Consider the following 46791-nt stretch of genomic DNA (forward strand, 5'->3'; position numbering starts at 1 on the left):
TTGTGATCCCAGAAGGATTGCAAACACCTTTGACATTCAATAAGTTAATAGTTTTTAGTGCTGTTTTAGTGTCAATTCTTCTCTTAAATCGAGTAAAATTGCCATTGCTTTATTTAGCTTTTGCAATGGTTCTTCTTTAAAGTCTTCCTCAGAATCTCTAATCAACCAAATTAAATCAACATTGATTTTTGGTGTGTTCACAAATGCTTTGATCATATCGCCAGACAATCGCTCTATGTTCACATTCTTGTTAAATAATGTATAAGGAAAGTTTATAGCTTCAGCTAGCTCTTTCTGTCCTTTTAGCCCATTATCACTACATATTTTCTCTATTTTTTCTTTTAACTTCATTTAGAAACGTTCTAAATTAATACTTAAATCATATTTTTGTATGATTTTATTTGTTTACAATCATACTTATTTACTATTTTCGTGATGTAAATAATAACACATGACAAATATAACAGAAAAAACCGAAAAAACAGATGTGCAAATGCACATCGATAAAGCTTACGAACTTATCAAAGATAAGCTTCCAAGAAATTACGTTGAAAAAGTCTATGCTATTATTAAAAATGACAAGACTCTAACCGACGGAATTATTCGAAATACTAAAAATAGAGTTCATGAATATCCTTATTCAAGAATAAACGTTTTGAACGCCCTTGTTCAAATATCAAAGGAATATGCTTCCGAATTAAAAGAGTTACAAGATCTAACCAAATAAAAAAAATCGCCATGTACACTTCAAGTAATTTATTGCCAGGAATGGTAGACGAAAATGTGGAAATTTTCGTAGAAAAAAATGATGTAAAAGTTTTAATGAACGGAAAGGTTATTCCTTTTGATCAATTGCCTTTTGCAACAAAAGCTTTGCTAAAAGAAGAAATGTATAAAGATAATGATGTACTAATTTCATTATTCGATATGCATCCTACTTCAGAAATGAAAAGAATCGAACAATTTGCAAAATGCAGATTAGGAGGTTTAGACTTTGCTCCAGATATTGAAAACGGAACATTGCAAGATGGAGAGTTTTGGGATTGTCCTAATCGTGGAACTTGTCCGCATGAAGGTATTCTTTGCAAGCTTCCAATTATAAATGGAAAGCGCCTAGAAAAAAAAGAAGTACAAATTCTTCAATTGACTTCAACAGAAATGACAAACGATGTTATTGCCGAAACGCTTGATGTATCGCTAGGTTTATTACATAAGCTAAAAAAGAATTTGTATGCAGCTCTTCGCATTCAGACCAAACAAGAAGGAACTCTTTTAGCTAAATTTTTTAATATCATATAAGATGGATTTACAAGAAAAATATAATGTAGTCATGGCTTCTAAAGGTGAGGAAATGATGAAGATGTTAGCGAATCTAACACCTATAGAACAAAAATATATAAATGCAAAAATGATAGTTCCCTACTTAGAATCTGAATTAAAAAATTTAGATGAGAATCATCCTTGGAGAAATGCATTATACATAAAACAACAGATTCACGATTGGAAAGAAATTATTAAACAATTAGAATCTCAACAGCATTTAGCCCAGTGCTAGATAAAACGTTCTTACCCTTTTTTCGTGTGCTTACACGACTATTTTAAAACTTGAAAGCCACAACATTGTGAGCGTTGTGGCTTTCTTTAAAAAGAAAAGCTTATGACAAACTTAATGATTTTCGAAAAAGATGAAGTAAAAAAAGTAATTCCAATTTCATCAGTATATGAAGCTCGTGATTTTGTAAAAGAGCGTAAAAAAGAATTGTCAGATGAAGTATTTGTTTACTCCACTATAAATGACCAAACCAAAATTGAAAACACTATAAACATACGATAATGACACCAATAGAATTAAACAACAGAATTATACAGGTAGAAGCTTCCATTGAGCAAATGAAAGATTCTGAATTATTCAACGATATGGAAAAGCGTGATTCATTATCAAAGCTTAACAAAGAAATGGAGGATTTACTACTGTTAAAATCCAAAAATATTGAAGTGAAATCAGAAGAAATTTTATAATATGAGTTACGTTAAAGATACCGATATACTTGATGCTTCTAATGGCGGACTCGAAATTATATTATCTTATTATCCAAATGCTGCTAAAGTATTTCATAAAGCGGCCAAAAGTTTTAAGATTAGAGAATCCGAAAAAACGGCTTCTGCCTCATTAAAACAATTGCCTTCAGGTGTTTGGTTGGTTACTGACTTTGGAGGAGATCAAACGCCTAGAAATGCGATACAGGTTTGTATGCTTGAGGAAGGAATCACATACGCAAAAGCTTGTGAATTACTTGGTGCTAGATATCACATTGAAGGTGCAAAAATGCAGGTTTTTATGCCGATAATTGAAAAGCGAGCTTTAAAATCTACAGAAAACAAAGGAGATTATTTTTTTGAATTCTACAATAATTTCACTCATGATGATTTGGCTATTCTTGGTAAGAGAGTAAATGAAATTCATTGCAAAGAAATCAATCTAAAAAAATGTAAAAGTTTTACTTATTGCAAAGAAAATGAAGCAATAGTCACAACTGCTACAGAAGAATATCCAATTTTTGTTTTTGACTTTGGAACGTGGCAAAAAATATACCAGCCTCAATCATTCGAAAAACAATTTCGTTTTAGATATGCCGGAAAGAAACCTACTAGATTTATGTGGGGACTTGAAGCAATTGAAAAAGAATTCAAAAAACGCAAGAAAAAACAAGAGGAAGACCAATACGAGGACTATGATGAAGATGAAGAATCAAAAAAGAAAAAGGGTAAAAAATACGATCCTAGACTTGATAGAATTTTTATTGCTAGTGGTGGTTCTGATGGTTTAAATTTAAGAAGCTTTGAACAATACGCTGTATGGTTCAATTCTGAGTCAGAGCATTTGAATTTTGACGAGTATAAATTACTTAAGCAATATGCAAAGGAAATTATTTACCTAGCAGATTTAGATAAAACTGGAGTTAAGCAAGCGCTTGAAACTGGATTGAAATATTTAGATATCAAGCTGCTTTGGTTGCCAAACAAATTAAAAGAGTTCAAAGATAAACGTGGAAACCCATGCAAGGATTTTAAAGATTATGTAGAGAAATTTTATACTGAAGACAATAATTCATTTATTACTGGATTCAATAAACTTATAGCGAACTCTTTGCCTTTACAATTTTGGACTGAATATGTTGGTCAAAATGGAAAAGTAAATTACAATTTGTCAAATACCAGGTTATATCATTTTCTTTCAATGCTAGGTTTTGGGAGATATGAAACTGAGACTACGAAAGAAGGTTACTTTTTCATTAAAAAAGAAGGTTCTATTATCAGAATATTAGAACCGTATCAGATTGAAAATTTTGTACATGAGTTCCTTGAGCATCGTGGAATGAATCCAGACCTGAGAGATTATATTTATAAATCGCCTCAACTAGGTGAACGTAGTTTGTCAAAATTGCCAAATCTTAAAATTGATTTCACTGACGCAGATAGAGAAACTCAATATTTATTCTTCAGTAAAAAAGTTTGGAAAATAACCGGAACTGAAATTACGGAATATAAACAAGGTGAAGTCGATAAGTTTGTTTGGGAAGATAAAATTATAGATTTTCCAATTAGAAAAGAGGATCCATATTTTGAAGTTAAAAAAGACCAAGATGGTGAGCTTGATATCATAATCAACAAAAACGATTGTTGGTTTATGAACTACTTGATTAATACAAGTCGTGTTCACTGGAAAGAAGAGTTAGAAGAAAAATTTGAAGGCAAACCTCAAAAAGAAGCTGACGAATATTTCAAGGAAAACAAATTCAACATTGCTGGTCCTAATTTAGATAAAGATAAAATCTACGAACAAAAACTTCATTTGATAAATAAGTTTTTCTCAATAGGATATCTTCTTCATAAATATAAAAATTACGGAAAGCCTTGGGCGGTTTTTGCTATGGATAACAAAGTTTCTGACCTTGGTGAATCTCATGGAGGTTCTGGTAAGTCAATTTGTTATGGACCAGGAATTCAACCAATTTTAAAAAGAAGAGTTTATCTAAAAGGTAGAGATCCTAAACTGACTCAAAATGATTTCATTTATCACGAAGTTTCAGAAGATACCGATTACATTTTAATTGATGATGCTACGCAATATCTAAACTTTGATTTCTTCTTTTCTGAAATTACTGGTTCGTTGAAAGTAAATCCTAAGAATGGTTCGCCATTTGAAATTCCTTTCGAAAAATCACCAAAATTTGTTTTTACTTCAAATTTTGCTCTTAGAAATGTAGATCCATCTACAGCTCGTAGATTATTGATTACGGTTTTCTCTGATTACTATCATGGTTCCAACGAGGAAGAATACAAACAAGTGAGAAAAGTGTCAGATGATTTTGATGGAAATAACCTTTTTACAGATTTCAATGAAAGCCAGTGGAATATGTACTACAATTTTTGTGCTCAATGCATTCAATTGTATTTAGGTACTGAAGAAAAACTAAATCCACCAATGGATAATGTAACCAAAAGAACATTACAAGCTGAAATGGGAGACGCATTTATGGGATGGGCTGATGGTTTCTTCGGAACTACTCACGATGTTGGAGGTGTATTAGTTTTAAAATACATCAACAACGAATTTTCTAAAGAATCGGCTTTCGACGAATTTGTAAAAGCTACTAAGCAAACCAAATGGACTCCAGCTAAATTCAAAAAAGCTGTTGCAGCATATTGTAAATGGAATAATTGGATTTTAAATCCAAAAGAAATGCACAATTCCGGAAATAGAATTATTAAGACTATCGATGGCAAAAGTCAGGAAGTACTTTTTATCTCGAATACAAAGCAAGAATCATTAACCAATGTTGAGAAAATCATTACTGATGTAAATGCTGATTTTTTTGACGAAGAATAAAATATTATGTACAGCAAATTTGAAATACTAATCATTTTTAATTCAATCAATTCAGCCGAAGAGTTTGAATTTGTATGTAACAAGTTTCAATGGATGGTAAACAATGGATTTCAAGAAAGAACAGACTTTTTACATCAAACCGCACTAAAATATTTTAACAAATTTTACAACGCTTAGTTATGGAATTACCAATCTACATTAGCACGAGAGCTACTCTAGTAAATGCTTACTGGAGTGACTTAAAAAATTCGGAAGGTATTTTTAACTTCAATAGTATATTTTTTCTGAAAGATGAAATTACTAAAGAATTTTATTCAACATACAAGCTCCATGATAACGATTGGATTTACAAACCTGACTTCGCGAAATCATCAGAAAAATATTTTGAAGAGGAAGTAAATTACCTGGTTAACAAAAGATTGATTTACAAACTTTCTACCAATAACAATAACAAGGATTTTGAATTTAGGCTTTATCTAAAACGTGCCGATTTAGATAGTATTTTCTTCTGTCCTCAGCATATAAGATTCAACAGAATCTATTATGTAGTCGATAAGAAATCGGGTTCTATTATTGGTCCAGAATACACAAATTTTGAAACTGACATTGAAAAATTTAAGGAACTAATTGAAAACGGATTTATCTACGTTCCTACCAAGAAACAAACCTTTGAGCCTTTCCGTTTGGCCAAAGCTTCTTAAGAGTATAATTTTAAAAACAATAGCCATGCACACACATTATTATGTTCATCGTTCCCATGGAACCCAGTCGATGAATAAACTACAAAAAGAGATTAGCGAATTTCTGCGTTCGCTAGATGGAAAATTAATTGATGCTGTAGATCTGCAAGAGTTTCAAAAAATCGTTATTGAAACCATCGAAGCATTAAATAAAAAATATCCTCGATGCAAACCTTTTAAGGTTTCCTTTGACAATGTTTTGTCAGATAAATCTATAAGGCTATCTGGATATTATCACGAAAATGTTTATCTGTACAAAGCCACATTAACACATTTATCAACTATAAAATAGAAATCACTATCAAACAATTAATATTATGGCAATAATTAAAACATATCAAATAGCAAAGTGCACCAAAACTGGAAAAGGTGATAATCAAATAAATTTTATTACTGGTCATGAAAAAGTTTCAGAAACTGTTTTCTATGAATTACTTGATGCAAAAATTAAAGAACTATTAGGTGAAAAAAGAATGGATCTATATGATGATGTCATTTCAAATGTAAACGACGCATTAGATTGTAAAAACCCAGTTACAATTTTAGACAGAACCTTTGAGGTAAAATTTAAAAGAACAAAAGATTAAGCTATGAAAAATAAAATTTTCCTTGAGACAATCACTCAATACATTGGTGAAACCATTACAGATGTTTCACAAGTTGGACCGTTTGAGACTGATGGACCAGAACTTGAAAGAATCTGTGAAGATTATTACACAGCTAAACTAGAGCAATCCGGACTGAGACATTTTTACAATGGTAAAAAATACGAATACATAGCTCTAGGATTTGCAATAGCAGCTATTCTAATGACAATATTGTTTTATTTTTTAATTCAAGCGCTATGAGAATGATACCAATTTTGTATAGCACTCCAATGGTTCTAGCTATACAGGCAAATAGAAAAACAAAAACTCGTAGAACTAAAGGATTAGAGTTTATAAATAAAGAACCAAATATTTACAATAGAAACAACGATCCAATTAAACATAGAAATAGAATTTGGGATTCATCAATTGAGGAAAATCCAAATCCTCTAAAAACATTTCATGGTTTTAGAAATTCAATTTCATCAGAAGTTGAATATGTAGAATGTCCTTATGGTCAAGTTGGAGATATTCTTTGGGTTCGTGAAAACTTTTATACAGCTTCAAATTGGGACCATTGGAAACCTAGTGGTTTACAATTGGTAAATGCTGAAGTTTTCTATCAAGCAGATATTCCAAACTATGATATTTCAAGACCTTTAAGTAGAGGAAAAATCAGACCAAATATTTTCCTGCCATTTTATTACGCTAGAATATTTTTAAAGATAAAATCAGTTACAGTTGAGCGTCTTCAAGATATTACTGAAGCTGATGCAATTGCTGAAGGTATAGAACAAGTTGGAGTTAATATGATGGATCGTCCATTATATAAAATTTATAATAATAATCATCCAGATAGAGATGGTATTATTTATCCAAGATGGAGCTTTTGTACTTTATGGGAATCAATAAATGGTATAGATTCCTGGAAACTAAATCCATGGGTTTGGGTAATCGAGTTTGAAAAAGTAGAAAAACCAGAAAATTTTAATTAAGATGAAAAACAAAATAATTTATTGGATTGATTTATTTGCCGGAGCTGGAGGAACTTCCACAGGAATCCATCTATCATCAGAAAATACAAAAGTATTAGCATGTGTTAACCATGATAAAAATGCAATATTATCTCATCAGTTAAATCATCCAGACGCGGTGCATTTCACTGAGGATGTTAGAGATTTTAATGTAGTTGTAAAACTTAAGCAATTGGTTGATGATTTACGATTAAGTGAACCAAATTGTGTTATAAACATATGGGCTTCTTTAGAATGTACAAATTTTTCTAATGCAAAAGGAGGTCAACCAAGGGATGCAGATAGCCGTTCTTTAGCAGAACATATGTATATGTACATTGAAAATATTAAACCTGATTTTTTTATAGTAGAAAATGTTCGAGAGTTTATGAGTTGGGGACCACTATGTGAAAATAAAAAGCCAATTTCTAAAGATTCAGGTATTTATTTTACTAATTGGATGAATACTATTGAGGCATATGGTTACAAGTCTGAAAAAAGAATTTTAAATGCTGCCGATTTTGGAGCTTGTCAATCTAGAAAAAGGCTTTTTATTCAATTTAGCTCTAAAGCATATAAAATTAATTGGCCAGAACAAACTCATTCTAAAATACCAGGTGAAAACGATTTAAAAAAATGGAATCCAGTTAAGAACGTATTGCAATTGAATATAGAAGGGAATAGTATTTTTACTAGAAAGAAACCATTGTCTCCAAAAACGATTAAAAGAATTCTTGCAGGTTGCAATAAATTCATTGCAACTGGAGAAAAAGGTTTTACGAAGCAATACAATTCAGGAAATGATGATCAAAGAGTAAAATCATTTGATGAACCAATAGGAACAGTTACTACAAATAATCGTTTTGCAGTTGTTCAAACTCACACTCATTTGAATACATATTATAATAATAGTGGTTTACATTCAATAGAGCTTCCCTCTCCTACTATAACTACAAATGATAGAGTTGCAAAAGTTGATATCGCATTTATAGATCAGCAATATGGAAATAGTAATCCGGCATCTGTAGAAAATCCGATAGGAAGTTTGACTACAGTTCCTAAGTTCAATATTATAAAAGCAAAACATTTCATTTTAAATCCGTCTTGGTTTGGTAATAATGGTAGTATTAATGAACCAAGTTATACAATTGTAGCGCGTCAAGACAAAGCTCCATTGTATTTAATATCTACAGAAAATGGAAAATTGATAGTTCCAATTTATGACGAAGATTGTGCAGCAACAATTGAGTTAAAAAAATTCATGCTTCAATATCATATTTCCGATATTAAAATGAGAATGTTGAATATTCCTGAATTAAAACAAATTCAAGGTTTTCCAATAGATTACAAGCTTGTAGGTACTCAGAAAGAGCAAAAAAAATATATTGGAAATGCTGTAGAAGTTCATCAAGCTAAAGCATTGATATCAGCTAATACATTTATAATTCTTAGCAATGAAGACTTTACAGAAAGAGAATCAGCTTGAATTATTTCAGTTTCCTAAATGCTCCGTTTGTGGCAAAGAAATGGGGAGCCATCCAAAAAATATTCACTTAGCGAATGGTTTTTTTGACCATGACACAAAAGAGAATGTTCATTGGAGCTGTAGAGACACACACTATCAAAACAAACAAAAAAAAGGATTAGGAGGTTTGTACAGCGAATTTCCGTTAATGATAAACTTATAAACTAAAATCATGAATAAAAAAACTCTCACAGAATTAGATAAAAATTTTATAAAAGAACATCGATTAGAAATTTCAATGGTTGACCTTTCTAATAAATTGAATGTTAGCTTTTATCAGGTCAAGAAGTATATGGAAGAAAACAATCTATTACTAACGCCTTCAGAAATCCAAAAAATTAGAAGTAAATCATTATCTAAAACATTTATCGAGAAACCACAAGTTAATGAAGTTTCGCCTCTTTCAAAAAAGCCAAACTTTAATCAAGATTTCTGGAACTCAGGTCTAAATCCTATTACTATGTATAGAAGTTAATTTATCTCATCATTAATAAATAACCATTAATAAATTAAAATTATGCCACAATTAGTCGGAAAAATTAAAAGAATCGAAGAGTTAAAGCAACCTTCAGAAACGTTCAAAGCTCAGGATGTAATTATCGAAACAGATGAGCAATTCACTCAAAAGGTATCAGTTCAGTTTGCACAGGATAAAGTAGAGCTGCTTAAAAACTTTGTACCAGGAGACAAAGTAAAAATCGAATACAACTTGAAAGGAAAAGAAGTTGTTAAACCAGAAAAGCCACCAATGGTATTCAATACTGTAAGCGGTTGGAAAATAGAAAAAGTAGTGTAGTTATGAAGATACCATTGGTGGATTTTAGCAGATTATTTAATCGAATAACGTTCGAGTGCTTGTGTTCAGTAGCGAAAATTTAAGACTGAACATTGCAAGTACAAAACTAGATTAAGGTTATCATAGTTTTTTCCGCAGGAAAAAACAACCAAAGCTATTGACACAAACACTTGTTAATAGCTGGTTTTTTAAAATTTAAAACGTATGAAAAAAATAATTTTAGTAGGATGTGATAGTGTGGGTTTAGGTTTAGCAATGCACTCAATTAGTTCAGTTGTTAAGCAACAAATCGAAGTTGCTATAATTGAAAATAAAAAGCAACTTGAAGAAATTAGAAATGTGGCTTTTGAACCAGAACCAATTATGATTTCAAATAATAGATTGGAATGGACTGAACCAAAAATTTACAATGATATTCCTCGAAATAAATTCTTTGATAAACCTAGAAACAATTTCAAGAAACGATAAACGTCTAGTTAGGTAAACTAGCTATTAACGTTGGGTTATTGTCGTCAGGTGGCGACAAACACAAAACAAAGTATTGATTAATCACTAAAAACAAAAGCAATGCAAAAACATTCAGAGAATACCGAAACCGACACTTGCGACAATAATGTGTTAGTAGCTGTTAAGTTAACGAAAAAAGTCTTAAATGAATTTATTAGCTGGACTACCACTAAGTATAATGATTATTTAGGTTATGGCACAAAAAAAGAAGCTGTTTTAACCGCTTATAATTCTTTATTGAAAGGTTATTATGTTCAGGCAAATGTTTATTCAAGAGATACTCAGTTTCACAAAAAAGGCGATGTTATTTTAAAAGAAAATCCCGAAGTCAAAATAGTAGAATTTCAATGCTCAGGTTCTTGTGGAGAAAATCAACGCCAAAGATTATGGAGAACAAAACAAGGTAGCGAACAATATGTAGTTGATTGCATTAATAAAACAATTACAGCTAAAAAATCAAATCGTGTTATGAAATTCGATTTGTCTATTCAATAGCTACTAACTTATAAATTGCCGCAATAAAAGTATTACTTATCTATGCCAAAGCCATTAATATATACCAAAGTCAAAGTAATAAAAATTACTGAAGTGCAGCACCAAACTTTACTCAAGCTCGACAGCTATAATGTAAATGTTGCTAGGTTCATTCGTGAAGCGATTGCCGAAAAAATTAAACGAGAATACTCGCAGTTAATTCCAAAAAAGAAAAAACAGCGTTGTCCATTCAAGCCACTTAAATAGTGGCTTTTTTTATTAATTTTACGCCATGATGTTATCCAATATAGATATAGTTATCAAAGGTGATTACGAATGGAGCTGGGAAGAGCAAGAGTACCAGGAACAGATCATTGATAACTTCAAATATAAATTTAGCAAATGGCTAGATAATTGCAACATCAGAACAACTACAGTTGTGGCTTTCAATATAAGCTACTTTCCGGAACACAGAAAGTTCCAAATTGATGCGATAAGTAACTACGAGAGTAAAATTATCTCTTTGATAAAAGAGGACCGCAAATTCAATTCTACGCATTTTCTTTAGAGGTATTACTGCATTATACTTCCTATTCCTTTTTATCTAAGCAAGTAGGTAGAAAAGCCGATTTTTTTGGCCGTTATTCCTCCCTACTCCCACCATTTAACAAAAGGCATTTAAAAATTGTAATTTTGTAATATATGGTGCGATGTGCTGTAATTCCTAAAGATTTTAATTACAAATTGATTGTAATTTTGTAATAAAAATTACAAAAAAAATGTAATTAAATAAGAGCGTACAAATTTCTAATTTCTTTATTCTTCCAAATTACAAAATTAAAAAACTCGTCAAGCCTTATAAATAAAGGCTTTAACTCAAAAATTACAGAATTACAAAAAAATAGTGACTTTTTTACATTTTTAGAATATTTACAACTACTTTTTATAATCATATTTTTATATGATTATAATAATACTTTTGTTATATTTGACTATTGAAATTTTTCGGTATGGTCTTGTTAGATAAAGTATTAAGTAATGTTCATGCTTGTAGTATTGAGTTGATGTTTGAAGTTGATGTTGTTCCTTCAAATATTACTGGATGGCAGCCTTTTTACAATTCATTTTTTGAAAATGCGACCTTCGAAAAAGCTTATGCTTCACTTTCTTCTATATTTTTTAGTGAGGAAAGTATTCTATCACCAGCTGGAACTTCCTACAAGCAAAAATTAACCTGGCGTTTTCCTGAGCATGATGGTAATAGATCAGAACGCATTGCTTTAATTCATCAAATCAAATTTGTGAAATTCAAATTTACATCTGGATTAGATTTAATCGTAGGTAGAAATGATGTGTTTCAAAACGCCAAACCAATAATAAAAGTTTCTTCAGACGGACAGCTTTGTGTCGTAGAAGTTGAAACGATGAGTATATCTCCAGCTGGTTTCACGCCAAATCCTAATGCATACGGATTGCCAACATTTATTCCACTAAGTTTATTATAAAGCTATGTCTGTAACAAATCCATTTCCGTTAAATATAACATTGAAAGTTGATTCACCTCAATTGCTTGCTTTTTTAGCTCAATTTGGAGAATCTAAATTCGCTTCAGCTAGCGACTTTAATAAAATTTTTCAAGCGCTAGATTACTTATACGAAAATATGGGTTCTGGCGGTTCTGCTTTATTTTTAGGTGACTTTGTTTCAGTTGAAGCTTTACAAGCTGAGCATCCTTCACCTGTAGCTGGTAACACTGCTAATATAATTGTTGAAGGTGGTTCTAACGATTTAGCTGTGTGGGACAATGACGATTCGCAATGGATTATTTATCCTGGTGCTGGTTATAGTTTTTCGATACCTACTTTTCAAGAAATAACTGAGCAAGGAGCTTCTTCAGATAAAGATGTTCAAGTAAACACACTTACTCAGCCATTCCAAGCCTCACTACTTGATGCTGTTGCAGGTTCTGTGAGATACATTACTCAGGACAATAAAGTTATTTTTTTATGGTCAACTGGTCAAAAAGTAGAATTATGGCTAGATGGTAGAATTGGTGATGGCACAAAAACTCTCGGTGTTCCAAGGATATCAGGTCAAGCAGCTATTAAAAAAACATTTGCTGTTTTAGGTTCTGGTACCTATGACATTTCACAAGACGATACTGATCGTATTTTGGTTTGCAATTTGCCTTTAGAGTTGATTTTTACATCAACATCACTAAGTTCTGGTCGTGAATTTGAAATTTATGTTCCGTCAACAAATTCAAGCGCTGTTACTTTAAATCCTTCAGGGGCTTCAGTAATAGGGTATTCATCTGGAATAATAACATTAAGTAAAGGATTTTATTATAGATTGTATCGTCAAGCAGGTAGTTTTCATTTAACTAAAGTACCTGAAGCTGCAACTTATATTCCAACGTCAACAGATTTAGCTTTAAAAGCAAATAATACTCTTTCATCAACTGGAGTTTCAATAACTTTTGACACTCCCAAAATTTACAACTTACCTAGTGCCCCTGCAACTGCAAATATAACCAATGATTTAACTGGTGCTAAAATAGGTGTAGTTCAAAAGATTTATCACAACAATTCATCTGCTCCTACTTTTCCGGGTGGATGGGTAAATATTGGTGGAACTTATACAAACTCCGTTTTAAATATAATTTTTGCTGAGTGGGTTGAAGGTTCTAGAGTTGAATACTGGATAGTAAAAGGATAGTTATGAGTAATTATAGAACTATATTAAATACGATGAATTCGATTACTCCAGAGTATCAAGCTTATTTGGATAGACTTACTTTTTTAGGTTTCTCACATCCTGATGAAGCTACTAAAATTAAACACAATAATGCTGTAAAATCATTAGTTGATAATGGTTTGTGGTCCAAAATTAGGAGTTTAAAATTCTTTTGGAATTCAAATATAAACGCAATTAGAGTAGACGTAAGAAATCCTTCATTATTTCAAGGAACTTTTAATGGCGTATATACTTTTACAGCAAATCAAGGAGTGCTTTTTAATAAGGCTGGGCTTGGATATTTTCATACAGGATTTATACCTTCCTCTAGTGGAGGTTCCTTATTTACATCAAGTAATGCTGGAGCATTTATTTATATAAGAACTGTACCTACTTCTAATACCGCTATTTATGGTAATGGAGTGTGGTATTTTTACCATATTGGATCTGATACTTCTATAAGATTAAATAGTTACAGTAACATTGCAACAAGCATTAATCTTTCTGGAATAGGTGTTAAAGCTGTTTATAGAGATAATACTACTTTAAATATTTATAATAACGCGGCAAAAAGTATACAAACAAAAAGCAGTGACGGACTTAACCCCAATCCGGTCTTCATTGCAAATCATGCGGGAACTTACACTCAGGTAGAAGTTGGAGGTATTCAAGTTTTATCTGCTTTTCTCACAGAAACAGAACACAACCTACTAGTATCAATTAATAATACATTAATCTCTTAAAATCATGATTAGAACAATTGAACCTGTAAGTTATAATCCAGTTGATTTGAACTTAAAAGAAATCGTTTATGCTAAAGTTGTTTCCGCATTAAGAAATGATGAAAACGAAACCTATACTTTGAACATTAAAGAATGGGTTGATATTCCATATGAGGAAAATGTCCCTAATGAGCAAGGAGAAATGACGATTCAACAATTCGTAAAAACAAAAGAAGTTAGAAGCTTACAAAAAGTTATGACTTTTGATGAAGCTGATTTATTGACAGGGTATTTAGATCAAAATTTTGAAATTCAAGAGAATGGTTCAAGAAGAAGAAAAAGATACACTGTTTTAGGTCATTTGGTTATCAATAATCAAGAAGGAGTTAGAAATGTAGCGTGGGAATTAGTATGATAAAAAATAGATTTTATAAAGACTTCACTCCTATCCAACTTAGTGTTGGTGATGTCCTTATGAAATCAGAAATGGTTGGATTGGATTATAAACATCCAATACGAACATTACATTTAGAAGCGTGGCAAAGCTTTGAGCGTGGTGAATGGTGCTATGATGGTGCAACCTTTGTAAAAGAAAGGTTTTCAAATAGTGTTTTCGAGCTCGCGTCATTTATTCACGATTGGCGCAATTCAATGGGCTATGTCGGTTTCTGGGTAGATAAAGAATTTATAGATATCATGATTTGCTTAAACTATCCATTTAACAAAATCTTAATTCGATATCTACTAATGCGGCTCACTTTTGTAAATGTGGTGCTGCACAAGATTAAAAAAAATTACAATCCAAATAAACCTTCTTTGATATACAGTTTATGAGTCAAGTTCTAGTAACTATTCGTCCTCACTTAATACCATTCTTCTTTGAGGAAATGGAAGGAACTTTAGCGAGTTATGAAGGTCAAAAAGTGAACATGATTAGACTATTACCATCCTCGTCATTGGCAAACTATCTGTATACTCAAATCAATTATGTAAAAAAGAACAGCAGGAACTTTCCTAATGATCAATTTCTTTTTTATCTAAGCATCCAGTACAAACAATTTTATATTTTATCTGGAACCGTTTATTTAGACCAAAAAGGAGAAAGGTCAGAACTAAAAATGGAATTGGATAAAGTGAGAGATTTGAATAATCTGTTAGAAGATATTTTTAGAACATCATTAGTGATGTTTGTAGATGGATGTCGAGCTGGTAGATTAGGCGTTTCTAAATCGGTTCTTTTGTTTATGGAAAAGTACAATCTTATTGAGTATGGTTTTGAAGTGCCTACTATGCGAAAAATGTACTATGAACAAAAGAAAAAAAAAGTACTAAATCGTTTCCAAAAACGTAGTACCAATCAAGTCATAGGTTTCTTTTAGTAAATTTTACATTCACAACTTATATGAAATTTTCACACGAATTTCGTTGAAAATTATTAGCAATGACGTTCTCAAGAAAAAACTACAACAAGAAAAAACCTTCATGGTTTTTAAAAGTGAAAAAAGCAATCACTTTACTTTCTGATGCAGCAACCATAATTCTTTTAGGAATTGGATATGCAGAAAATAGTTTGTTGATTTTGATTTTAAGAGTCGGAATCAGTGCTGTTCTTGAGAGTGTCCAACTTTTGATAAGCGATGAAACCAATGAATAATTTATTTCACTTATTAGATTTAAAGCTTTCTATAGCTGGATTAGCTTTTTTAGCAGTATCAGTTTCTAGTCTTGACGTATCATTAAAAATTTTAGGTTCTATACTGTTTATAGGGTTTAACATTCGTAGATGGTACATCATGGAAAAAAATCATAAACAAGGTAATCATGACAAAAATCAATAGACCACAATTCTATAAAAACTTCCGTAAGCAATTTGGAAAGCTTTCCCAATTACAAGTTGAAGGAATTGAAGCAATTTTTAACGAATGGGAAAGATTAAAGCTATCTGATTTAAGGTGGCTAGCTTATATTTTAGCTACAGCTTGGCATGAAACTGACAAAACCATGCAACCTATTGAAGAGTATGGAAAAGGGAAATCTAGACGCTATGGAAAGAAAATAAAACATTCAGGTGTTGCGTATGTTTTTCCAAATAAAATATTTTTTGGTCGTGGTCATGTAATGTTGACTTGGTTTGAAAATTATGAGTTAATGGGTAAACTTATAGGAGTTGATCTATTGAAAAATCCAGAGCTAGCATTGGTGATGGAAAATTCAATTAAAATTATGTTTGAAGGAATGCTTCGTGGAGCTTCCTCTTTTGGAGATTTTACAGGAAGATGTTTGGAGCAATATTTTAACGAAAAAAATAATGATCCAATTGGAGCTCGACGAATTATCAATGGAACTGATAAGGCCGAATTGATAAAAGGTCATCACGATAAATTTTTAATCTGTTTAACAACTTAAAATATGAAATTAAGTAAAATTATTACCGGTGCATTCCTAACTATTGTATTGATTTTTGTTTTTGCAATCGCTTTTAGTAGCTGTAGTTCTGTAAAAAAACAAAAGCAATCGGATAGTTTAAAAATTGAAAATACTGCTTCTGTAGATTCTAGCTCTCAAGCTGCTGTCAAAAAAGAAGAAACTAAAAAAGAGTCTGAAGAAAAAAAAGAAGAATCTACATCTGAAGGAACTGAGATTAATTTGAAGCCAGGCGATTCTTTAGAAGTTACCAACTACGATAAAGATGGTAAAAAAACAGGAAGCAAAAAATATAAAGGTTCTGGCAGTATTAAAGACTTTAAAGAATCTAAAAAAAAGCAAGAAACTAAAACAAGTGATGTTTCCAAAAAATCAGATTCTATTGGTAAAACTGATTTATCAAAGGCATCATCAGATAAAGTTTTAGCAGATAGCAATTCATTAGACGTAAATAAAAAAGGAGTTTCATTCATGAATCAACTTTTATGGCTTGCAATATTGATTTTACTAGTTGGCTTAGAGTTGCGATATGGTGCAATTTCAAAGCTTTTTATATATCTATTTAAAAGAAAAAAAGATGAAAGTAAATAATCTTATTACCGATTTATATAAAGGTCAATGGGCTATTTCTATCGATGCATCAGGTTATTTGTATAGAGTTGCAAATGATATTGTTGCAGGTAAAGAAATGAATTTAAATCTTAAAGCTAAGCAGCTAATAGATTTCTATGACGAAAATAGCGAACCTATAAAACCAAATGAAGACGGATTTTTAGAGGTTCCTGAAGGTTCTACAGCTGTTATTAATATGATAGGACCAATTATCACTTATGGTGATTATTGTACTTATGGAGCTGATGAAATCATTAAACAATTCGAGAAGTTAGACAGTAATCCAAATATAAAATCAATCATTGTTTTTATGGATGGTCCTGGAGGAGCTGTGTCCGCAATTTCTCCTTTCTTGAACTTTGGAGCTGCCAGAGATAAAAAGAAAGTTCTGGGAGTTGTTTATGAGCAAATGTGTTCAGCTCATCTTTATATAGCTTATGGCTTACAACCAGACTTTGTTTGGGCATCAAATAATATTACTGCTAATGCTGGTTCATTAGGTGTGATGGTTTCTTGGCTTGATGATAAGAAATGGTTGGAAATGCAAGGACTTGAAAAAGTTGCTGTATATCCAGATGAGAGTAAAGATAAAAATTTACCTCTTCGTCATGCGATTGATGGAAATTATGATTTGATTAAAACGGAAATGCTTTCTCCGTTAGCTTTAAGATTTCAAGAGGATATGATTCGCTTGAATCCTAATCTAAAAAGTAAAGTACCTGGTGTTTTAACTGGGAAAGTATTTTATGCTGATGATGCCATCGAAGTTGGTTTTGCCAATAGAGTTGGAACAATGTCTGAAGCTATGAAATACGTTCAAACTTTGAGTGAACTGAATCACTATAAACCTAATGTTTAATTTAAATTATTTAATCCTATGAAATGGAAATTCATGGCTAAAACAGTTAGCTTCTTAGTTGCCTTATTTGGCACAACAGAACTACCAGTAAATGCCGAAAACAGAACAATGGAATTAACGCCCGAACAGGAAGCCATGGCCAAAGCAGCTCTTGGTGAAAAATATGAGGATGTTAGAAACGCAATCAACGGTGAGTTGAAACAAATGGCTGAAAACGATTTTGACTTGAAAGCAATTCAAGATGAAATAGATGCAGCTAGACAGGAATTGGCTTTAAATACTGAAGCAAATGCTGATGGAGGAAAGCCTCAAGAAGAGCGTGGAAATACGCCTATTCATACACAAATTGCAGAATTACGTAAAGAGTATGATGCAAAATTTAAATTATTAGTTAACGAAGGTGTTGGCGATCAAGGTCAAGCTATTAACCAAAATGGTAAACAAATGAATCATTCTACAACACACCTATTTGGTATTTCAGAAGATTATAATGCTTTTGAAGGTAGACCATGGAATGCTAAAGCAGCTGGAGTTATTAAAGCTGGAGTTTCAAACTTTAATGATAAAGTAGATATTCCATTACTTCAAGGTGATATCGAGCACTTCGTTAGAAAAAATCCAACCGCAATTGAATCAATTTTTGATGATTTTATTGGTCTTCCAAAAGACTGGGGAATGCAGTCAGGAATTATCGATAGAGTTGTAAGCGGATTAATTGCTCCTTCAGAAATTACTCAAGGAGATAACGGCGGATGGAACCCTAAAGGTGAAGTTGTTATTGAAACTGAAGAAGGAAGAGTTTACGATAAAAAAATAGATATTACATTAACTGGAGAGAAACTTAAACAAATTGAAAAAAGCTGGTTAAGTTATATGAATACTGCTGATGGCTCACATCCTTGGAAAACAACATTTGTTGGATTCTTAATGGGTGAATACATCAAACAAGCTGTTCTTGATTCTCGTATTGCTCAAGTAAATGGTATCTATGTAAAAACTCCAAAAGAATTAACAGGTTTAAATGTTAACTCTCAAAATGGTTTAAGAGCATTATGGTACTACTACAGAGATATTGAGAAAAAATATAAAGCTTTTGATATTGGTGAACCGACAAAAGAAAACATTGTAGACTATGTTAAAACAATGATTGAAATGATTCCTTTACACAAAAGAAATCAGCAAGGTTGGGAAATTCAATTATCTAGTGATTTAATGTTATGGTATGCTGAACGTGCTGGAGATTTCTATCAATTGCAATATACAACAGACCAAGGGAAAACTAATTACATGGGTGCAACTCCATTGAATTATCCAAACTTTAAGTTTCAACCATTAGTTGACCAAACTGATACATTATTCATTGGTATTACTAAATCTAAAAACGTTGAAGTTTTATCTTATCGTGAAAACGAAAAAGGTGAGTTCACTGTAACTAGAGAAAAAAGAGATACTAACATGTTTGCTGATTTCAAAGAAGGAATTAGATTCATTCAAGTTGGTAGAAAATATACTGAAGGAGAGCCTAAAGAATTTGAATTCCAAATGCTATATTCTAACAGTGTGCCTATTTTCTCATCAGAAACTAGAATTCCATTGTTTGATCCAAAATCTACAACAATTTCATTCAAGTATCCGTACTTCTACCCTCATTTAGAAATTGTTCAAAATGATTATGGTCAAGACATCACAAATATTACAGGTGTTGTTGCTGGACAAATTGTTACAATTACTGGTTTAACTACTTTAAGCGCTGCTAGAAAAGTTAAAAACAATGCTAACTTAATTATTGGTGCTGACTTTGAATTAAATTCAGGAGGCACATTAACTTTAGTTGTTCAAGATGATTTGAAATTGAAAAAATTATATGCTACAAGTGGACCTGCAGCTCCAGCAGAAACTGATAAAGAATTCAACGGAACTTCTTTTGATAGTAAAGGTGGAAATGTATTTAGATTTACTGGTACTGCTAATACAACTTTGGCAAATATCTTGAATGGTGTTGATGGTAAACAAATTACTATCTATGGAAATGATACTGCAAACGTAGCTTTAACAGTTACAGATGTTGCTGGTGCAATTGAAGTTGTATCTAATGCAGTTCTTGGAGCTTCTACTGACTTTATAAAATTAACGCGAGTTAATGGAGTTTGGTACGAAACTAGTCGTTTAATCGCTTAATTTTAATATAAAATGGCAAAAGTAAATTTAGCAAAAGCAACAGGAGCAAGTTCTCCTGGTGCTGCTGCTCCAAAAAATGAAATAATCATTTTTGAAGCAGACGGAGTAATATTCCCTAACTCTGACCAAGGTGGGGTTTTAATTGAAGGAAGTTTTGTTTTACCTAGTGGAGATAAAATGGTTACCGTTTATTCTACTAAATCTAAAACAGAAGCTTCTATGGAAACTGAAGGAGATGAGGATTCAATGTCTTTCAAATCGATGGTTAAGTTACAGCATCCAGGTAACAGTAAAGCTGTTAAAGAATTTATTCAGTTTTGGACAGGTAAAAATGTTATTGTAATGCATAGAGCTTGTGGTGAAAGTCACTATGAAGTATGTGGAACGCCTTGTGCTCCATTACAATTAAAAGCAGCTAAGCAAGATAATAATGACGGTAGATTCTGGACTATGTCATTTGAACCTTTCGCAAAATCTGGATTTGTACCAAAAATCTATGAAGGAGCTGTAGTAATTGCAGAACCTCATGCGGTTGCAGATGTTGCAGCATTACCTTTATTAAAAGCAAATGGAGTTCAGTATCAATTACCATCATTAGCTGTTACAGATGTAATTGAAGTTGATGGAATTGATTTAGATCATGGAACTATCGTAACGCTTATTGGTGGTGGTGGCGCAGCTCCTGCTACTTTAGCAAACGCTGCTTCAGGTGATGTTACTGCTGTTTTAACTTCAGGAACTACTTGGGTAGGTTTATTGAACGCTGTTATCCAATTAAAAGTGTTTAAAGCTGGTGCTACAACTTATTTATTTGAATTATCTAGAGGATAGTTTTTTATATTTTGTTTGATTAGTTGGAAAACCTCCTGTTTATTCAGGAGGTTTTTTTTATGTAAAGTTTCACGTTACACTTTTTAAAAAATGTAATTACCAATTTTGAGCAACGTAATTACATAAAAAAATATAGACATGTCACACGAAAAAAAAGAAGTAATCATTTTTCTAAGAGAAAAAGATTCTATGTCGCCTTACGAACAATTTAATAAGGCGTTTAATTATTACAGAAATAATCCAAGAAAAAGCCGTTCATTAGAACTGAGTTATAATCGTCTTGGATATTCTGAGCAAAACTTGAAAAACATTCTTTATGATTTAAGAAAGGTGTTTGATATTTCAGAAGTTGAAGTAGTTGCAACAGTTTCTGAAGTAGTAAAAGAAGAATTAAAAAATGCTTATGAATTATTCTTGCAAGCTTTTGAAGCTATGGGAGAAGAGTTTAAAAATCTTGCATTACAATTATTTAAAGTTGCTGATGTTTATGGTGAGCACGTTTTAAAAATAGAAGCTTTTGAAATCTATTTTAAAGAAACTTTAGACCAATTAGAAGAATTGAAAAATTCAAATCCTTTATTCCTAGAATTAAGTGACGAGTTGCAATTAGATGCTTTAATTTCTCATTTTGAAGAGCAAGTTAAAGATGTTGAAATTTCTGAAGAGGTTAGAGTTTTAGTTGATGGACTTACTCCAGGAACTCCGGTTGTCCCTTTAAATGCAAAAAAAGATTTCTTGAATGATTTATCACAGAAAGCTGCTGCCGTAATAAGTTCTGTTACTGGTGAAGATGCTCAAGCGATAAAAGTTGAAGATTTCCAAAATGTTCGCGAAGAGTTCCCTTTCTTAAATGAGGATGATTGCCCTGATGTTATGCTTATTATTGTCGGAAAAAGAATTTCTGCATTTAAAAAATACCAATTTTTGCACGATTTACTTCAACAGGTAAATGAAGGTAAACATCCAGAAACCACTGAAGAAGAAAAACTTGATTTAACTAAAAAAGTTGAAGCTGCATATGAAGAAAATCGTTTGTGTTGGGATGAGTTAAAGCATTACGACACTAATAAAACTTTCTTAGGTAAACATCCAGTATTCTACGAAAGCAATATCAAAAAAGAAGTTGAGTTGATGACAAATGATGAATTGATTAAATTCAAAAGTTCGTCTGTAAAATACTTCAGTACAAATAAAAAGGATTTAATCACACACGCTGGAAATCCTGAAAAGGTTGAAGCAATTAATAAAAGAATTGCTGACAGAGAATTTAAGCTATCATTGGTAAACGCTAAACTTGGTGTTTCTCAGGATGGCACAAAATAGATTCTTTGATTTTAACAATCAAAAAAAAGAAGAAAAGAAAGAAAAACCATCTGAGTTATTCACTTCAAAGTTTATCGCTAGTCACTATCAAAAAATTAAAAATGTAGGTGAAGACTTAATGAAGGTTCCAACAAAAGATGAGTTTTTCTTTCTTCAAACTGATAAAGCATTTAATGCTTTCACATTTATTCCATTTGTAGCTAAAACTTATCCAGTCAAACATTTATACGCATGTACTTATAGTATAAGTAGAAAAGTGATTGACGCATTAATAGAAATGCACGATAAGGGAATGATTGAGCAAATCACACTTTTGATATCCGAAAGTATGATCAAACGAAATCCAACCACAATTGAAAATTTGAAAGCTATGTGTACTACTAGACCAAATATTAAAGTGCAATATGCCTGGTCTCATGCAAAGGTTTGTTTGATGGAAACTCACGATTTTCATTTCGTGATTGAAGGTTCTGGGAATTGGGCAGAAAATGCACATTTTGAACAATATGTTTTTGCGAATTCCAAAGGGTTGTATGATTTTAGATTACAACTATTTACTAATGTAAACATGATAAAATACTGATGAAACTATTTTTAAAAATTGTTGGAATCGCATTTATGCTTTTATCATTCCTAATTGGAATAACGTTAGAAATTACTCAAGTAAAATTGCCATATCAACTATTGGTTTTTATGGCATTTTGCTTTTTTCTATTATCAATATTCATTTTTATAAAACTGAAAGATATCAAAGGATAATTGAAAAAGATGGCGTAGTGGAATTAATCAAAATAGCAACAAAAATAAAAGGAATGTTTAACGAATTAGAATTAGTGTAAAATGGAATTAAATATAATATGCGGAATTATTGCAATATCCATTCTTTTACCTATAGCAATAGTATTATTATTTATAGTTTTAGATAAAGATTTTAATGGTTATACAAGAAAAATACCTTTACCTCCAAAATCTTTAAGACCTAAAAAAAGCAAAGAAAATGGATAAGCTACTGTCAATACATATAAGCGATGAAGATTTAGAAACTATATTCAATATGGCCGCTTGCAATTACGCACCTAGCGATATTGCATTACAGCTTAATGTAGATAAAAAATCTTTTTTGGCTTTATTCAATAATAAAGAATCAGATGTTCGTCAGTCATATGATGCCGGAAAGCTTTCTACAACATTTGCAATAATGAGCAAGCAAAAAGAATTAGCTGAAGGTGGAAATATTACTGCAGCACAAATTTTCCTTCGAGAAAGTGAAAGGATAGATATAGAGAATATTAAGAACCGATTATTATTTGGCCATGAAATTGATTGAAAGCGTAAAACTTGATGATATCTATCGTTTTTTAGAAACTGGGAACCCAGACAATGCTCCTGAAGAAATAGTTTACTATTTAGAGTTGCTTTCTAAAATCGACGGTATGATTCGTAGAATTGACAGATTTGGTTCTAAAAAAATAGTTATAAATCATCTTATCATTACAGAAAAACTATCTGAATACAAGGCTAAGCAAATGTATGATGAGGCAATTGAGTATTTTTATAATGATACTACAATAACCTTAAAATCTTGGAGTAATTTTTATGCTGACATTATTGATCAAGAAATCAATTTCATGAGGTTAGTTAAAAAAGATACTGCGGATAGTAAACGTATTATTGATGCTGCGAAAACTGCTTTTGAAGTTAGAGGAGGAAACAAAGAACAACAAGAAGAGCTTCCTCCAGAGTTATTCCAAAAACCTTGGGTTGTTTACACCACAGATGTTGAAACTTTAGGAATGGCAAAAGTAGACAGAAATAGAATAAAAGAATTCATTGACAAAAAAGTCCCTGAATTAACAGAAAAAGAACGTCAGCGCCTATATATGGAAGCTGATATAATTCCATTTAAAGCATTGCCAAATGACGAAGAGAATCCACGTAAAAACTAATGCTGAAAATGTAGATAACAGATTTGTTTCAAAAGCAAAAATGTTAGTTGATTTAATAGATCCTAAAGACTTCTATGGTGTTTTAGGTCGTGCAACAGGTAAAACTGCCGATATTGTTGCAGAACGCTCCCAGCGCATTATCTACGATATGCCTAGAAGTTATCAAATGTTTGTTTCTGACACTTATATGAATGCATTGACAAACGTTTTGCCAGCTCTTATTGAGGGTTGGCAAAGAAAAGGATGGCGTGAAGGGATTCATTTTGTTACTGATAAGCGTCCGCCATCACATTTTCAATTACCTTATAAACCACCATTACACTATAAACATACTATTTCAATATTTAATGGAACTTTTTTTAATCTTGGAAGTTTAGACCAGCCATCAGGTTTGGCCGGTTCTTCCTATCAACATCGATACGGTGATGAAGCTCGTTTGTTAAAAAAGAAAAAACTAGACCGCTCTACTCCTGCTCTTCGTGGTGAGTTTGTCAATTTTGGACACTCGGTGTATTATATGGGAAATACATTTACTACCGATATGCCAAATATTTTGACGTCAGATGATGATTGGATTCTTCAGATGGAAAAAGAAATGGATTCGGAACAAATAGAACTGGCTTTATATGCTGCTATAGAATTAAACAATGTTAAGCGTGAAATAATGGCAAATGAGCAAATTGGCAATATTTCAGAGCGTGCACGTTTGGAAAAATCCTATCGTAAATGGAATGAGCTTTGGATAAGAATTAGAAAAGATTCAACTTTTTTTTATGCAGCATCATCATTAGTAAATCTCGATATTTTGACCGATGGCTATTTTAAACAAACATTAAAAGCGCTTGGTCCTGAAGAATTCAGAAGTGCAATTTTATCATTTAAAATAAATGTTTCTAAAGGCGAACAATTTTATAGCCATTTAGGAGATCATCATTTCTATGAAGATGGAACTGATATCTCCTATTTTGAAAAATTCAGCATTTTTGACACTATAAAAGATAGTTGCAAGTCAATGAGTAAGCGTTATTACGATATTGATTCTCCGGTAGAATGTGGTGTAGATTTTGGAGATATGAGTTCTATGGTTACAGGTCAAAGAAGAGGAAACTATCTTTATGCTCTAAAAGAATTTTACACATTGCATCCAGAAGATGAAATGACACTTGGAGCAAAATTTAGAGAGTTCTATCAAGATCATAAATACAAAATTTTGTATATGTATTATGATAGAGCTGGAAATCAAAACGCCAAAATGAAAACCGATAAAGCAAATTATCTAAAGAATGCAATTGAGTATCTTCCAGATGGAAGCTCAAGCGGTTGGATTGTTCATTTAATGAATGAGTTTCAAGGTAACATTTATCAAGAAGAGGAATTTAATTTAGCAAAGCAATTAATGGGAGAATCAGTGCCAGGATTACCAAAGCTTCGAATAGATAAATTAAAGTGTAAATGTTTGACAAGTTCCTTGAAGTTGACAAAAATTATTTTGAAAACAGATAAGATGGGAACCAGAACCATTCACAAAGATAAGTCTTCAGAAAAATTGCCTTTACAATCTAGACCAATGTTTTCGACTAATTTCAGTGATGCGTTTAAGTATTGGATATGTCGTCCTGACTTTTTTGATGTTGCAAATATCCATAACGTTTATTCCGGAATGGATCCTTCTGTTATTGGAAGATAAAATTTGTATATTTGTGTATTGATAATCTAAAAATAACGCCATGAGTATTTTAAAAAAAGAAGAGTACACTATCTCTTATTCAAAATTTGAGCATCTACTTCATGAGATATCTTTTAAAAAAAGAAAATTTTGTGAAACAAATTTTTTGAGAGAAAAACAAATTAAAATTTTAATGCCCGAGTATTTAAAGGATTTAATAATGATGTATAATACAAATATGGGCGTTAATAGTGACAGTCATTATTTTGAAGGTGTAGAAATTTTGCCTCATTATGTAAATGAAGTTGTTATTTATAAAACACAATTTTATCCAAAAAAAGAAAATATTTTACCTGAAATAGTAAATCTTTCGATTTATGAGTGAAAATAAAGACTTTCAAAACCTTGTAGTTTTGGAGCAAGCTCGCGAAACTGCAAAAGAAACTTTACTTCATAAATACGATGAAGTAGTTGCGCCTTTTATTCATATTATTCAGCAAGTTATGAAATCTAATAATGAAAATCATTTTGAAGCTTTAAAGCGCATCCAGGATAAAACAGATTTAGCAAAAGAACCTATAAAGAAAATCCTTTTTGCATCTGCTTTGATGGAAATTGTGGAGGAAGTAAATTTAAAACCATTAGCGTGATGAGTGAAAAAAAACAAATGGTTGTTTTTGAAAGTGGTGCTGAAATGTCGCTAGAAACGTTTGTCGCTATTGAAAAAGCTGATTTAAAAGATTTAAAATCAAAAATGATTGATGATTTAAGAAAATCAAAGTTAAACTCTAAAAATGATTTGTATGATAGAAGAAGTAAATAAAATTTTAGAATTTATAGTTCAAAATAAACTAATTCTTATTGATTGGAATTTCAGTATTGGTGGTGGTGAGTTGGCAACACATATTAAAAAAGACAATCATGTAGTTTTTATAAGAATGGAAGAGGAAGAAGATTTTGCAATTACTAAAGATAATTTTGAAAGAATTTTTAACAGGCTTTTAGCTGATAATTTATAGATTATGAGTGTAAAAAAAATAAAATTAAATTTATCACTTCATCAGATTAGTATTTTAGAAAATGCACAGAAAGCAATTAATAAAAATATTATTGCAACTTCAGTAAATCAAAATCCTAAAATCAGAATGGCTCAAGTTGGAGGTCCTGCAATTATAGGTGAAAGAATTTCTAACGAACCAATAATGGATAGATTTGGCGATGTTGTGTATCTTGAAGGTAGAAGATTAAAAGCCACTTCTTTTATAGGCGAAATAGAATTAAGTGAAATTGAAAAGCAGAACTTAAAAAATTTTAATGAAGAAATATAAAATCGTAAATTCTATTTTACCATTAATTACAATTTTTTATTTTGGCTATTGGTCCTATCAATATAATATCAATAATAGAATTATAGACAATTTTCATCTGATGATATTTATGTTTCTTTTATTTGGATTATCTACAAAGAAAAAATAAAAATACGTTAGTATTTCATAAAAAGAAGAAAGAAGACACAAAACTCCGCCCGATTGGGCGGAATTTTTTTTGCATAGAAAAAACGGCTTTAAATTAGCCGTTTTTAGCGCTTGGATAGTAAAATATACACTTTGTTTGGTGTTTCCAAAATTCGTAATTTGTGACTAAAGAAAAGCGGTAATTATTCATTATTAGTGCATCGTGGCAGTGTATTTCTGCTCTTATTTCGTGAAAGCACAAATTTATAGCAGTCATTTTGCAACAAATCGGGTCTAAATCTTCACAAACGTAATAATTGCCTTTACTATGTTGATTAGCTGCTAAAATCATCCTTCCACTTCCGCACGTCGGCTCGTTCATAGTTTTTCCCCATTCGTTAGAATCAAATAAAATTTTCGCCATAAAATCGCAAATCGGTCGAGGTGTAAAGAATTGACCGAATGAAGATTTTTTATAGTTACTCGCTAAACATTCGTAATAATCGCCTAAAGGGTCGCACCAAATACCAAAAGTTTTATTTTGGTTGTATATTTTCATCAGCTCTCCAAAAAGTTTACAAAAAATGTCGATTTCTTGGCGGTTGTATTTTTTAATAGTTTGTAAATATAACTCCTCCTGTGTTTGGTGTCCCATTGCACAAATAATAATCGTTAGTAAATCATCAAATATTTGACTTAAATCAAATTTATAATGAAATTCATAAAATAAGGAGTTGAAATTTTTCAACTCCTTTGGCACGTCTCTATTTTTTAGCATCGTTTTAAAACTTGGGCGTTTGAAAATAAATAACAAAGCGGAAAAAATTCTTCTTCGTCTTCTTCTTGGTTCTGGCTCTGCTTGTGCTCCTCGCCTTTTGTCTTTTGTTTTGGTTTTCCCCAAACTATAAAAGCTTTTGCGCCTTTTTTTACTTGAAAATCTTCTTTATTCCAATCGTGCAAAGTTTTAAAGATGAAATTTTCTTCATCTTTATAAAATTCGTGAATTAGAATTTCATTTACTGTCATTCCTTCACAGTCTGCATTCATTCGCATTTTTGCTATTTTCGAGAGTTCTTGCAACTCTTTTCGTTTTGCTCGGTGTTGTTCTTGCTTTTCGGTCATTTTGGCTTAAATATTAATAATTTCACTTTCGTTTGTCGTCATATAATGAACGTTATCAAGGTTAAACCCTTGTTTTATTATATAATTTTCGGGTTTGGCGATGTGCTTTTTTTTAAGTTTAGATTTATAAACTTTTCCGCTGTGGTAATCAAAAATAAATATGTGCATTACTCTACTTTTGTTATAATTAGTTTGTTTTCAAAAACTTCAATTTTGACTTTTTCACCTATTTCAAAACCGGCTTTATTTAGCCAGTTTCCGGAAATATTTAATTTTGGCTTTAAATAGGATTTTTTCCAACGTGGGCGCACACATAAAGCCGATATAGTGCTAGTGCGTATATTAAAAAACATAATCGTTAAAATCTGAATTAGTATTTTGATTGTCTTGGATGAATAACTCTGCAATGGCTTGGGCTTTGTTCCAGGCGTTTGTACATTGCTTTTTAAAGTATTCGTAATCGGTATAATTAAAGACTTTTGAAAGTCCTTTTTCGTGAAGTATAGATTTTACTTGCGTAGATAATTTGAAAGCGTTATTTTTGCTCTCAGTTATTGAGTTTTTGTGCATGGCGTATAAAAATTTAATGATTATCAAAAACCCGAAGTGTTCCACCACTTCGGGTTTATTGTTTTTCTTAGACTATGAAAGCTTTTACTTCCTCGTCTGCTTTAGTAATAAAAAGACTTAAATCTTCTTGAATTACTTTCAAAACTTTTTCAATAGTTTGAGAGTTTGTAACTTCAAATTTAAAACCACTTGCGTTACTTAAAGAAATTTTTTCTTTTGTTCCGTCGCTTGATAAAACAAACTTGTTTAGTTCGTCTTCTTTGGTTTTCAAAAACTTGAATTTTTCTCCTAAAATTAGGAATTGGTCAAGTCTTTTCAATCTTACTTCTGCGCTCGGATTTAAAAGATTAGAAACTTCTTGTTTCTCGATTGGTTTTTCTGCATCCTTTAAAGGTGCTTTTTCTACAATTACGGCAGGTTTTAAATTTTCCACCACTTTTAAAACGTTTTCATTTTTAACGTTTTTAACGTCCTCTTTTGTCTGTGCTTTTTGGCTCATAAAAAATGTATTTAATTGATTATCAATACATAAATATACAAAAAATTGTAATTACCACAAAAAAAACAACTCAAAAAACACTACTTTTTTATTAAAATTTAATAATTTTTAATTATTCTAAATAGGATAAAATCAAATAGAAAAAGTTCAAAAATTGCTGCAAAAAAAAATCAAAAAATCACAAATCGTTAACAAACAACATTTTAACCCGTTCTAAAAACGTGTTAAATGTGTTTGTTTGAACGAAAAGCACGCCCCGCTATGTTCTCGTAAGGTAATTACATTCGTGCCTCAAATCGCAGAAATATGAGGCGCGCACCAGTTGTGGGCGTAGCACCACCAACTGGTAACTACACCAATACCTTACTATGTAAAGTTTCACGTTACACTTACACTATTATTTCATGCGTAACCTTGTACTATAAATGGTAATTACATGAACATCACACCTTATGAAGCTTTAGACCGTATGAGACAATTAACAGAAGCTGGCGTTCCATTCTCTTTTAGTTTCATGTCGTTGAATAAAACAAAAGGTACAAGCAATGGTCTGGTTAATGTTGATAGAGCTATACTAAGACAAGGTTTAAGAGATGACCAAAGTAATTTATCACAGCAGTTGGTAGGTTATAAAGACTTGGATAAAAGCGAAGCACCTAGATTCTTTCACATACCATTAATGATTTCATTCAACGAACACACAATAAAACCTTAATTATGGAAGTATCTTATGAACATGGTGGTGCAATAGTATCAACACCTAAAGTATCATTCACTTATCAAGTTGCAGAAACTCCTAGAGACTTCGATAGAAGGTCTAGTAGTGGTCTTGATGCTTTAAGATGGAATAACATTCAGAATCATATTGGTGAGTATATCATATATCCGTATGGTACTAATAATGATTTACCTCAAATCATTGCCGATATTGTACATAACAGTTATAATGTTCCAGGATTTCTAAAAAGAAAGACTGAGTTACTTTGGGGCGGTGGTCCTAAGTTATATGTAGATAAACTTGTAGAAGGTAAAGATACTCGAGTACGTGTAGAAAATCCCAAGATTCAAAAGTGGTTAGACTCTATTGATTATGAAAAGAAACTATTACAGGCTTGTGTTGACTATCAACATATACAAGGTACGTTTACAAGATATGAATTGAATAAGGGTTCTAGGATAGGAAAACCTTTCATTGCTAACTTACATCATGTGCAACCAGATAAAGGCAGATTGGCGCGTTTACGTTCAAATAAGAATTTAGATCCTACACATATCGTTGTAAGTAATTGGAATTTCAATCATATCAATGCTGTTGCAGATAGTAGAGCTTATCCATTATTTGATTTTAATAAGCCATTTGCTAATGAGAATAGCATTCTTTATTCTAACATGTATTCGTTTTGTTCCGATTACTATACAGTACCTGACTTATATGGTTCGTTAGAATGGATTAATCGTTCAACTGCTGTACCTCTTATCTTCAAAGCTTTTGCTAAAAACTCAATGAATTTAAAGTATCACATTATATCTCCAGCAGGTTATTGGGATAAGAAAAAAACCGAACTTCAAGCATATCATAAAGGAGATTATAATGACAAAATGCTTCAAGATTTAGAAAGAAAAATATTAGATCAGTTTGCAGATGTTTTATCTGGAGCTGATAATGTAGGTAAGTATTTGCATACTACCGAAATTCTAAAAATGGTTGGTCACGATTTAGTAAAAGAAGGTTGGGAAATTAAAGTATTAGACCAAAAGATTAAAGACTTTGTAGAAGCTCAGATACTTATTTCAGATAAGGCTGACAAAGCAATATCTGCTGGTGTAAATATTCATCCTGTATTAGCAAACATTACAGATTCTGGTCGTGCTAATTCAGGTTCTGAACAAATCTATGCATTATTAAATTACCTTAATACTGGTGTTGATATTCAAGAAATGATTATTTGTAAGCCTTGGAACTATGCTCTTAAAGCAAATTTTCCAGAAGAAAATGTGAAAATTGGTTTCTTTCATAATGTACCAGAAGTACAACAAAATACTAATCCAGATAATCGAACTAAAAACAATCAATAAGATGAAGTTACTATTTAATATTACAGATGAGGAAATTTCTGCTGATGAAATAAAAGACACTTTAGGTTATACTGATGCAGATTTGTCTTTTAAAAATCTTTTATCGGATATCAATTCAGCTACTACATTAGTTAGAAAAGTTATATCAAGAGAGGTTTATATGCATATCTATGATTTTTACAAAGATAATTTAGAGGAAAATGGCACATATGTATACGATTACGATGATATTGAATCAAATATTCTACGTTCAACTCGATATCCAATATTAGTAAAAGCTTATTCTCTATTTGCACCATCAAATGATTTGTCACATTCAAATGAAGGTAGAAGAGCTCGTACTTCAGAAAACGAGAAATTACCTTGGCAATGGCAAATAGATGCGGACAATAAGGAGCAAGAAAAACGTTTTTACCGCGCTATGGATGATTTAATAGATTTATTAGATGATTCAATGCCGGAAGATTATGAATCAATGACAGATGAAGAAAAACAAGCAACTATTTACTATAAATGGATTAATTCAGCAGCTTACAAAGAACTTAAATCATTATTTGTAAATTCAATTGATAAATTCAACAAAGTTTTTTCAATTGAATCAAGTTTATTACTTCATAAATTAACATCTGGATTGCAAGAATGTGAAGAGTTTGAAATTCTTTCACGTATTGGAAAAGAGAAATTTGACCAATTAAAGTCATCAGAACCAATAGAAGATCCAAAAGACATTCAGCTATTGAAATTAATACACAGCGCTTGCGTGTTTTATTCTTTAGCGTGGGCTATTCCAAAAATGTCAGTAACTATTTTTCCTGAAGGAGTTTTACAATATCAAGTATCTGATAGATCAAATACTATTGCAAAAAAACCAGCTATTGGAAATGAACATGAATATGCAGCTCAATCTTTTGCAAAATCTTGTGAACTGTCATTAAAACTAATCGAGGAATTAGTAAAGCCAGAACCTGAACCGATGGCAGAACCTACTCCATTTTTTATGCCAGCAGATTCATGTGACAAAGGAGTTTCTTTATAAATTCAACAAATCAATATAAAATGAAAAAATTACTATCAAACATTAAACAATTCTTCTACACCATTTGGCATCTTAAGACTTACCTAAAATGGAAGTCTTACGAAAGAAAAATTAAAAAAGGTATTTTGAATAAGGAGCAAGAAAAAATACTTCTTTTAAGAGAAGCAAGTAAATTAATTCCTCCAAAAACCAAAAAAGGAAAGTCGGATTACATCCCTTTTTCACCAACAACCAAAGCAGAAATCAAAGCTATGATTCTATTTGAATTTGGTAAGAAAATGAGAATATTAGGAATGAGAATTACTGATAATTTAGAATTTATATAATGCATATCATTGAGACTGATACATTAAAAAGATATATTCCTGCTGACTTGTCCGAATGTGATAGTCAGCAGTATATTGATATGTGCGAATTACTATTCAAGTTCCATACCAATCAAATTGCATCTGATGATATGTTGACGCATGCCGTTTACAAATTGATGAACATGAAGCATTCTGAAAGTAATGATGAAGAGCTAGAATTGAATAAAATGGGTAACGTTGCATTAATAAAAGATTTAATTGAAAGCACCTTCTTCGAGAAGATTGAAAATGCAGAATCCGGGACTTATGATTTGAAAGTAATACAAAACTACATTGACAATCCAGTTACAAAATTTAAGCCTTTGTGGCGTTCTTTTTATGGACCAGATGAGATGTTTAATAATGTAAAAATTGGAGAATACACCGATGCATTGAAATTGTTTTTAAAATTCAATGCTTCAGGCGAAATGGATACGTTATATGAATTTGTGGCTACATTGTATCGTCCAAAAAAACCATTTCATTTTATAAGTAAGCATTTATCAAATTACGACGGTGATTGTCGAGTAAAATACAATCCTAATCATATTCAAAAAAGAGTAAAATCTTTAAAGTATGCACCAATTGGATTCATTTATGGCGTTTATTTATATTTTGCCAGTGTACAAATAATCATTTCTTCAGGTCAAATTGAATGGGGTGATAAAACACTCGATTTATCAATTTTGTTTAAAGGAGATAACACCGTAATTGATATTGATGCAGATGATATCGGTTTAGATTCTATTGTTTTCGCAATGGCCGAAAGTGGAGCATTCGGAGATTACTCGAAAGTAAAAGAAGCTCCTTTTTGGGACATGATGATTAAAATGTATGATTCTAGAATAAAACAATTACAACAACAAAAATTAGAAGAAGATGCTAAAAGTCAACAGCCTTCGTGAGTTCCTTGTAGAGATTAAGGCACTCATTCCCGAAATAAAGTATGCTCAAGCGATTATTTCAAATAAAGAATTTGTGAAGTTCCTTGAGGAAAGAAAGTCTTCAGACAATATTATGATGTTTGCAGTGCTTCCAGATCATAAACCATTCGGCAAAGAAGATGCTACAGAATATGCAAATTATTTGCAATTTTTCTTTTTGATTAAATCTGCAACCAAAGATTTAAAGCACGATCAAAAATTAGAAATCTTTGATAATGTTCAAACTACAGTTCAAACTTTTATCGATTTAATATTAGATGCCAAAGCTGGTGATGTTGAAGAGCTTTCCAATTGCGGTTTATTAAAAAAATTAGACGAATCTAGCATTGATATAAAGCTTTTCTTTGACGATGTGCAATGTAGAGGCTACGAAGTATTTTTTGAAATTGTAACCTAGCTATGAATTTACTTGAAAGAAGACAAAATCGAGCTGAAGAAATTCTCCAGGGTAAATTCATAAGAAAGGTTCTGGAAGAAACTTCACGCGATATCCAAAAAATTCAGAATCAAAGAATGAGTTCTTTTAGTTCTGATTTTTGGAATAATCGTCAATTTAAAGTTAGCGATGGCCAGTTAGTTCATACACATGATAAACGTCAGCGTTTTGTCGATATGCGCACTAGAACCGATAAAAACGGAAACAAATACAAGAAAAAAAGCTATGCCGTTCATAATCGAGTTATTTGGGGTCAATACAATAACTTAACACGTGAGTTAGCTTATGGTTATACCGATGCAGTTAAAGCAGAGTTATTCAAATTAGAAGAATAATTCTAAATTACTTTTTATCACAATAATAGTATTTTTCTGTAGTTATATTATGACAAAACTCTATGCCAATGTCTAAAAAAAACTCTAAACAGAAACTAAGGGCGGCAAAAAAAGTATTTAAATTCTGGTACAAAGTTTTACTAGAATCGCCGTTAATGAACGACGAAATTGATAGAAAATCCTATCAAAAAGCTTTAAAAACAATTAAAGATTACTCTTCGGAGTAATTTTTTTTTATATTTGGATTCAACTTTAAAAAATTTATTATGAAAAAAATTATTCTATTACTTTTTATTTTATTATTTATTTATTCTTGTAAAAATGTTAATGCAGAATCAAGTTATGATTTTTCAGGAATTGATACTAATGCTGTTGGTGTAGATACTTCAGATTTTAATACTGGTTATAAAAAAGAAGTTATTTATGTTGATAGTACTATTATAAAAAAACTTTCTCCATTATTTAAAAAGAGTATTGATGAATTTAGTGAAGATAAGATAGCATGGTATACTCCAAAATCTGCGCCAAAATTTAGAAATAGAAATGGGTTTTATTGTTACTTTTCTCCAAATAATTTTAGGTTAGTTTTACAATATCATAAAGATAATTGGTTGTTTTTTGAAAAATGTATATTTCTTATTGATGGAAAGACTTATGAATTATATCCAACTGATGTCAAACGTGATAATGACTCATCAGGTATAACTGAATGGTTTGATGAATCTATTTCATATAAAAATAATGACCTAATTGTAATGATTTCTGATGCTAAATCAGTAAAAATTAAACTAGTTGGTTCGCAGTATGTTGATTATGTCAACTTAACAAATAATCAAATAAAAAGTATCAAAAACACTTATGATTATTATAAAGCATTAGGATATACATTTTAATGAAACCAATTTACAAAAATAAATATTCCTTTATCTTCGGAATTTTATTCCTGATAATAGCAGCTATCATTCATTACTTTTTTGGATGATAATATAAAAGTGTGCAAATGCACACTTTTTTTGTGTGTTATTTTTGTCACATAAAATTATATTTGTATGTTTGTCCTGCAAAAATATTTAAAGGGCTTTCAAAAAACACTTTTTTTAAAGTTAAAATAAGCGAACCCTCGTCACGGTGAAAGGAATGGAAACTATCCTTAAATCTATCCTTTGGATATTTTTGCACACCTAAAACGAGGGTTTCGTGTATATAATATTTTCGATTATGCAAAAAGGAAATGAAAATCAAGACAAAAAGTTACTAGACTTAGGATGTAACTTAGTAACGTCATTAAAAATGACTGAACCGTCGGCTATCAAAAAAGTTAGCAAGTTTTTTCACAAGCAGTACATTGACCTCTCCTATCATCAAGATTTTGAAGATAACCAATACCGCGAGGAATGGGTTAACAATCTAGCTTATTTAGAAAATTTCACAAAAGCTTTCAAAGGTTATTCAAAGTCAGAAATTGAAACTGCTTTAGCAACTGCATTTTTAGTTTTAGACAAAAATCGTCAAAGCGTTTTACAAGGAAAGGAGGCTTCTAATGCCTAAGCCAGTCCTTGTTTATCATTATGCAAATAATGTTACACTAACCACGAAAACTAAAGACTTCAAAGAATCTGTAAAGTTTGTCCTGGACAGAAAAGAACCAACACAATTCACACCATACAAAATGGTGGCAGAAAGTACCGGTAACACATTTTATTTTGATGAAATAAAATTCAAATCATTTCTGGAAGGAAATTATACCGAATCCGAAATTTGTGAAGCAACCAGATGTGAAGGTTTATTTAGAAATACTGAAGACGTTGTAATCACAAAACACGATATCATCGACAAAGGTTCACTTTGGAAACTATTAGATAAGCATTATATATTAGTTGATGATGATAGGTTCTTACCACTAAAAGCTCCATTAGATGGATTTGTAGAAATATAAAAAGTTAACTTATAAGTTAATTTTTTATATATTTGTCATCACAACAAAAGGGAAGTCCTCAACACTTAATCCTTAAAATCCGCCACAAAAAGCCACTTTCTCGAAAAAAGTGGCTTTTTTCACGTTACAACTTTTTTTTTCACATTGTCAGAGCTTTGGTAAAATTTCAGACCAATGGCTAGAACAATCACCGACGAAGAAATAAAGTTATCCATTATCATCAATGGAAATCCAGCACAAAAACAACTTTTAGATTTAGAAAAAGCTACTCGAAAACTTACTGAGGAAAACAAAGCTTTAAACGTTGAGCGTCGTAGACTTGAGGCACAAGGTAAAAAAGACACAGACCAATACAAAGCATTAACTGCAACCATTAAAGCTAATTCTATTGCCATTGATAATAATAAGGCATCGATGAAAGAACTGCAAAACCAAATTGGTATTACAGGACTTTCAATAGGTCAATTAAGAGATAAAGCCAATCAGTTACGAATGACTTTAAAAAACTTAATTCCTGATAGTCCAGATTTCAAAAAATTTGATGCAGAATTAAAACAGGTCAATGCTCGTCTAGGTGAATTAACTGGTAAAGCACAAGCGTCAAAGTTTTCTATTTCATCCATTGCTGATGGTTTTAATAAGTACCAGGCACTTGCTTTTTCATTAGTTGCAACTTTTACAGGAGTAGTTCTTTCAATTCAAAAAGTAATTGATATGAATGGTAAACTTTCCGATGCTCAAGCCGATGTTATGAAAACAACCGGAATGACAAAAGATGAAGTTGACGAGTTAACCAAGTCTTTCGGAGCATTAGAAACAAGAACATCAAGAATTGATTTACTTAAAATAGCTGAGCAAGGTGGCCGTATTGGTATTGCTAAAGCAGATATTCAAGATTTTGTCAAAAATATGAATATGGCAAATGTGGCTCTTGGAGATTCATTTACTGGAGGAGTTGAGGAAGTGGCTAACAAACTAGGTAAATTAAAATTTCTATTTCAAGAAACTAAAGATTTATCTGTAGAGAAATCTTATAACGCTATTGGTTCTGCTATTAATGACCTTGGTGCAAATGGTGTGGCTTCTGAGGCTAATATTACAGAATTTGCTACTAGACTGGGTTCTTTACCAGATGTATTAAAACCAAGTATTAAAGAAGCTTTGGCGCTTGGTGCTGCTTTTGAGGAATCAGGTATTGAGGCGGAGGTTTCATCAAGAGCTTATAATATTTTTATGAAGCAAGCTTCTACAGAAAGTGCAAAGTTTGCACAAGTAATGGGTATATCGAAAAAAGCTGTTGAAGACATGATCAATACCAATCCTTTAGATTTCATGATGCAATTTGCTCAAGGAATGAAAGGTATGGATGCAACAGAAACTGCCAAAACTTTAGACTTTTTAGGTGTCAATGCTGACGGAGCTAATAAAGTTATTGGTGCCATGGGTAACAATATGAATAGATTTAGAGAATTAATTGATATTAGTAATAATTCATTTTCTGAAGGAACTTCTCTGATAAATGAATATAATGTCAAAAATAACAACTTAGCTGCCACTCTTGAAAAGATTAGCAAAACCGTTAGTGGTTGGTTTTCTTCCGAAACTTTTATTAAATGGTTGTCCGCTTCTGTTTTGTGGCTTGCTAAATTTATAGGAGCAACTGAAGATACTGACGGAACAGTATCTAGATGGAAAAACAATTTAATTAGCTTAATCAAAATTATATCGGTTGCTGTTGTGGGATTCACATCTTATTCGGCGGCATTAAGATTGATTGCATTATTACAAAATGGGGTAACAGGCGCTACTACTCTATTAACAATTGCTCAAAAAGCTAACGCTTTATCTGGAGGCACATTAAAAGCAGTATATCTTGGCTTACAATATGTTTTTTATACATTGACTTTACAAGAAGATAGAGCAACTGCCGCAATGATTAGGTTTAATCTTGCTACAAAAATGAATCCAATTGGTTTGCTAGTTGGATTAGTTATGGCTGCGGTTGCTGCTTATGTAATTTTTAATAAAGAAGTTGACAAATCAATTATAAATCAAAAAAATCTTAATGAAGTAAAAGCTAATGCACAAAAAGCCGTAGCTGAAGAAAAGGCTGCATTAGAACAATTATTAATTATTGCTAGAGACAAGAATCAATCAGATGCTACAAGAGAGGCTGCAATAAAAAGAATTAATGCTATTTCTCCTGAATACTTAGGCAATATTTCACTTGAAACTATCAACACCGACAAAGCTACTACAGCTATCAATAAATATTTAGAAGCTTTAGATTTAAAAGCTATGAAAGAAGCTTTTGCTGCTAAAAGAGCAGATTTATCTAAAAATGTTATTGATGCTAGAAGTAATGAAGAATTGAGCGTTTATGATGCGTGGTATAATACAGATAAAGCAAAAATAGATTTTAAGAAGTTCCTTGAAATGGAAGTTTCTAATATTGAACAATTTAAAAAGAAGACAAAAGGTTGGAATGCTCCTACTGTTGAATCCTACAATGCATATAAGCTTTCAATAAAACAGGCAAAAGACCAGTTAAAAGCATTAAGTGACGAAGAAAAAAAGTTTATTGATAAAAACGCAACTCTTTATGTCACTCCTCCAAACCCTACTGAGACAAACTTTAAGGTGCCAGGAGATGAAACATCTGAAACTAAAGTAAAGAAAAACCCAAATTCATCACAAGAAGAAATTAATCGTCTTCGAGTTGAAAGTGATTCTCGTTATAATGATATCCTTCTTAAAAATCGTCGTCAACTTGAAGACGATAAAATAGCAGCTATGCAAGATGGATATCAAAAAGAATTAGCCATAGAAAATTTACGTTACCAACGTGAAATTGAAGACTTAGAACGTCAAAAAGTTCACACTGAAGAAATGGCGAAAATGGATGAAGAAATAGCTAAAGCTAAAGAAGCTGGAGATATAACCAAATATAATGCCTTGATTTCTATTAAAAATGAATGGAAAAAAAGAAATGAATTAATAGATACACAAATCAATCAAATTCAAGAAGGAAAATTAAGAATACACAATCAGAAATTAGGAATCATTTATGAAAATGCCGAGAAAGCAAGGATAGAGAATTTCCAAAAACAATTTGAGCGTGAAAAACTTTTGAGAGAAACTGATTTTAATAATCAGTTGGCCGCATTGGGTAATAATGAAGTTGCAAAAGCAGAACTTAAAAAAGCTTACGATTTAAAAGAGTTAGAGATTACTGAAAAGCATCTTCAAAAATTAGTCAATTTATATAAAACTAATGTTGCTCTTGATAATGCTTTCAATTTATTGACACCTGCGCAAAAAGATAAATTGCAAAAGGATTTAGATTTTGCATTAAATGCATTGTCAAAAATCAAAGCAGCTAAAGCTGGAGAAACTGATAATAATGATTTAAAAGCTGCTGCACGTTCTGTTTTTGGTCAAACTGATATTTTAGGCTTTACATCTAACCAGTGGGAATCAACTTTTAATAATCTTAAAACTCTTGAAGGTCAACTTCAAGCGGTTAATATGGTTGTTTCTGGTTTGCAAAATATGTGGTCAACATACGCAAACTTTCAAACTGCTTCAGAAAATCGAAACCTTAAAACTTTCGAGGTTAACTCTGATAAAAAGAAAGCGCGTTTAAAACGTCAGTTGGATGCCGGCTATATCAATCAAGCTACTTATGATAAACAAATCAAACGAATTGATGATGAGTACGAAAAGCGTAAACTAGAGATTGAATATAAGCAAGCCAAAAGAGAAAAAGCTCAGGCTTTATTTGGTGCAATTGTAAATACTGCCAAAGGTATTACAGCAGCTATTCCAAATCCTTTCTTAATGTCTTTAGCTGCTATTGTTGGAGGTTTACAAATTGCCACAATTGCTAAAACTCCTCTTCCGGCTCGTGGATATGAAGAGGGACTTTATCCAGTGAAACGTGAGCAAGATGGTAAAATCTTTCAATCGCGTTTTGGTGGAAAAACGAAAAGCGGTTTAGTTACCAAACCAACTTATTTTCTAACTGGTGAAAACGGACCAGAAATGATTATCGATTCGCGTGCCTATTCTCAAATTTCTCCTGAAACTAAAAACGCATTACTTCGAGAGCTTCGAGGAATAAAAGGTTTTGAAAACGGAATGTACAATCAAAGCTCACAACGTTTTGAAGTTCCAGCCGGTTCTACGCCATCATCATCAAGTAATAGTGATAGACTTTTAGAAATGGCTTTAGTTGTTATTGCAGAAAATACAGCTGTTATGAAAGATTTACGAGACAAACCAATTAAGGCACTTGTAGATAAAGATGACAAACGCTCAATGAAAAATATTAAAGAAGGCGTCGACGATTACAATGATTTTAGAAACAAAAATAAATTCTAATGAACTACAACGAAAAACAAGTTTTTGACATTCCTCTAGCAAACAATACAATTGATTTGCTATATCACCTTATTGAAAATTATGTAGCAAAATTTGAGATTGAAGGCGTCGATTTATCTAAAGATATAGGTTTATCAGGAAAAGCAGCTAAGAAGCTACAAGGCGGAACTGTGGCCGATGTGAATAGCATTGCATTTGTTACGGATAAACAAGAAATATTTGAGATAATTTCCAAAGTTGCTGATGATCTTCCAAACATCGCAGTATTGAAATTCAAACAAAAGATAACTATCGAAAATACCAATTTCTTTATTGAGATTCACAAAATTGCATCAGTACTAACAAATACAACAGTAGATGGCGTATTTGTTCAGCAACTTGCAGACATACCAGAAAACTTACTATCATGATAAATCTAGCACAACCACAAACATTTCAACCTGTTACAGGAGGAGGTCCAATTGTACAAAATTGGGGACCAACTAATAATACTTTGAATTTGTATTACAATCCAACTTCGGGTTTAACTCCTAATCCTTTTTCAATCGATTTTAAAATTAAGGATGTTATAAATACCATATTGGGAGATTTGTATAGCGCATTTCGGTACTATATCATTTATCCAACAGTACCAAGCTCACCAAATTGGCTCACTAATACAGGTCTACCAACTTCTGGAGATTTTATTAATATTACAGAAACCGGATTAAACGTTGAAGTAGATTTTGATTTTGAAAATCTTAACCTCTTAACTTCCGGAAACTATCAATATAAGTTGATTTTTAAAATTCAAGGTGAACCAGATTACGGAGGACCTTTTGTTGATATATCAACCTATGAGTACACTATAAATTTGGCAGTAACAAACGACGTTATTAGCTTCACTCCTGCTGCTCTTACTTTTAATCATTTTCCTGGTACTACATTACCAAGTCAAACGATTACAATGACTGGTAACAATTGGATTTTAGTAGCATCATTGCTTACAGCAAACGGAGCGCATTTAGAACTGTCTTCAGCAGATCCTGGCGTTACTTTTGGAAGTGATGTTTTTAATGGTGAAAACATCCAATTTGCGCAAGGTTCTGGAACGAAAAACATTGTCGTAACATTAAGTTCTTATTATGATGGTGTGATTAATCCAAATTTCTTGACTGGTTACATGGGTGTAGTTGCGGGAACTACTGTTGTTTCTGGTATACCTTTTCAAATAAACATTCTTACTACTCCAGATATTGTTCCAAATCCAACATCATTAGATTTTTTTGGAATTGTAAGCGTTCAAGAACCAACGATACAAGAAATTAGTGTAGCGTGTCCAGCTCCAATTACAAGCGTAACTTATTCTCCATGGTTGCAAGTAACCAATGTTGGAAACGTTTATAGTGTTGTTCCTATGAATACCGATTCAATGTCTGCTGGAGACTATGTTGGATTTGTGAAATTTCAAGCTACAATTAACTCTGTTTTGGTTGAAAAGTCTGTTGTAGTAAACTACAAACTATTGAATTTTCTTTCTAATCCATATGCGAACGGACAAAAAGCTTTCACTTTAGATGTAGATTTTTTTGAATGCTTTACTGCTACTGCAGATACTTATTTTCAAATAAATGCAGTCGTAAAAGCGTTTGATTTCTTTGGAGTTACTTTCAAAACGATAACTATTCCTTTAAAATTAGTTCCATTTCAAGGCAAAGGAAGGTTTAATCTTGGCCAAAATATTCATCGTCTAATGAGTAGGTTTACTACTCCAGTCGAAAGTGTTTTTCAATATCGATTAGCAGAATTAGAATTGAATGTACAAGAAAAGATGATTAGTAATGATTTATTGATTCGTCAAAAATCATTACCAACAATTAAATATGTGGCCGGAATAGGTTCTGAAAATAAAACAGGTCTTGAAATATTGGCTTTCAATAAAAAAGCTACATCAGTAAAGAAAACTTCAGTATATTATTTGAATATGCTTGTAAAAGCTGGAACCTATGCATTACATATCTATAAAAATGGAACTTTAGAAAGTTCTGAAATATTACCAAATGCAAACGATTTTATTCTTCAGAAGAAAATCACATTTGATAATTATAACCAGGGCGATGTAGTGAAATGTTCATTATCTGTTCCGGATGGTAGTAGAAATGATTTACTATTTCCTCAAGAAAAAATATTTCACGTAGTTCCATCGGGCCCGCAATCTAATTTTATTGAATGGGAAAATGAATTTTTACTATTAGATAGTATTATTGTAACCGGTGAGTATTCTATCAAAACCGATATCGAAGTTCAAGAAAATAGATTGTATAGCAATTTGGTTGAAAGATTAGAACATATTTCTAATACTTCAGCAATAAAATTATTTATCAATACAGGTTGGCTTATTCAAAATGATGTTGATACTATTGAAAGCTTGATGCGTTCAAAAAGAATTTGGTTAACTGCCGATGGTTCTAAAATAGAATTACGTCCAGCAACAAAATCATTAGTAAAAAAAGATACTCAGCGCGAGTTAATTGAATATGCTTTAGAATTTAACATTAACAAATCATCAAATGAGAAAACTTACACATTCTAAATTTGAATTAGATCTATCACAATTCAAGATTTCAGATACTGAAGAAAACTCTTGGTTTTCCGATTCGTTTTTTACAAAATATAGTTTTCCATTTGATATTGATTTAGTCGATGATTTGAACGTGGCTTTTGACTTCATAGAACATCATAATTCATCACCAGAATTATACTATGAAGTTATGTATACTCACAATAATTTCATATCTAAAGCAATTTTTGAAGTGGAGCAGCTGCAACAAAAATTAACGTGTACGTTAAGATTTGGTTTCGAATCTTTGCCAAGTTTTGGCAAAAAACTATCCGAGCTTTCATTACAAAAATTAGTGCTACCAGTGGGAACTACAATCTACGACCATGCAAACTCTGTTGTAGTTCAAACATGGCCAGACGTTAATTATAATTTTCCACAAGTGCATACTGATAGAATTAGTACAGATGATTCTCAATGGTCTGCATTTGAAAAGATAATCAATAATAGAAAGGATGGAGCGTTCCTAATAAATGAAGTTGACGAAATTGCGGAAGAGACCTATAATAGAAATATCATTCAGCCACTTCCCTATTTTTTACACATTCTTCAGCGTGGATTTGCAGATGATGGTTATGTATTAGCCGGGCAAATATTAGACGATGATAGAATAAAAAAAGCTACGCTTTATGGAGACGTTGATTATTTTTCTATCGTGCAGTTCGATTCTATCTTTATTTACAAAATGAAAGAAGATGCCACTGAAACTGGTTCAATCGTTTCTCCTGGTACTTTTACAATTGATAATGGAATTGGCTTTTTAGGTCCTAATATAGATACTGTTGTTAATCCATTAGTAAACTTTAGAAAGTTTCTATACACTGAAAATTTGCCAAATAAAGGAAAGTATCGAGTTTCTGGAACTTTTTCTTTTGTAAATAATCGCTTTATTGATTCCTATTTTAGAATTAAATATAGAAATACTGTTGTATTTGAATTTAGAATCAACAAAAAATTTAATCAAAATAGAGGTGATAGGATATTCAGATTTAGTGTACATGAATTTAATGTAGATACAACCTTTGAAACTTTAGCAGATGGATTGGCTGATGATATCACTCTCGAAATATATACTTCAGATACTTGGATGACTGATAAAACTTTTCTAGATATTTCAATCGATATGTATTTACTAAATGATCAGTCAGGAAATCCGCTTTCAACCGTTATCAATAAAAATGAAGTTGATTTAAAAAGAGCAGTTCCGGACATGCTCTTTGATGATTTCGTCAAAGGTATTAAGAACTGGTTTAATTATGATATTACTAAAGTCGTCGGAAATACTATTTACATGGATAGAATTGAAGACAATGTTAATCATAATGATGTAATTGATTTTTCAATGTTTGAAGTAAAATATCCAGTAAGAAAATATAGCAAAGGAAATTCATTCCTTTTGAAATTTGCCGATATTGATTCAAAGGATTACACCTACTTACCGGTATTCCAAAATCAAAATTCTATTGTTTCGTCTAATTTTAAAGTAGATGACAAAACAACGACAATAGAGATTAACGCATTACCATTGCCACATACTTCTAGAAATGGAGTTCAAACGGCGCACGCATTTGAAAATAATAATTCCAAAATGTTCCTGGTTCCGTATAATGGTTTAGTGGGAGGAAATAATTATTCATTACCTATTAATGAATATCTTATTCCTGCAGTACACGAAAGCAACTGGAAAAAATGGTTTGACTTTAGAATTAATTCCGTAAACTATGTATGGAGCTTCAAGTGTTTCATTGAACAATTAGAAGGTTTAAATTCTAAAGTAAAAATCAGAGCGTATGAGAATACACATATTTTGAAAGTGATAAATAAAACAGAGATTGCTCCCGATCAGTTCGAAGTTGAATTCGATTCACAAACGGTAAGAGTATAAAAAAAGCGGTCAACTGACCGCTTTTATTTTAAATAAATCATCTAGTAAATACATTTCTTCGTTTGCCTCAGCTTGTACTATATGTACATATATCATAGTTTGTGATATAGTGCTGTGGCCTAAAAGCATTTGAAGCATTTCAATCTTTCCTCCAGCTTTTAAAAATAAAGTTGCAAACGTATGGCGCGCTACGTGAAAAGTAACTTTCTTATTGATTCCTAATGTATTCATGATTTTTTTAATTTCATCATTCAAATGTTGGTCCGCGAATTTCTTTTCAAATAACAGCGGCTCATGCTCCAGAATTCTTTTTGCAGTTTTATTTAGAATCATATTCTTATCGCGATTTCCTTTTACCAGGATAACTGAAAAATCATTACTTAATAAATCGCTTCGTTTTAAACTTTGAACATTGGAAATTCGCAAACCATTCATACACGAGAAAAGAAAATATCCAAGTACTAATCGATAACTAGGATTGATAAACTCCGAAAAATAGAAGTTTAGACATCTTTGCAATTCGTGTGCGAGTAAATACGTTCGGTTTCCTTTGGTGCTACCTACTATTAAATCATCAATATCAAATTGAAGTTTTATGCCTTCTTTCTTTGCTATTCCTAGAAACTTTTTTATGATAGCCATGTTTGAAGCTATAGTAGTATCTTCATTCTTCAATTTGTATTTCAAATGTTCTTTAAATTTTTCAATCCATTTTAGATCTAAATCTTTAAATGGAATTACTTCTTGATATTCTTGAAGCTTATTAAGTATAGTTCCATAGCGTTCCAAGCGCTCCTCTCCTACTTTCATTTTCTGTTCCGGAATAGCAGCTTTAAAAAAAGCAATGAAATTCACTCGCGAAAGTTTATCCTCATACTCAGCTCTCAATATTTTTGGAGTTAATGCCAATTCAGATAAACGATAAAACGTTTGAATCTGTGTGAGCTTAGATTCAATATTCATCAAAATTAAATTCAAATCAATATGTTCCTGGCAATTCTCAGAAACACGTTGTTTTTTTGAGTGCCAGAATTTCGCATCTACATATAAGTAGGTGTGAATTCGTTCTGAAGGCATTGAATTGCCTGATATTCTCAAATAAATAGGATTCTTTCCTTGAATCATATTATCTGGCCGAAGGTAAAAAGTTGTTTTCATAGACACGCGATATCGTTGAGTGTTCAACTGAGTGTCAAAAATGCGGTCGTAATTAGTTAAAATCATCGTCGTTGTTGAATAAAAAATTAAACAAAAAAAGCACACTACATGCGGTTTCCCACTTGTTTGTGTGCTTACTTAGACTAGATTTTAAAACCTAATTTGTGATCCCAGAAGGATT

The 46791-nt window shown here is 31.6% G+C and carries 60 protein-coding genes; 53 read left to right on the forward strand and 7 right to left on the reverse strand.

The genetic code is table 11. From position 1 onward, the window contains the following. Positions 1-54: 54 nt before the first annotated feature. On the reverse strand, positions 55-351 hold the full coding sequence (locus ACYU7A_RS00005) for a hypothetical protein (RefSeq protein ID WP_460573204.1): 297 nt from the start codon (positions 349-351) through the stop codon (positions 55-57). A 100-nt stretch (positions 352-451) separates the two neighbouring features. Here ACYU7A_RS00005 and ACYU7A_RS00010 point away from each other — a divergent pair, with 100 nt between their 5' ends. The 38 genes from ACYU7A_RS00010 to ACYU7A_RS00195 all read left to right on the forward strand — a co-directional run bounded on the left by ACYU7A_RS00010 (position 452) and on the right by ACYU7A_RS00195 (position 27158). Next, positions 452-727, forward strand: coding sequence for a hypothetical protein (locus ACYU7A_RS00010; protein ID WP_460573206.1), 276 nt, complete (start codon positions 452-454; stop codon positions 725-727). An 11-nt stretch (positions 728-738) separates the two neighbouring features. Next, positions 739-1299, forward strand: coding sequence for a helix-turn-helix transcriptional regulator (locus ACYU7A_RS00015; protein WP_460573208.1), 561 nt, complete (start codon positions 739-741; stop codon positions 1297-1299). Between the two features lies 1 nt (position 1300). After that, positions 1301-1555, forward strand: a complete 255-nt coding sequence (locus ACYU7A_RS00020; protein WP_460573210.1) for a hypothetical protein — start codon at positions 1301-1303, stop codon at positions 1553-1555. A 102-nt stretch (positions 1556-1657) separates the two neighbouring features. Next, entirely contained in the window at positions 1658-1834 is a 177-nt protein-coding gene (locus ACYU7A_RS00025; RefSeq protein ID WP_460573212.1) for a hypothetical protein, read from the forward strand. Continuing rightward, positions 1834-2019 (forward strand): hypothetical protein, encoded by a 186-nt coding sequence (locus ACYU7A_RS00030; RefSeq protein WP_460573214.1) that lies wholly within the window; start codon positions 1834-1836, stop codon positions 2017-2019. Before ACYU7A_RS00025 ends, ACYU7A_RS00030 begins: the two co-directional genes overlap by 1 nt. A gap of 1 nt (position 2020) precedes the next feature. Then, positions 2021-4891 carry a primase-helicase family protein gene (locus ACYU7A_RS00035; RefSeq protein ID WP_460573216.1) on the forward strand — a complete coding sequence of 957 codons (2871 nt, stop codon included), beginning with the start codon at positions 2021-2023 and terminating at the stop codon, positions 4889-4891. A 179-nt stretch (positions 4892-5070) separates the two neighbouring features. Next, positions 5071-5592: a hypothetical protein gene (locus ACYU7A_RS00040; RefSeq protein ID WP_460573218.1), complete on the forward strand. Its 522-nt coding sequence runs from the start codon at positions 5071-5073 to the stop codon at positions 5590-5592. Between the two features lie 25 nt (positions 5593-5617). Further along, positions 5618-5923, forward strand: coding sequence for a hypothetical protein (locus tag ACYU7A_RS00045; protein WP_460573220.1), 306 nt, complete (start codon positions 5618-5620; stop codon positions 5921-5923). Positions 5924-5948: 25 nt separating this feature from the next. Further along, entirely contained in the window at positions 5949-6218 is a 270-nt protein-coding gene (locus ACYU7A_RS00050) for a hypothetical protein (protein WP_460573222.1), read from the forward strand. Between the two features lie 3 nt (positions 6219-6221). After that, a complete protein-coding gene (locus tag ACYU7A_RS00055) occupies positions 6222-6479 on the forward strand; it encodes a hypothetical protein (protein WP_460573224.1) in 258 nt (85 codons plus the stop codon). Next, positions 6476-7213 carry an ASCH domain-containing protein gene (locus ACYU7A_RS00060; RefSeq protein WP_460573226.1) on the forward strand — a complete coding sequence of 246 codons (738 nt, stop codon included), beginning with the start codon at positions 6476-6478 and terminating at the stop codon, positions 7211-7213. The genes ACYU7A_RS00055 and ACYU7A_RS00060 overlap by 4 nt, the downstream gene beginning before the upstream one ends. Position 7214: 1 nt before the next feature. Next, complete coding sequence (locus ACYU7A_RS00065; protein ID WP_460573228.1) at positions 7215-8717, forward strand: DNA cytosine methyltransferase; 1503 nt, start codon at positions 7215-7217, stop codon at positions 8715-8717. Positions 8718-8928: 211 nt separating this feature from the next. Further along, positions 8929-9231: a hypothetical protein gene (locus ACYU7A_RS00070; protein ID WP_460573230.1), complete on the forward strand. Its 303-nt coding sequence runs from the start codon at positions 8929-8931 to the stop codon at positions 9229-9231. 42 nt (positions 9232-9273) lie between these two features. Further along, positions 9274-9552: a DUF3127 domain-containing protein gene (locus ACYU7A_RS00075; RefSeq protein WP_460573232.1), complete on the forward strand. Its 279-nt coding sequence runs from the start codon at positions 9274-9276 to the stop codon at positions 9550-9552. A gap of 204 nt (positions 9553-9756) precedes the next feature. Continuing rightward, positions 9757-10020, forward strand: a complete 264-nt coding sequence (locus ACYU7A_RS00080; protein WP_460573234.1) for a hypothetical protein — start codon at positions 9757-9759, stop codon at positions 10018-10020. Positions 10021-10119: 99 nt separating this feature from the next. Beyond that, complete coding sequence (locus ACYU7A_RS00085) at positions 10120-10554, forward strand: hypothetical protein (RefSeq protein ID WP_460573236.1); 435 nt, start codon at positions 10120-10122, stop codon at positions 10552-10554. A gap of 989 nt (positions 10555-11543) precedes the next feature. Beyond that, positions 11544-12038 (forward strand): hypothetical protein, encoded by a 495-nt coding sequence (locus ACYU7A_RS00090; RefSeq protein ID WP_460573238.1) that lies wholly within the window; start codon positions 11544-11546, stop codon positions 12036-12038. A 4-nt stretch (positions 12039-12042) separates the two neighbouring features. Continuing rightward, positions 12043-13251, forward strand: a complete 1209-nt coding sequence (locus tag ACYU7A_RS00095; protein ID WP_460573240.1) for a hypothetical protein — start codon at positions 12043-12045, stop codon at positions 13249-13251. A gap of 2 nt (positions 13252-13253) precedes the next feature. Then, the gene (locus ACYU7A_RS00100) at positions 13254-14012 is read left to right on the forward strand and encodes a hypothetical protein (RefSeq protein WP_460573242.1); all 759 of its coding nucleotides are present in this window, start codon (positions 13254-13256) and stop codon (positions 14010-14012) included. Positions 14013-14016: 4 nt separating this feature from the next. Continuing rightward, positions 14017-14406, forward strand: a complete 390-nt coding sequence (locus tag ACYU7A_RS00105; protein ID WP_460573244.1) for a hypothetical protein — start codon at positions 14017-14019, stop codon at positions 14404-14406. A gap of 415 nt (positions 14407-14821) precedes the next feature. Further along, positions 14822-15370 carry a hypothetical protein gene (locus ACYU7A_RS00110; RefSeq protein WP_460573246.1) on the forward strand — a complete coding sequence of 183 codons (549 nt, stop codon included), beginning with the start codon at positions 14822-14824 and terminating at the stop codon, positions 15368-15370. A 62-nt stretch (positions 15371-15432) separates the two neighbouring features. Next, positions 15433-15645: a hypothetical protein gene (locus tag ACYU7A_RS00115; RefSeq protein ID WP_460573248.1), complete on the forward strand. Its 213-nt coding sequence runs from the start codon at positions 15433-15435 to the stop codon at positions 15643-15645. A gap of 167 nt (positions 15646-15812) precedes the next feature. After that, positions 15813-16397, forward strand: a complete 585-nt coding sequence (locus ACYU7A_RS00120; RefSeq protein ID WP_460573250.1) for a glycoside hydrolase family 19 protein — start codon at positions 15813-15815, stop codon at positions 16395-16397. A 3-nt stretch (positions 16398-16400) separates the two neighbouring features. Continuing rightward, positions 16401-17006, forward strand: coding sequence for a hypothetical protein (locus ACYU7A_RS00125; RefSeq protein ID WP_460573254.1), 606 nt, complete (start codon positions 16401-16403; stop codon positions 17004-17006). Next, complete coding sequence (locus tag ACYU7A_RS00130) at positions 16993-17886, forward strand: S49 family peptidase (protein WP_460573256.1); 894 nt, start codon at positions 16993-16995, stop codon at positions 17884-17886. Before ACYU7A_RS00125 ends, ACYU7A_RS00130 begins: the two co-directional genes overlap by 14 nt. A gap of 18 nt (positions 17887-17904) precedes the next feature. Then, on the forward strand, positions 17905-20064 hold the full coding sequence (locus tag ACYU7A_RS00135) for a hypothetical protein (protein ID WP_460573258.1): 2160 nt from the start codon (positions 17905-17907) through the stop codon (positions 20062-20064). Positions 20065-20076: 12 nt separating this feature from the next. Beyond that, positions 20077-20895 carry a hypothetical protein gene (locus tag ACYU7A_RS00140; RefSeq protein ID WP_460573260.1) on the forward strand — a complete coding sequence of 273 codons (819 nt, stop codon included), beginning with the start codon at positions 20077-20079 and terminating at the stop codon, positions 20893-20895. A gap of 138 nt (positions 20896-21033) precedes the next feature. Continuing rightward, complete coding sequence (locus tag ACYU7A_RS00145; RefSeq protein WP_460573262.1) at positions 21034-22218, forward strand: hypothetical protein; 1185 nt, start codon at positions 21034-21036, stop codon at positions 22216-22218. Continuing rightward, positions 22205-22801, forward strand: a complete 597-nt coding sequence (locus tag ACYU7A_RS00150) for a phospholipase D-like domain-containing protein (RefSeq protein ID WP_460573264.1) — start codon at positions 22205-22207, stop codon at positions 22799-22801. The genes ACYU7A_RS00145 and ACYU7A_RS00150 overlap by 14 nt, the downstream gene beginning before the upstream one ends. A 257-nt stretch (positions 22802-23058) precedes the next feature. Continuing rightward, positions 23059-23223 carry a hypothetical protein gene (locus tag ACYU7A_RS00155; protein WP_460573266.1) on the forward strand — a complete coding sequence of 55 codons (165 nt, stop codon included), beginning with the start codon at positions 23059-23061 and terminating at the stop codon, positions 23221-23223. Continuing rightward, positions 23216-23545, forward strand: coding sequence for a hypothetical protein (locus ACYU7A_RS00160; protein WP_460573268.1), 330 nt, complete (start codon positions 23216-23218; stop codon positions 23543-23545). Before ACYU7A_RS00155 ends, ACYU7A_RS00160 begins: the two co-directional genes overlap by 8 nt. After that, a complete protein-coding gene (locus ACYU7A_RS00165) occupies positions 23532-24164 on the forward strand; it encodes a hypothetical protein (RefSeq protein ID WP_460573270.1) in 633 nt (210 codons plus the stop codon). Before ACYU7A_RS00160 ends, ACYU7A_RS00165 begins: the two co-directional genes overlap by 14 nt. Next, positions 24136-25851, forward strand: a complete 1716-nt coding sequence (locus ACYU7A_RS00170; protein ID WP_460573272.1) for a hypothetical protein — start codon at positions 24136-24138, stop codon at positions 25849-25851. Before ACYU7A_RS00165 ends, ACYU7A_RS00170 begins: the two co-directional genes overlap by 29 nt. Before the next feature lie 40 nt (positions 25852-25891). Continuing rightward, positions 25892-26215: a hypothetical protein gene (locus ACYU7A_RS00175; protein WP_460573274.1), complete on the forward strand. Its 324-nt coding sequence runs from the start codon at positions 25892-25894 to the stop codon at positions 26213-26215. Beyond that, on the forward strand, positions 26208-26480 hold the full coding sequence (locus ACYU7A_RS00180) for a hypothetical protein (RefSeq protein WP_460573276.1): 273 nt from the start codon (positions 26208-26210) through the stop codon (positions 26478-26480). Before ACYU7A_RS00175 ends, ACYU7A_RS00180 begins: the two co-directional genes overlap by 8 nt. Beyond that, positions 26480-26653 carry a hypothetical protein gene (locus ACYU7A_RS00185; protein WP_460573278.1) on the forward strand — a complete coding sequence of 58 codons (174 nt, stop codon included), beginning with the start codon at positions 26480-26482 and terminating at the stop codon, positions 26651-26653. The genes ACYU7A_RS00180 and ACYU7A_RS00185 overlap by 1 nt, the downstream gene beginning before the upstream one ends. Beyond that, the gene (locus tag ACYU7A_RS00190; protein ID WP_460573280.1) at positions 26634-26849 is read left to right on the forward strand and encodes a hypothetical protein; all 216 of its coding nucleotides are present in this window, start codon (positions 26634-26636) and stop codon (positions 26847-26849) included. Before ACYU7A_RS00185 ends, ACYU7A_RS00190 begins: the two co-directional genes overlap by 20 nt. 3 nt (positions 26850-26852) lie before the next feature. After that, on the forward strand, positions 26853-27158 hold the full coding sequence (locus tag ACYU7A_RS00195) for a hypothetical protein (protein WP_460573282.1): 306 nt from the start codon (positions 26853-26855) through the stop codon (positions 27156-27158). A 241-nt stretch (positions 27159-27399) separates the two neighbouring features. Here ACYU7A_RS00195 and ACYU7A_RS00200 read toward each other — a convergent pair whose 3' ends face one another. The 5 genes from ACYU7A_RS00200 to ACYU7A_RS00220 all read right to left on the reverse strand — a co-directional run bounded on the left by ACYU7A_RS00200 (position 27400) and on the right by ACYU7A_RS00220 (position 29475). After that, on the reverse strand, positions 27400-28062 hold the full coding sequence (locus tag ACYU7A_RS00200) for an N-6 DNA methylase (RefSeq protein WP_460573284.1): 663 nt from the start codon (positions 28060-28062) through the stop codon (positions 27400-27402). After that, on the reverse strand, positions 28056-28406 hold the full coding sequence (locus tag ACYU7A_RS00205) for a hypothetical protein (protein ID WP_460573286.1): 351 nt from the start codon (positions 28404-28406) through the stop codon (positions 28056-28058). The genes ACYU7A_RS00200 and ACYU7A_RS00205 overlap by 7 nt, the downstream gene beginning before the upstream one ends. 167 nt (positions 28407-28573) lie before the next feature. Beyond that, complete coding sequence (locus tag ACYU7A_RS00210; RefSeq protein ID WP_460573288.1) at positions 28574-28759, reverse strand: SymE family type I addiction module toxin; 186 nt, start codon at positions 28757-28759, stop codon at positions 28574-28576. Next, positions 28749-28976, reverse strand: a complete 228-nt coding sequence (locus tag ACYU7A_RS00215; protein ID WP_460573290.1) for a hypothetical protein — start codon at positions 28974-28976, stop codon at positions 28749-28751. Before ACYU7A_RS00215 ends, ACYU7A_RS00210 begins: the two co-directional genes overlap by 11 nt. Positions 28977-29043: 67 nt before the next feature. Continuing rightward, positions 29044-29475, reverse strand: coding sequence for a hypothetical protein (locus ACYU7A_RS00220; protein ID WP_460573292.1), 432 nt, complete (start codon positions 29473-29475; stop codon positions 29044-29046). Between the two features lie 306 nt (positions 29476-29781). On the opposite strand from ACYU7A_RS00220, the gene ACYU7A_RS00225 reads away from it, so the two are divergent. The 15 genes from ACYU7A_RS00225 (at position 29782) to ACYU7A_RS00295 (ending at position 45452) form a co-directional block, all read left to right on the forward strand. Next, complete coding sequence (locus tag ACYU7A_RS00225; protein ID WP_460573293.1) at positions 29782-29907, forward strand: hypothetical protein; 126 nt, start codon at positions 29782-29784, stop codon at positions 29905-29907. A 4-nt stretch (positions 29908-29911) separates the two neighbouring features. Next, positions 29912-30190, forward strand: coding sequence for a hypothetical protein (locus tag ACYU7A_RS00230; protein ID WP_460573295.1), 279 nt, complete (start codon positions 29912-29914; stop codon positions 30188-30190). 2 nt (positions 30191-30192) lie between these two features. Continuing rightward, positions 30193-31551, forward strand: a complete 1359-nt coding sequence (locus tag ACYU7A_RS00235) for a hypothetical protein (protein ID WP_460573297.1) — start codon at positions 30193-30195, stop codon at positions 31549-31551. Between the two features lies 1 nt (position 31552). Continuing rightward, positions 31553-32587: a DUF6712 family protein gene (locus ACYU7A_RS00240; RefSeq protein WP_460573299.1), complete on the forward strand. Its 1035-nt coding sequence runs from the start codon at positions 31553-31555 to the stop codon at positions 32585-32587. A gap of 20 nt (positions 32588-32607) precedes the next feature. Further along, a complete protein-coding gene (locus ACYU7A_RS00245) occupies positions 32608-32913 on the forward strand; it encodes a hypothetical protein (RefSeq protein ID WP_460573301.1) in 306 nt (101 codons plus the stop codon). After that, positions 32913-33839, forward strand: a complete 927-nt coding sequence (locus ACYU7A_RS00250) for a hypothetical protein (protein WP_460573303.1) — start codon at positions 32913-32915, stop codon at positions 33837-33839. The genes ACYU7A_RS00245 and ACYU7A_RS00250 overlap by 1 nt, the downstream gene beginning before the upstream one ends. Then, a complete protein-coding gene (locus ACYU7A_RS00255) occupies positions 33814-34275 on the forward strand; it encodes a hypothetical protein (protein ID WP_460573305.1) in 462 nt (153 codons plus the stop codon). Before ACYU7A_RS00250 ends, ACYU7A_RS00255 begins: the two co-directional genes overlap by 26 nt. A gap of 116 nt (positions 34276-34391) precedes the next feature. Beyond that, positions 34392-34649, forward strand: a complete 258-nt coding sequence (locus ACYU7A_RS00260) for a hypothetical protein (RefSeq protein ID WP_460573307.1) — start codon at positions 34392-34394, stop codon at positions 34647-34649. Positions 34650-34915: 266 nt separating this feature from the next. Then, positions 34916-35542, forward strand: a complete 627-nt coding sequence (locus ACYU7A_RS00265; protein ID WP_460573308.1) for a hypothetical protein — start codon at positions 34916-34918, stop codon at positions 35540-35542. A gap of 325 nt (positions 35543-35867) precedes the next feature. After that, positions 35868-36197, forward strand: coding sequence for a hypothetical protein (locus ACYU7A_RS00270; RefSeq protein ID WP_460573310.1), 330 nt, complete (start codon positions 35868-35870; stop codon positions 36195-36197). Further along, complete coding sequence (locus ACYU7A_RS00275) at positions 36190-36585, forward strand: hypothetical protein (RefSeq protein ID WP_460573312.1); 396 nt, start codon at positions 36190-36192, stop codon at positions 36583-36585. Before ACYU7A_RS00270 ends, ACYU7A_RS00275 begins: the two co-directional genes overlap by 8 nt. Positions 36586-36759: 174 nt before the next feature. Continuing rightward, the gene (locus ACYU7A_RS00280) at positions 36760-40968 is read left to right on the forward strand and encodes a phage tail tape measure protein (RefSeq protein ID WP_460573314.1); all 4209 of its coding nucleotides are present in this window, start codon (positions 36760-36762) and stop codon (positions 40966-40968) included. After that, entirely contained in the window at positions 40968-41378 is a 411-nt protein-coding gene (locus tag ACYU7A_RS00285; RefSeq protein WP_460573316.1) for a hypothetical protein, read from the forward strand. Before ACYU7A_RS00280 ends, ACYU7A_RS00285 begins: the two co-directional genes overlap by 1 nt. Then, positions 41375-43540 carry a hypothetical protein gene (locus tag ACYU7A_RS00290; protein WP_460573318.1) on the forward strand — a complete coding sequence of 722 codons (2166 nt, stop codon included), beginning with the start codon at positions 41375-41377 and terminating at the stop codon, positions 43538-43540. Before ACYU7A_RS00285 ends, ACYU7A_RS00290 begins: the two co-directional genes overlap by 4 nt. Next, a complete protein-coding gene (locus ACYU7A_RS00295; protein ID WP_460573320.1) occupies positions 43518-45452 on the forward strand; it encodes a hypothetical protein in 1935 nt (644 codons plus the stop codon). Before ACYU7A_RS00290 ends, ACYU7A_RS00295 begins: the two co-directional genes overlap by 23 nt. Before the next feature lie 9 nt (positions 45453-45461). Here ACYU7A_RS00295 and ACYU7A_RS00300 read toward each other — a convergent pair whose 3' ends face one another. Then, the gene (locus ACYU7A_RS00300; protein ID WP_460573321.1) at positions 45462-46610 is read right to left on the reverse strand and encodes a tyrosine-type recombinase/integrase; all 1149 of its coding nucleotides are present in this window, start codon (positions 46608-46610) and stop codon (positions 45462-45464) included. Positions 46611-46791 lie beyond the last annotated feature (181 nt).

The organism is Flavobacterium koreense (genome assembly GCF_054776075.1).

Bases quoted from the DNA above. Each gene is read 5' to 3' on its own strand.
- ACYU7A_RS00005 (WP_460573204.1), bottom strand. From the start codon at position 351: ATGAAGTTAAAAGAAAAAATAGAGAAAATATGTAGTGATAATGGGCTA.
- ACYU7A_RS00010 (WP_460573206.1), top strand. From the start codon at position 452: ATGACAAATATAACAGAAAAAACCGAAAAAACAGATGTGCAAATGCAC.
- ACYU7A_RS00015 (WP_460573208.1), top strand. From the start codon at position 739: ATGTACACTTCAAGTAATTTATTGCCAGGAATGGTAGACGAAAATGTG.
- ACYU7A_RS00020 (WP_460573210.1), top strand. From the start codon at position 1,301: ATGGATTTACAAGAAAAATATAATGTAGTCATGGCTTCTAAAGGTGAG.
- ACYU7A_RS00025 (WP_460573212.1), top strand. From the start codon at position 1,658: ATGACAAACTTAATGATTTTCGAAAAAGATGAAGTAAAAAAAGTAATT.
- ACYU7A_RS00030 (WP_460573214.1), top strand. From the start codon at position 1,834: ATGACACCAATAGAATTAAACAACAGAATTATACAGGTAGAAGCTTCC.
- ACYU7A_RS00035 (WP_460573216.1), top strand. From the start codon at position 2,021: ATGAGTTACGTTAAAGATACCGATATACTTGATGCTTCTAATGGCGGA.
- ACYU7A_RS00040 (WP_460573218.1), top strand. From the start codon at position 5,071: ATGGAATTACCAATCTACATTAGCACGAGAGCTACTCTAGTAAATGCT.
- ACYU7A_RS00045 (WP_460573220.1), top strand. From the start codon at position 5,618: ATGCACACACATTATTATGTTCATCGTTCCCATGGAACCCAGTCGATG.
- ACYU7A_RS00050 (WP_460573222.1), top strand. From the start codon at position 5,949: ATGGCAATAATTAAAACATATCAAATAGCAAAGTGCACCAAAACTGGA.
- ACYU7A_RS00055 (WP_460573224.1), top strand. From the start codon at position 6,222: ATGAAAAATAAAATTTTCCTTGAGACAATCACTCAATACATTGGTGAA.
- ACYU7A_RS00060 (WP_460573226.1), top strand. From the start codon at position 6,476: ATGAGAATGATACCAATTTTGTATAGCACTCCAATGGTTCTAGCTATA.
- ACYU7A_RS00065 (WP_460573228.1), top strand. From the start codon at position 7,215: ATGAAAAACAAAATAATTTATTGGATTGATTTATTTGCCGGAGCTGGA.
- ACYU7A_RS00070 (WP_460573230.1), top strand. From the start codon at position 8,929: ATGAATAAAAAAACTCTCACAGAATTAGATAAAAATTTTATAAAAGAA.
- ACYU7A_RS00075 (WP_460573232.1), top strand. From the start codon at position 9,274: ATGCCACAATTAGTCGGAAAAATTAAAAGAATCGAAGAGTTAAAGCAA.
- ACYU7A_RS00080 (WP_460573234.1), top strand. From the start codon at position 9,757: ATGAAAAAAATAATTTTAGTAGGATGTGATAGTGTGGGTTTAGGTTTA.
- ACYU7A_RS00085 (WP_460573236.1), top strand. From the start codon at position 10,120: ATGCAAAAACATTCAGAGAATACCGAAACCGACACTTGCGACAATAAT.
- ACYU7A_RS00090 (WP_460573238.1), top strand. From the start codon at position 11,544: ATGGTCTTGTTAGATAAAGTATTAAGTAATGTTCATGCTTGTAGTATT.
- ACYU7A_RS00095 (WP_460573240.1), top strand. From the start codon at position 12,043: ATGTCTGTAACAAATCCATTTCCGTTAAATATAACATTGAAAGTTGAT.
- ACYU7A_RS00100 (WP_460573242.1), top strand. From the start codon at position 13,254: ATGAGTAATTATAGAACTATATTAAATACGATGAATTCGATTACTCCA.
- ACYU7A_RS00105 (WP_460573244.1), top strand. From the start codon at position 14,017: ATGATTAGAACAATTGAACCTGTAAGTTATAATCCAGTTGATTTGAAC.
- ACYU7A_RS00110 (WP_460573246.1), top strand. From the start codon at position 14,822: ATGAGTCAAGTTCTAGTAACTATTCGTCCTCACTTAATACCATTCTTC.
- ACYU7A_RS00115 (WP_460573248.1), top strand. From the start codon at position 15,433: ATGACGTTCTCAAGAAAAAACTACAACAAGAAAAAACCTTCATGGTTT.
- ACYU7A_RS00120 (WP_460573250.1), top strand. From the start codon at position 15,813: ATGACAAAAATCAATAGACCACAATTCTATAAAAACTTCCGTAAGCAA.
- ACYU7A_RS00125 (WP_460573254.1), top strand. From the start codon at position 16,401: ATGAAATTAAGTAAAATTATTACCGGTGCATTCCTAACTATTGTATTG.
- ACYU7A_RS00130 (WP_460573256.1), top strand. From the start codon at position 16,993: ATGAAAGTAAATAATCTTATTACCGATTTATATAAAGGTCAATGGGCT.
- ACYU7A_RS00135 (WP_460573258.1), top strand. From the start codon at position 17,905: ATGAAATGGAAATTCATGGCTAAAACAGTTAGCTTCTTAGTTGCCTTA.
- ACYU7A_RS00140 (WP_460573260.1), top strand. From the start codon at position 20,077: ATGGCAAAAGTAAATTTAGCAAAAGCAACAGGAGCAAGTTCTCCTGGT.
- ACYU7A_RS00145 (WP_460573262.1), top strand. From the start codon at position 21,034: ATGTCACACGAAAAAAAAGAAGTAATCATTTTTCTAAGAGAAAAAGAT.
- ACYU7A_RS00150 (WP_460573264.1), top strand. From the start codon at position 22,205: ATGGCACAAAATAGATTCTTTGATTTTAACAATCAAAAAAAAGAAGAA.
- ACYU7A_RS00155 (WP_460573266.1), top strand. From the start codon at position 23,059: ATGGAATTAAATATAATATGCGGAATTATTGCAATATCCATTCTTTTA.
- ACYU7A_RS00160 (WP_460573268.1), top strand. From the start codon at position 23,216: ATGGATAAGCTACTGTCAATACATATAAGCGATGAAGATTTAGAAACT.
- ACYU7A_RS00165 (WP_460573270.1), top strand. From the start codon at position 23,532: ATGAAATTGATTGAAAGCGTAAAACTTGATGATATCTATCGTTTTTTA.
- ACYU7A_RS00170 (WP_460573272.1), top strand. From the start codon at position 24,136: ATGACGAAGAGAATCCACGTAAAAACTAATGCTGAAAATGTAGATAAC.
- ACYU7A_RS00175 (WP_460573274.1), top strand. From the start codon at position 25,892: ATGAGTATTTTAAAAAAAGAAGAGTACACTATCTCTTATTCAAAATTT.
- ACYU7A_RS00180 (WP_460573276.1), top strand. From the start codon at position 26,208: ATGAGTGAAAATAAAGACTTTCAAAACCTTGTAGTTTTGGAGCAAGCT.
- ACYU7A_RS00185 (WP_460573278.1), top strand. From the start codon at position 26,480: ATGAGTGAAAAAAAACAAATGGTTGTTTTTGAAAGTGGTGCTGAAATG.
- ACYU7A_RS00190 (WP_460573280.1), top strand. From the start codon at position 26,634: ATGATAGAAGAAGTAAATAAAATTTTAGAATTTATAGTTCAAAATAAA.
- ACYU7A_RS00195 (WP_460573282.1), top strand. From the start codon at position 26,853: ATGAGTGTAAAAAAAATAAAATTAAATTTATCACTTCATCAGATTAGT.
- ACYU7A_RS00200 (WP_460573284.1), bottom strand. From the start codon at position 28,062: ATGCTAAAAAATAGAGACGTGCCAAAGGAGTTGAAAAATTTCAACTCC.
- ACYU7A_RS00205 (WP_460573286.1), bottom strand. From the start codon at position 28,406: ATGACCGAAAAGCAAGAACAACACCGAGCAAAACGAAAAGAGTTGCAA.
- ACYU7A_RS00210 (WP_460573288.1), bottom strand. From the start codon at position 28,759: ATGTTTTTTAATATACGCACTAGCACTATATCGGCTTTATGTGTGCGC.
- ACYU7A_RS00215 (WP_460573290.1), bottom strand. From the start codon at position 28,976: ATGCACAAAAACTCAATAACTGAGAGCAAAAATAACGCTTTCAAATTA.
- ACYU7A_RS00220 (WP_460573292.1), bottom strand. From the start codon at position 29,475: ATGAGCCAAAAAGCACAGACAAAAGAGGACGTTAAAAACGTTAAAAAT.
- ACYU7A_RS00225 (WP_460573293.1), top strand. From the start codon at position 29,782: ATGAGGCGCGCACCAGTTGTGGGCGTAGCACCACCAACTGGTAACTAC.
- ACYU7A_RS00230 (WP_460573295.1), top strand. From the start codon at position 29,912: ATGAACATCACACCTTATGAAGCTTTAGACCGTATGAGACAATTAACA.
- ACYU7A_RS00235 (WP_460573297.1), top strand. From the start codon at position 30,193: ATGGAAGTATCTTATGAACATGGTGGTGCAATAGTATCAACACCTAAA.
- ACYU7A_RS00240 (WP_460573299.1), top strand. From the start codon at position 31,553: ATGAAGTTACTATTTAATATTACAGATGAGGAAATTTCTGCTGATGAA.
- ACYU7A_RS00245 (WP_460573301.1), top strand. From the start codon at position 32,608: ATGAAAAAATTACTATCAAACATTAAACAATTCTTCTACACCATTTGG.
- ACYU7A_RS00250 (WP_460573303.1), top strand. From the start codon at position 32,913: ATGCATATCATTGAGACTGATACATTAAAAAGATATATTCCTGCTGAC.
- ACYU7A_RS00255 (WP_460573305.1), top strand. From the start codon at position 33,814: ATGCTAAAAGTCAACAGCCTTCGTGAGTTCCTTGTAGAGATTAAGGCA.
- ACYU7A_RS00260 (WP_460573307.1), top strand. From the start codon at position 34,392: ATGAGTTCTTTTAGTTCTGATTTTTGGAATAATCGTCAATTTAAAGTT.
- ACYU7A_RS00265 (WP_460573308.1), top strand. From the start codon at position 34,916: ATGAAAAAAATTATTCTATTACTTTTTATTTTATTATTTATTTATTCT.
- ACYU7A_RS00270 (WP_460573310.1), top strand. From the start codon at position 35,868: ATGCAAAAAGGAAATGAAAATCAAGACAAAAAGTTACTAGACTTAGGA.
- ACYU7A_RS00275 (WP_460573312.1), top strand. From the start codon at position 36,190: ATGCCTAAGCCAGTCCTTGTTTATCATTATGCAAATAATGTTACACTA.
- ACYU7A_RS00280 (WP_460573314.1), top strand. From the start codon at position 36,760: ATGGCTAGAACAATCACCGACGAAGAAATAAAGTTATCCATTATCATC.
- ACYU7A_RS00285 (WP_460573316.1), top strand. From the start codon at position 40,968: ATGAACTACAACGAAAAACAAGTTTTTGACATTCCTCTAGCAAACAAT.
- ACYU7A_RS00290 (WP_460573318.1), top strand. From the start codon at position 41,375: ATGATAAATCTAGCACAACCACAAACATTTCAACCTGTTACAGGAGGA.
- ACYU7A_RS00295 (WP_460573320.1), top strand. From the start codon at position 43,518: ATGAGAAAACTTACACATTCTAAATTTGAATTAGATCTATCACAATTC.
- ACYU7A_RS00300 (WP_460573321.1), bottom strand. From the start codon at position 46,610: ATGAAAACAACTTTTTACCTTCGGCCAGATAATATGATTCAAGGAAAG.